This window comes from Parachryseolinea silvisoli, from assembly GCF_021190955.1.
GTDB classification, from domain to species: Bacteria; Bacteroidota; Bacteroidia; order Cytophagales; family Cyclobacteriaceae; genus Ohtaekwangia; species Ohtaekwangia silvisoli.
The window spans coordinates 519,043-576,713 of record NZ_JAIOAO010000004.1 but is presented as its reverse complement, the minus strand read 5'-3'; the positions used below and the strand labels follow the sequence as shown (position 1 = coordinate 576,713).

At 49.4% G+C, this 57,671-nt stretch carries 47 protein-coding genes and 1 tRNA gene (2 of these 48 only partly in view); 17 read left to right on the top strand and 31 right to left on the bottom strand.

What is annotated here, in order from left to right; all coding sequences use genetic code 11:
* From rlmF to K7P01_RS25230, 7 genes are all read right to left on the bottom strand, one after another.
* Positions 1 to 886, bottom strand: the 5' portion of a protein-coding gene (gene rlmF / locus K7P01_RS25260; RefSeq protein WP_267297362.1) for a 23S rRNA (adenine(1618)-N(6))-methyltransferase RlmF. It extends 86 nt beyond the left edge of the window; the window shows 886 of its 972 coding nt (coding positions 1–886); its start codon is at positions 884 to 886; the stop codon falls past the left edge of the window.
* Positions 883 to 2,238, bottom strand: coding sequence for an alkaline phosphatase family protein (locus K7P01_RS25255; RefSeq protein WP_267297361.1), 1,356 nt, complete (start codon positions 2,236 to 2,238; stop codon positions 883 to 885). Before K7P01_RS25255 ends, rlmF begins: the two co-directional genes overlap by 4 nt.
* Positions 2,239 to 2,240: 2 nt before the next feature.
* Entirely contained in the window at positions 2,241 to 3,470 is a 1,230-nt protein-coding gene (eboE, locus tag K7P01_RS25250; RefSeq protein ID WP_317987633.1) for a metabolite traffic protein EboE, read from the bottom strand.
* Positions 3,449 to 4,597: a 3-dehydroquinate synthase gene (locus K7P01_RS25245; protein ID WP_267297360.1), complete on the bottom strand. Its 1,149-nt coding sequence runs from the start codon at positions 4,595 to 4,597 to the stop codon at positions 3,449 to 3,451. The genes eboE and K7P01_RS25245 overlap by 22 nt, the downstream gene beginning before the upstream one ends.
* A gap of 94 nt (positions 4,598 to 4,691) precedes the next feature.
* On the bottom strand, positions 4,692 to 5,576 hold the full coding sequence (eboC, locus tag K7P01_RS25240; protein ID WP_267297359.1) for a UbiA-like protein EboC: 885 nt from the start codon (positions 5,574 to 5,576) through the stop codon (positions 4,692 to 4,694).
* Between the two features lies 1 nt (position 5,577).
* Entirely contained in the window at positions 5,578 to 6,513 is a 936-nt protein-coding gene (locus K7P01_RS25235; protein WP_267297400.1) for a TatD family hydrolase, read from the bottom strand.
* A 97-nt stretch (positions 6,514 to 6,610) separates the two neighbouring features.
* The gene (locus tag K7P01_RS25230; RefSeq protein WP_267297358.1) at positions 6,611 to 7,513 is read right to left on the bottom strand and encodes an EboA domain-containing protein; all 903 of its coding nucleotides are present in this window, start codon (positions 7,511 to 7,513) and stop codon (positions 6,611 to 6,613) included.
* Positions 7,514 to 7,684: 171 nt separating this feature from the next.
* Between K7P01_RS25230 and K7P01_RS25225 the strand changes: the two genes are divergently transcribed.
* The 3 genes from K7P01_RS25225 (at position 7,685) to K7P01_RS25215 (ending at position 10,124) form a co-directional block, all read left to right on the top strand.
* The gene (locus K7P01_RS25225) at positions 7,685 to 8,503 is read left to right on the top strand and encodes an alpha/beta fold hydrolase (RefSeq protein WP_267297357.1); all 819 of its coding nucleotides are present in this window, start codon (positions 7,685 to 7,687) and stop codon (positions 8,501 to 8,503) included.
* A 24-nt stretch (positions 8,504 to 8,527) separates the two neighbouring features.
* Positions 8,528 to 9,325, top strand: coding sequence for an alpha/beta fold hydrolase (locus K7P01_RS25220; RefSeq protein ID WP_267297356.1), 798 nt, complete (start codon positions 8,528 to 8,530; stop codon positions 9,323 to 9,325).
* A gap of 214 nt (positions 9,326 to 9,539) precedes the next feature.
* Positions 9,540 to 10,124: a Crp/Fnr family transcriptional regulator gene (locus tag K7P01_RS25215; protein ID WP_267297355.1), complete on the top strand. Its 585-nt coding sequence runs from the start codon at positions 9,540 to 9,542 to the stop codon at positions 10,122 to 10,124.
* Between the two features lie 41 nt (positions 10,125 to 10,165).
* Here K7P01_RS25215 and K7P01_RS25210 read toward each other — a convergent pair whose 3' ends face one another.
* The 4 genes from K7P01_RS25210 to K7P01_RS25195 form a co-directional block, all read right to left on the bottom strand.
* Complete coding sequence (locus K7P01_RS25210) at positions 10,166 to 10,942, bottom strand: sterol desaturase family protein (RefSeq protein WP_267297354.1); 777 nt, start codon at positions 10,940 to 10,942, stop codon at positions 10,166 to 10,168.
* Positions 10,943 to 11,062: 120 nt separating this feature from the next.
* On the bottom strand, positions 11,063 to 11,932 hold the full coding sequence (locus tag K7P01_RS25205) for a helix-turn-helix transcriptional regulator (RefSeq protein ID WP_267297353.1): 870 nt from the start codon (positions 11,930 to 11,932) through the stop codon (positions 11,063 to 11,065).
* A gap of 44 nt (positions 11,933 to 11,976) precedes the next feature.
* Positions 11,977 to 12,768, bottom strand: a complete 792-nt coding sequence (locus tag K7P01_RS25200) for a cyclase family protein (RefSeq protein ID WP_267297352.1) — start codon at positions 12,766 to 12,768, stop codon at positions 11,977 to 11,979.
* Positions 12,769 to 12,791: 23 nt separating this feature from the next.
* Positions 12,792 to 13,268, bottom strand: a complete 477-nt coding sequence (locus K7P01_RS25195; protein WP_267297351.1) for a group II truncated hemoglobin — start codon at positions 13,266 to 13,268, stop codon at positions 12,792 to 12,794.
* 131 nt (positions 13,269 to 13,399) lie between these two features.
* Between K7P01_RS25195 and K7P01_RS25190 the strand changes: the two genes are divergently transcribed.
* Positions 13,400 to 13,765 (top strand): winged helix-turn-helix transcriptional regulator, encoded by a 366-nt coding sequence (locus K7P01_RS25190; RefSeq protein ID WP_267297350.1) that lies wholly within the window; start codon positions 13,400 to 13,402, stop codon positions 13,763 to 13,765.
* Positions 13,766 to 13,779: 14 nt separating this feature from the next.
* On the opposite strand, the gene K7P01_RS25185 is transcribed toward K7P01_RS25190, so the two are convergent.
* The 4 genes from K7P01_RS25185 to K7P01_RS25170 all read right to left on the bottom strand — a co-directional run bounded on the left by K7P01_RS25185 (position 13,780) and on the right by K7P01_RS25170 (position 18,734).
* Entirely contained in the window at positions 13,780 to 15,141 is a 1,362-nt protein-coding gene (locus K7P01_RS25185; RefSeq protein ID WP_267297349.1) for an ATP-binding protein, read from the bottom strand.
* 185 nt (positions 15,142 to 15,326) lie between these two features.
* A complete protein-coding gene (locus tag K7P01_RS25180; RefSeq protein ID WP_267297348.1) occupies positions 15,327 to 16,610 on the bottom strand; it encodes a dipeptidase in 1,284 nt (427 codons plus the stop codon).
* 36 nt (positions 16,611 to 16,646) lie between these two features.
* Entirely contained in the window at positions 16,647 to 17,948 is a 1,302-nt protein-coding gene (locus tag K7P01_RS25175) for a hypothetical protein (protein ID WP_267297347.1), read from the bottom strand.
* Positions 17,949 to 17,972: 24 nt separating this feature from the next.
* Positions 17,973 to 18,734, bottom strand: a complete 762-nt coding sequence (locus K7P01_RS25170; protein WP_267297346.1) for a response regulator transcription factor — start codon at positions 18,732 to 18,734, stop codon at positions 17,973 to 17,975.
* Positions 18,735 to 18,871: 137 nt separating this feature from the next.
* On the opposite strand from K7P01_RS25170, the gene K7P01_RS25165 reads away from it, so the two are divergent.
* Positions 18,872 to 19,585 carry a DUF3667 domain-containing protein gene (locus K7P01_RS25165; RefSeq protein ID WP_267297345.1) on the top strand — a complete coding sequence of 238 codons (714 nt, stop codon included), beginning with the start codon at positions 18,872 to 18,874 and terminating at the stop codon, positions 19,583 to 19,585.
* An 11-nt stretch (positions 19,586 to 19,596) separates the two neighbouring features.
* Here K7P01_RS25165 and K7P01_RS25160 read toward each other — a convergent pair whose 3' ends face one another.
* Complete coding sequence (locus tag K7P01_RS25160) at positions 19,597 to 19,998, bottom strand: nuclear transport factor 2 family protein (protein WP_267297344.1); 402 nt, start codon at positions 19,996 to 19,998, stop codon at positions 19,597 to 19,599.
* Positions 19,999 to 20,300: 302 nt separating this feature from the next.
* On the opposite strand from K7P01_RS25160, the gene K7P01_RS25155 reads away from it, so the two are divergent.
* The 4 genes from K7P01_RS25155 (at position 20,301) to K7P01_RS25140 (ending at position 23,125) form a co-directional block, all read left to right on the top strand.
* Complete coding sequence (locus K7P01_RS25155; RefSeq protein WP_267297343.1) at positions 20,301 to 21,050, top strand: SDR family NAD(P)-dependent oxidoreductase; 750 nt, start codon at positions 20,301 to 20,303, stop codon at positions 21,048 to 21,050.
* A 77-nt stretch (positions 21,051 to 21,127) separates the two neighbouring features.
* Positions 21,128 to 21,709 (top strand): TetR/AcrR family transcriptional regulator, encoded by a 582-nt coding sequence (locus K7P01_RS25150; RefSeq protein ID WP_267297342.1) that lies wholly within the window; start codon positions 21,128 to 21,130, stop codon positions 21,707 to 21,709.
* 86 nt (positions 21,710 to 21,795) lie between these two features.
* Positions 21,796 to 22,239, top strand: a complete 444-nt coding sequence (locus tag K7P01_RS25145) for a KTSC domain-containing protein (RefSeq protein ID WP_267297341.1) — start codon at positions 21,796 to 21,798, stop codon at positions 22,237 to 22,239.
* A gap of 148 nt (positions 22,240 to 22,387) precedes the next feature.
* The gene (locus K7P01_RS25140; RefSeq protein WP_267297340.1) at positions 22,388 to 23,125 is read left to right on the top strand and encodes a GldG family protein; all 738 of its coding nucleotides are present in this window, start codon (positions 22,388 to 22,390) and stop codon (positions 23,123 to 23,125) included.
* A gap of 16 nt (positions 23,126 to 23,141) precedes the next feature.
* Here K7P01_RS25140 and K7P01_RS25135 read toward each other — a convergent pair whose 3' ends face one another.
* The 4 genes from K7P01_RS25135 to K7P01_RS25120 form a co-directional block, all read right to left on the bottom strand.
* Positions 23,142 to 24,629, bottom strand: a complete 1,488-nt coding sequence (locus tag K7P01_RS25135) for a reverse transcriptase family protein (RefSeq protein WP_267297339.1) — start codon at positions 24,627 to 24,629, stop codon at positions 23,142 to 23,144.
* 270 nt (positions 24,630 to 24,899) lie between these two features.
* Entirely contained in the window at positions 24,900 to 26,540 is a 1,641-nt protein-coding gene (locus K7P01_RS25130; RefSeq protein WP_267297338.1) for an SWIM zinc finger family protein, read from the bottom strand.
* A gap of 3 nt (positions 26,541 to 26,543) precedes the next feature.
* A complete protein-coding gene (locus tag K7P01_RS25125) occupies positions 26,544 to 29,633 on the bottom strand; it encodes a hypothetical protein (RefSeq protein ID WP_267297337.1) in 3,090 nt (1,029 codons plus the stop codon).
* Between the two features lie 79 nt (positions 29,634 to 29,712).
* Positions 29,713 to 30,483: an OmpA family protein gene (locus K7P01_RS25120; RefSeq protein ID WP_267297336.1), complete on the bottom strand. Its 771-nt coding sequence runs from the start codon at positions 30,481 to 30,483 to the stop codon at positions 29,713 to 29,715.
* 213 nt (positions 30,484 to 30,696) lie between these two features.
* Here K7P01_RS25120 and K7P01_RS25115 point away from each other — a divergent pair, with 213 nt between their 5' ends.
* A complete protein-coding gene (locus K7P01_RS25115; RefSeq protein WP_267297335.1) occupies positions 30,697 to 31,488 on the top strand; it encodes an HAD family hydrolase in 792 nt (263 codons plus the stop codon).
* A 20-nt stretch (positions 31,489 to 31,508) separates the two neighbouring features.
* Here K7P01_RS25115 and K7P01_RS25110 read toward each other — a convergent pair whose 3' ends face one another.
* Complete coding sequence (locus K7P01_RS25110; protein WP_267297334.1) at positions 31,509 to 32,399, bottom strand: sugar phosphate isomerase/epimerase family protein; 891 nt, start codon at positions 32,397 to 32,399, stop codon at positions 31,509 to 31,511.
* Between the two features lie 293 nt (positions 32,400 to 32,692).
* On the opposite strand from K7P01_RS25110, the gene K7P01_RS25105 reads away from it, so the two are divergent.
* From K7P01_RS25105 to K7P01_RS25095, 3 genes are all read left to right on the top strand, one after another.
* Complete coding sequence (locus K7P01_RS25105) at positions 32,693 to 35,635, top strand: carbohydrate-binding protein (protein WP_267297333.1); 2,943 nt, start codon at positions 32,693 to 32,695, stop codon at positions 35,633 to 35,635.
* Positions 35,636 to 35,731: 96 nt separating this feature from the next.
* Entirely contained in the window at positions 35,732 to 38,452 is a 2,721-nt protein-coding gene (locus K7P01_RS25100; protein WP_267297332.1) for an RICIN domain-containing protein, read from the top strand.
* A gap of 78 nt (positions 38,453 to 38,530) precedes the next feature.
* On the top strand, positions 38,531 to 41,410 hold the full coding sequence (locus K7P01_RS25095) for a carbohydrate-binding protein (RefSeq protein ID WP_267297331.1): 2,880 nt from the start codon (positions 38,531 to 38,533) through the stop codon (positions 41,408 to 41,410).
* A 101-nt stretch (positions 41,411 to 41,511) separates the two neighbouring features.
* On the opposite strand, the gene K7P01_RS25090 is transcribed toward K7P01_RS25095, so the two are convergent.
* Positions 41,512 to 42,309 (bottom strand): hypothetical protein, encoded by a 798-nt coding sequence (locus K7P01_RS25090; RefSeq protein WP_267297330.1) that lies wholly within the window; start codon positions 42,307 to 42,309, stop codon positions 41,512 to 41,514.
* 148 nt (positions 42,310 to 42,457) lie between these two features.
* Here K7P01_RS25090 and K7P01_RS25085 point away from each other — a divergent pair, with 148 nt between their 5' ends.
* Positions 42,458 to 43,597 (top strand): glycoside hydrolase family 43 protein, encoded by a 1,140-nt coding sequence (locus tag K7P01_RS25085; protein ID WP_267297329.1) that lies wholly within the window; start codon positions 42,458 to 42,460, stop codon positions 43,595 to 43,597.
* An 18-nt stretch (positions 43,598 to 43,615) separates the two neighbouring features.
* Here K7P01_RS25085 and K7P01_RS32190 read toward each other — a convergent pair whose 3' ends face one another.
* Positions 43,616 to 43,762 (bottom strand): hypothetical protein, encoded by a 147-nt coding sequence (locus tag K7P01_RS32190; RefSeq protein ID WP_397311138.1) that lies wholly within the window; start codon positions 43,760 to 43,762, stop codon positions 43,616 to 43,618.
* Between the two features lie 467 nt (positions 43,763 to 44,229).
* Here K7P01_RS32190 and K7P01_RS25075 point away from each other — a divergent pair.
* Together K7P01_RS25075 and K7P01_RS25070 are read left to right on the top strand one after the other, a co-directional pair.
* Positions 44,230 to 44,314: transfer RNA gene (locus tag K7P01_RS25075), tRNA-Tyr, on the top strand.
* 21 nt (positions 44,315 to 44,335) lie between these two features.
* A complete protein-coding gene (locus K7P01_RS25070) occupies positions 44,336 to 44,908 on the top strand; it encodes an RNA ligase 1 family protein (RefSeq protein WP_267297327.1) in 573 nt (190 codons plus the stop codon).
* A gap of 68 nt (positions 44,909 to 44,976) precedes the next feature.
* Here K7P01_RS25070 and K7P01_RS25065 read toward each other — a convergent pair whose 3' ends face one another.
* From K7P01_RS25065 to K7P01_RS25050, 4 genes are all read right to left on the bottom strand, one after another.
* The gene (locus tag K7P01_RS25065; RefSeq protein WP_267297326.1) at positions 44,977 to 45,351 is read right to left on the bottom strand and encodes a VOC family protein; all 375 of its coding nucleotides are present in this window, start codon (positions 45,349 to 45,351) and stop codon (positions 44,977 to 44,979) included.
* Between the two features lie 239 nt (positions 45,352 to 45,590).
* Entirely contained in the window at positions 45,591 to 47,147 is a 1,557-nt protein-coding gene (locus K7P01_RS25060) for an FAD-dependent monooxygenase (protein ID WP_267297325.1), read from the bottom strand.
* A 40-nt stretch (positions 47,148 to 47,187) separates the two neighbouring features.
* The gene (locus K7P01_RS25055; protein ID WP_317987631.1) at positions 47,188 to 48,003 is read right to left on the bottom strand and encodes a helix-turn-helix domain-containing protein; all 816 of its coding nucleotides are present in this window, start codon (positions 48,001 to 48,003) and stop codon (positions 47,188 to 47,190) included.
* Between the two features lie 64 nt (positions 48,004 to 48,067).
* Positions 48,068 to 48,880, bottom strand: a complete 813-nt coding sequence (locus tag K7P01_RS25050) for a GNAT family N-acetyltransferase (RefSeq protein ID WP_267297323.1) — start codon at positions 48,878 to 48,880, stop codon at positions 48,068 to 48,070.
* Positions 48,881 to 49,417: 537 nt separating this feature from the next.
* Here K7P01_RS25050 and K7P01_RS25045 point away from each other — a divergent pair.
* Positions 49,418 to 51,934 carry a Kelch repeat-containing protein gene (locus K7P01_RS25045; protein WP_267297322.1) on the top strand — a complete coding sequence of 839 codons (2,517 nt, stop codon included), beginning with the start codon at positions 49,418 to 49,420 and terminating at the stop codon, positions 51,932 to 51,934.
* A gap of 62 nt (positions 51,935 to 51,996) precedes the next feature.
* Here the strand turns inward: K7P01_RS25045 and K7P01_RS25040 are convergent, their stop codons facing one another.
* The 4 genes from K7P01_RS25040 to K7P01_RS25025 all read right to left on the bottom strand — a co-directional run.
* Positions 51,997 to 54,201 carry a hypothetical protein gene (locus K7P01_RS25040; protein ID WP_267297321.1) on the bottom strand — a complete coding sequence of 735 codons (2,205 nt, stop codon included), beginning with the start codon at positions 54,199 to 54,201 and terminating at the stop codon, positions 51,997 to 51,999.
* A gap of 149 nt (positions 54,202 to 54,350) precedes the next feature.
* Complete coding sequence (locus K7P01_RS25035) at positions 54,351 to 55,172, bottom strand: DUF3823 domain-containing protein (protein WP_267297320.1); 822 nt, start codon at positions 55,170 to 55,172, stop codon at positions 54,351 to 54,353.
* Positions 55,173 to 55,208: 36 nt separating this feature from the next.
* A complete protein-coding gene (locus K7P01_RS25030) occupies positions 55,209 to 57,272 on the bottom strand; it encodes a RagB/SusD family nutrient uptake outer membrane protein (RefSeq protein WP_267297319.1) in 2,064 nt (687 codons plus the stop codon).
* A gap of 38 nt (positions 57,273 to 57,310) precedes the next feature.
* Positions 57,311 to 57,671, bottom strand: partial view of a SusC/RagA family TonB-linked outer membrane protein gene (locus tag K7P01_RS25025; RefSeq protein ID WP_267297399.1) — the end only. Its footprint extends 2,801 nt past the window's final position; the window shows 361 of its 3,162 coding nt (coding positions 2,802–3,162); the start codon falls outside the window, past its right edge; its stop codon occupies positions 57,311 to 57,313.

Genomic DNA, 57,671 nt, shown 5'->3' with positions numbered 1-57,671 from the left:
CATGAGCCATGGGAATCGTTTTTACGTCGACAGCCTTCGCCTGTTTAAGCGCCGTGTAAACGCTTTTAAGATTGGACGATTTAGAAATCAGGGTAGAAAACCAAAAACAGGAGGATGAAAATTGTTTGCTTTCGCTGATCATTTTTTGCACGAATTTTTCCTCACCGCCTTCACACCACAACTCGGTGTTCACACCGCCAAAGTTCAACGTCGGCTTGGTAATTCGTTTATTATTCAGGTTGCTCAATTTACGAAGCGAACCTGATTGGGCCTCTTGCAAGGAGGCATGAAATGGTGGATTACAAATTGTTAAATCAAAGTGTTCATCCTTTTGAATAATGCCCCGGAAAATATCATTCGCATGCGGCTGTAAGCGAAGTTCCAGCGCTCCTTTCAACTGGAAATTATCCTCCACTATTTTATGTGCTGATTGAATAGCCGCCGGGTCAATATCGGATCCAACAAAGGACCATCCGTATTCTTTATTTCCAATAATTGGATAAATACAATTTGCCCCAACACCAACGTCAAGGCATTTTACTTTGGGCCCCACAGGAACTGTTCCGCTGTTACAGCTCCCTACTAAATCGACTATGTGATGAATGTAATCCGCTCTTCCCGGAACGGGGGGACACAAATAACCTGATGGAAGATCCCAGTGATCAATACCATAATAATGTTTCAACAACGCTTTATTCAGCATCATCACCGCAGCGGGATTTGAAAAGTCAATCGATTCATCCTGATACTCATTCAACCGGACGAATGGACGCAATGCAGGAAAGGTGCGAATGAGCTCGTCGAAATTATAACGCTGACGATGCCTGTTCCGGGGATGTAAACCAGGCTTTTCGTTTGGACGTTCTTTCTTTTGTTGACTTTTCAAAACATACCAAGATAGTCACCAATCACGTCGTATACTTCTACTGGCGTCAGCTCTTTCTTTGCCAGCGCCTTGTCGGTGATCAGCACCGGGTGTGCCGAAACGGGCGTATTTATACGGCCGTGTGAACCTTTGATGAGCGTGGCATCCAGGGGAATGACGTCCATGACATAGCGCAGTGCCGCCTTCTTACGCAGTAGCTTGTAGGCGGCGCGCAGCTTGGACGACATGAACATCTCGACGGGGTCATAGCCGGGTTTCTTGAAGATATCGACAGACCGTGCGAAATCCGGTGCTTTGTTGTCGTCCATCCAGTAATAGTAGCAGAACCAGCTGCGGGCGTCCGCCATGAGTACCAGGTCGCCGGAGCGTTCGTGATCGATGTGGTGGGCCTTTTGTTCCTGCTTGTCCAGCACCAGCTCTACGCCGGGTATTTTTTCCACCACGCTTTTTACCTTGCTGACACATGCGGGGTCTTTGATATAAATATGCGCGATCTGGTGATCGGCCACGGCAAAGGCTTTGGATGCTCCGGCATCGAGCAGCTCCAGGCCACGCTCGACGCGGATGCCCAGCCAGTTGTTTTCACGCAGCACCCGGTTGACGTAAATAGGGCGATCGACATTGGTAATACCGTACTCGGACAGCAGCATGATGCGCGCACCGGCTTGGGTATAATGTGTTACCAGTTGTTCTACCACACGGTCTATCTCGCCCAACTCTTTCGCGATAAGATGGAAGTCCTGCCCAAACTTCTGCAAACAATAGTCGAGGTGGGGCAGGTAGATCAGCGTGAGTGTAGGGTTATATTTTTTATCGGTGATTACCGAGGCATCGGCGATCCATTGGGTGGACTTGATGTTGGCGCCGGGCCCCCAGAATTGAAACAGCGGGAAAGTGCCGAGCTCTTTTTGCAATTCATCGCGCAGCGTGGCCGGTTCGGAATAGCAGTCGGGCATCTTGCGGCCGTCGGCCAGGTAGTTGGGCCGTGGTGTTACAGAGTAATCGGCGGTGGAATACATATTATACCACCAAAACATTTTGGAAACGGTGAAGGTAGGATCAAGGCGTTTGGCCTTGTCCCAAATCTTCTCGGCCTGCACCAGCTTGTTGGACTGCTTCCAAAATTTGATCTCCGAGTCGGTGTGGTCATACCAGCCATTACCTACAATGCCATGCTCGCTGGGCCATTTGCCGGTCACGTAGGTGGACTGCACCGCCGTGGTCACCGCGGGCAACATCGGCGCAATCGTCTGTACGAACTTGTCTTGTATATATTTTTTAAGGAACGGGGTGTGGTCGCCGATCAAGCCGGTAGACAATCCCACGATATCGATCACTACGGTTTTCTGCATGTCTATAAATTATTAATCACCCACTCCATTTCGCGTATGATGGATTCGGACAACGGGGCTTTGAGGGCCTCTGGTAATACTTCCCAGGTATAGGTTTCAACTTCCAGGTGGCTGGTGAACGGTGTAGCTCCCTGGATCTTCAGCACCTCCTGGATGTCTTCCTGCGTGGAGCGCAGCAGTCCATAGTCCTGAATAAACAAGGGTACGTGAAAGTGCGAGCGCCATGCGCGTGTACTGGCATGGCCGGCATCGGCGAGCGCTCCGGGCAAGTCGGGATAGCGCTTGAGCGTGCCATCCTCCTGGCGGGCCACGACCTGGTGCAGGTACGTCGATTCGTTAAACTGGCGAAATGCCTGAACCACGGCAGCGCGTTTGTCTTTGCCGGCCGGCATGTCGGCTTTCAGCGCGGCGCTGATCTGGATCTTGCCCGTTTTTATTTTCTTCTCCTCCAACTGTCGTACGACAGTGGCATGGTCTTCATATCCTACCGCAAAATGGCACACGTCATAGCACAGTTGTACATGGTCTCGTATGGCGGCTTCTGCCGCGCTGGCGTCCAGGCCTGCGTGTTCTTGCAAATATGTCTTGCCCATTGGCAGCAGGTACTGCTCGTACCATTCAAAAAACTCCGGGCCGCTTTCCAGCAGTCCGTCGGGCTCAGGCTCGATATCCAGGTGCAACAGCTTGCCGGTATCGCGGCGGATACCGACCAGGTGACGAACAACCTCCAGGATCTGCCCGGTAGTTTTTTTAAAGACTTCGGGATATTGCGTGACCGCGTGCCAGTATTTATAAGACAGCGGTGAAGTAGATATACCACCTTCCATACCCGCGGGTACAAGTACTTTTAGAATATCAAACAGGCGTATCGTATAGGCCAGGCGTTCGGGGGTGGTCCAATCGGGCGCATGCACCTGGTCTTTTACTTTGGTGTGGTGAAAGCCTCCGTAGGGAAAGCCATTCATGGTAAACACGTAGCAATCTTCCTGTCGCAGCCAATCCTGAAACGTACGCAAGGCCTCGGGCGCCTGCAGCGTAAGGCTGGCCTGATGTGACAGGCGCAGGCCGATGCCGAAGGGAGCGTTGGCGCTGATCCGTTTTTTGATACCGGGTATATTCTGCCGGAGCGCGGCAAAGTGATCTTCCCAGCTTTCGCCGGCGTGTATGTTGGTACAGTAGGTCAGATGTCCCTGCGCTGTCTGCATGGTCGTTACTTTTTGTTTTTCAGCCATTCGCTGGCTTGTTGTATCAGCGCACCGTCCATTTCGTGTACTTCTTCGCCGTGGCCGATGCCTTTCAGCAGGGTGATGGTGAGTTTGCCGCCGAGGTGCTCACGAAATTCTTCAAGGCCTTTGAGCAGCGGACTGCCGGCGCCGGTCACTTCCAGTAGCGGGTGCGTAATGGGCAGCCCCAGGGTTTCAATCACCTGCAGGATCTGGTCCATCGCCTCGCGGGTGAGCCGTCCGCTCAGGTGCGAGTAGACGGTATCGAGGGCGATGCCGATGGCGACGGCCTCGCCGTGGCGTATGTTAAACTTCGCCAGTTGCTCAAGCTTGTGGGCACTCCAGTGACCGAAGTCGAGCGGTCGTGACGATCCCTGTTCAAAGGGGTCGCTACTGCGAATGTGCTGCATGTGCAGGTCGGCGCAATGCTTCACCAGGTATTGCATGGCGGGCATATCGCGTTGAGCCAGCTTCACGGCATTGTCGACCAGCCATTGAAAGAAAGTGGCATCCTTGATGAGCGCCACTTTAATAGCTTCGGAAATGCCGGAACGCCAGTCTACCTCCTGAAGCGTGGTCAGAAAATGAAAATCGTTGAACACGGCTACGGGTGGTGCAAACGTGCCGAGGAAATTTTTCTTCGTATAGAAGTTGATGCCGTTTTTCACGCCCACGCCCGAGTCGTTTTGCGACAATACCGTGGTAGGTATGCGGATGTGGCGTATGCCCCGGTGCGATACCGCGGCAGCGTAGCCGGCAAGGTCCAGGATAGAGCCTCCGCCGATGGCGACGAGGTACGAATGCCGGTCGATCTTATAATCGTTTACGGCGTCGACGATCTTGTAGAACAATTTCTCGTCGTTCTTGGCCGCTTCACCACCGGGTATGATGACGACATCCTCCACCAACTGCACGCCGGCTACAGTCTTGAAATAGGCCTTGATGTCGTCGAGCAGGCGTGGGTGATGAGACACTACCTGGTCGTCGAGCACAAAGAGCACCTTGGGTGGTATCTCGGATCGTTTTTCGACGGTCAGAAACTCCCGGAAGCCCGGGTTTTCAGTGCTGAAAAGATGTGTGGTGAAAAATACTTTGTAATCAAACCGGACACTGAATGTCTGCTGCAAAAACTCCATAGATAGATCTCCTCCCTGATGCGGGGGCTAAAATTAGGAAAAATCACGGTCCTCGGCCCTACCGTCCACGGCAAAATCTGGTGACTGGCAGACGTCAGGTGACGGCGAACAATTTGGCCGTTGCAATCGATACCGGCAACAGCAAAGCGATGATGACGGCCAGTAAAATGGCCCCGGTGGCAGCGGCCCAGGCGGCATTCATAATAATCAGTGCCAGTACCCCGGCTTTAACGGCCTTGCCGATATTGGAGCCGATGGGCGCGCGAAAGGCGCGAACCAGCGGCGGGAAGATCAATATGATCAACAGCACCAGGAATATGAGCGCATAATAGGCATGGTTGGCGATCGACCACGCGACGATGGCCAGAATAACAACTCCATATAACCCGGCTGCGGCGAGCATCGTATTACTTTTTCCGCCGTGTACTTCTCCCCGGCTGATCATGGTGATGGCCGCTATATAAAGTATTGGCGCGATCGCGAGGAAGCCAAACTGTGTTATCACTTCGGGTACCAGGCTCATGCCCAGCAAGAGGTCGAGTCCACGGCAGAGGCCCATGTTTATAGGGCCAAGAAAGCTGTGGTGTTTACCCCACTTGTCATATACCAGCGCGGCGACGGCAATGGCCACGGCGATTGTCCCTGAAAGCGGTGAAAACATAAACGCCGCTGCGATGCCTGCGAGCAGCAAGATGCTGCCCAGCAGTGCAGCTTCTCTCCCGGAGATCAACCCGCTCGGTATAGGGCGTTCGGGGCGCTCCACCCGGTCGAGCGCAGCGTCGAACACGTCGTTGAATACCACACCTCCACCATATAACCCCACGGTGGAAAGTACCAACCAGTACAAGTATTGCGAAGAAGAAGGCTGTTCGCCCACGACTGCAAATCCCGCGATCGCGGCGCCGGCCAGAATATCCGACACAGCGGTAACGATATTGGCCGGGCGCGTGAGGCGCAAAAGGCCCATGAGTTTTTTCATGTTAGCGGATAATGAGCGAGTCTTTGTCTACACGGGGCTGCTGGCCACCGCGCAGTACGGTATTGCCTTCGAACTTCTGGCTTTGATCGATCTGTTGTGTGCCGGTAAAATCGGCTTCGTTTATCTGGCCGCTCTGACCAAAGGCTGTAATGGCATTTTTATAGGTCACGAGTCGAATAGCCTCGTCGCTGATACCGTGTTGTTTCATGAGTGCGGCGGTCTTGGGCACGGCCAGCGGGTCGCTGATTCCCCAATCAGCGGCGGAGTTGATCATGATGCGCTCCGATCCGTATTTTTTGACGACCTCCACCATGCGCTCGTTGCCCATCTTGGTAAAGGGATAGATGGTGAACGCCGCCCAGAAGCCGCGCTCCAGTACCTCTTGAACGGTTTCTTCGTTGTTGTGATCGATGATGACCATGCCCGGAGGGAGGCCACAGTCGATGGCGATGTCCATGCTGCGCTGCGTGCCGCGTTTTTTATCGCGGTGCGGTGTGTGCACTTGTACGGGCAACGATGCTTCTTTTGCGAGCAGCAATTGCGCGCGGTAGAATTTTTCTTCGGCCGCGGTCTGATCGTCAAAACCGATCTCCCCTACGCCGACCACGCCTTCTTTGTAAATAAAAAGCGGCAGAACTTCCATAACCTGCTCGGCCAACGGTTCGTTGTTGGCTTCGCGCGAATTGAGGCCGATGGTGCAATAGTGTTTGATACCGAACTGCGATGAGCGGAAGCGTTCCCAGCCAATGAGGCTGCTGTAGTAATCTTTAAACGTAGCCACCCCGGTGCGTGGCTGCCCCAGCCAGAAGGCGGGCTCGATCAATCCCACCACGCCGGCATCGGCCATGGCCTGGTAATCGTCGGTGGTGCGCGAGGTCATGTGCACGTGCGGGTCGAAGAATTTCATGCCTTTGATGCTCTCGAGGTACAGGGGCATCTCGACGCGAGGCTCAAGACTTCTTTCGGTTAGTTCGTGACTGCTGCACATATGGATAAGGTTAAAGATTCAAAGTTCAGGATTCAGGATCGAATATTCAAGGCTTCCCGGCGAGCTTATCCCACGTCATACCGCTGTTGAGGATGGCTTTGAGATCGACGGCTTTGTCTACAAGCTCACGCGCGGGTGCATAGTGGCTCTGCGCACAGACCAGGGCAGCCGCTTCGCGCTCGGCATTGATTTCGGAATATGCGATGCGTTGTATATCGGGAAAGATGCGATCGTCAATGAAGTTAGCGACGCAGCGCCACTGCATGGGGGGCACACGGCGGTGTGCAGCCCAGCGTTCATGCGCAAAGTCGGAGAGCGTATGGGCCAGCGTTTGATTGGCACGGGCGTCGATACCGATGATGCGGTGAATAGGTTTTTCGGTAAAGATGGCCTTCAGTACCAATTGGTTCCAGGCCGGCTCGTCGAGGTTTTCGGCAGCATAGGGATTGTCGCACATGATCGACTCCAGCACATCGCCGATATTGTTGCGAATGCCTTCGGCACAACGCGCACGCCACGCGGCAGGATAAGCCAACAACGGTAACGCTGAATACAGCGCCACCAGCTCGTTCATTTCGGCAGTCGGAAAAAGATGCTCGATGGCGGCTATATACTGATCACGGTTCGTGGTATCCAGGCAGAGCATCAGCCACACGCGACTGAGCCGGTCGATCGTCCAGTGACGAAGGGTCAATCCGGGCCGGATCGTTTGCAGGGCGGTCTGTTCATCCTCCGAGAGTATCAGGGCTTGTTTACCGGTCTTGCGCGGCATAGCCGAAAAACCGACAACAAATTGCTGCGTATTCCCGGTTTCTGAAACCAGCGAAGCGCGTTCCTCTAACCAGGTCCAGGCATCGGTGGGCAACTGGCGGTGTAAATAGGTGGCCAGTGCGGCCTGGAGCTTTTTTACATCGTAGGTAAAAACTGCGTGTTCTATCTTCTCTTCCATAGCAGGCATGGCGCAAAGCTAAGAAAAGTCTGGCAGTGGTAAAAAAAAGCCCCAGGCTCATTACTTGCCATAAGACAAGTGGAGCTAGGGTTATTCCCACTTCCTTTGCATGGTAGTCCTAAATACTATATGAAAAACGGAAGAAAAAATTAAAATGTAACTACACCAATCATGAAACATAGTAGATTAATCCAGCTTTTTGTTGTTGCCTGTATCTTTATCTTAACATCCTGCTCAGATGACGACGCCGAACCAGCACAATCCAAAAATTATGTACTTGTTCATGGCGCATGGCAGGCTCCGTATGTTTGGAATTCTGTAAAAACCAATCTTGAAAAACAAGGTAATAAAGTTACTGTTATCGAATTGCCAGGACATGGAAACGATCAGACACCCCCTGGCGAAATAACACTGGATCGCTATAAAGAAAAGATAATTGATGTCCTTTCGACAATCGATGGTAAAGTTATTTTAGTAGGTCATAGCCTTGGGGGCATGATAATTTCCTCAGTAGCAGAAGCAGTACCTGAAAAAACTGAGAAACTGGTTTACGTTGCTGCCTATTTACCAGCCACTGGCCAGACATTAGATAGTTTGGCACATACCGATTCCGACTCAGAGCTTGGTGGCAGCGGTGTCCTGATCTTTAACAACGACGGTGTCACTGTAGATGTAAAGCAAGATCAAATCATCAACCTTTTTATCCAGGATGGCTCTTCGGAGATTCAAAACCTTCTGTTGAAAAATTACCGTTCGGAACCATTAATTCCATTTATTAATCCTGTATCGCTCACTGCCAAGAATTTTGGGGTGGTCGAAAAAGTCTTTATCAAGACGCTAAAAGACCATGTGGTGTCTCCGTCCTTACAAGACAGGATGATTACATCCGGCGGTGTTAAATCCATATACAAGATCAATACAGGCCATAGCCCATTCCTTTCCCAGCCTGATTCACTAACAGCGCTTTTAATCAAAATATCACATAACTAATTATCAACTTTACTCTATAGAATAATGAAGAACTTGATTTTATCAATTGCAGTGCTATTAACGACGACGTTTACTACCTTCTCGCAGGTTAATAAAGCCCAGAGCACAAGTACAATTGTAATTATTCACGGTGCATGGTCATCGGCGAGTGACTGGAAACATGTTACCGAAGATTTACTTGCAGCGGGCAACCAGGTTATTTCCATTAATCTTCCCGGACACGGAAGCGATAACACCACTATTACCGGGATCAGCTTAAAACTTTATATTGACGAAGTTAAAAAAACCATTGGCGACAAACAAAATATTGTATTGGTAGCCCATAGTTTCGGAGGTATTGTAGGAAGCCAGGTAGCGGAACAAATTGCACCACAGATAAAGAAGATAATTTATATTGCAGCTTACGTGCCTAAGAATGGAGAGAGCCTGCTATCCATTGCGCAAACTGACGCCGAGAGTCACATTGGGAAAAGTCTTATAGTAGATGAAAAGGCAGGGATTGCCACTGTACGTAAAGAAGGCGTTGCAGATGTTTTCATGGCCGACGCACCCACACCGGTGGCCGACTATGTTAGCAATACTATAAAACCTGAACCGCTGGCTCCGCTAGCAACGCCAGTCACACTGACCGACGGAAAGTTTGGAAAAATCAATAAAGTTTTTGTTCACAGTCTAAATGATCATACCATCGGATACTTACTTCAACAGAGAATGGTCAAAGATGCCGGCATACAGAGATTGTATTCCCTTCCTTCCAGTCATACCCCTTTTGTTATGTTTCCACATGTGCTGGCGCAAATCATAGCAGTGGAAGCCAAATAAAAGATCATTCACCAGAAAGTTTAACAGGCACGGAGGCCTGTCCCAGAACAGCCGAGGTTTTGCTGAAGGTAAATGCTTTTTTATTAACTTGAGGATGTAGACTAAATTTTGATTGATCGCCAGAGAGGCGATCAATCAAAATTTAAAGCATTTTTTGCTGCATGGTAATTTTTAACAACGTTTGAACGGAATAAGGTAACACGCTATAATACAAATGGATAAACAGGGATTAAAAAATTATATCCTACGAAATTTAACATTCCCGGATCGTACATTAGACTACGTGGTCGAGTACTTCGAAGAGATGACTATTGCCAAAAACGACTTCTTCCTTAGAGAAGGAAAGGTAAATGACCGCTATTTCTTTTTACAGAGCGGGTTGATGCGCGCTTTTACCTTTGACAGTAAAGGCAACGAGATAACCACGAATTTCTACCAAAAAGATAGTGTGGTATTTGAAGTTTCATCGTTTTATTTAAAAACAAAATCCAAAGAAAGCATACAGGCAGTAACCGATTGTACAGGCTATTCAATTACCTATGAGCAATTAAACATGCTACTGCATGCTGTCCCTGAATTTAGGGCCTATGGTGTGGCCATGTTGGCCAAAGAATATGTATTATTTAAAAAGAGATCATTGGACTTAATCAACCTTAGCGGCGAAGCCCGGTATAAAAAATTTATCATTTCCAACAAAGAGATATTTCAGCATGCCCAGTTGAAACAAATTGCATCCTATCTAAATGTTACAGATACTTCATTGAGCAGGATCAGGCGTGAGTTTTCAAAAAAAAAGTAATAGGCATTTTCCCTCTCATGGCTTGCAGTCTCGCGCGCTTGTCAGTTTTTGGGTAGCTGTTCTTTTTGCGCGGGCTCTGCCACATCCCTAAACAGGAGCATGTCCGATAGCCGAGATGATGCACCGGGATAAAATCCATTTTCGTGCTCGAAGCCCGCTGGATTTTTCCAGGTACCAAACAATATGTCATAAATGGAGATATCTGAATAGTTATACCCGTGAATTCCTTTGGCGTGATGCACGGCATGCGCTTCCGGACGCTGTATCAGGTAACCCAACCAAACCGGAGTGTGAATATTGGCATGTTGAAACATGGCGAAAAAAGTATTTGCCAACAGAATGATGGTAGACGCTTGTGGGCTAAATCCCGCCACCAACACCAGAAGCAAACTGCCCAGTACTGTGTACCCGATCATATCCATTGGACTGAACAGAAACGCGCCATAGGTATCGACTCGTTCTGCACTGTGGTGCATCTGGTGAAAAACCCTCCATAGCAGATTGTTTTTATGCATGGCGCGATGCCATACATAAACGCCAAACTGATAAAGTAGAATTCCCGCCACAGCTCCAACGGTTGTTCCCAAGCCTGTGAGATCGAAAACCTGATGGGAGGAAAGGAATTCATTCCAAAGAAGAGGCAGGTAACTCGAAAGGTAAAAGTAGACGGCGAAAAAAATTATCCCCTTTACTTTCCAGTACTTTATACGTGGCAAAACTCGGGCAGGAAACAAAGCCTCCCAAATCATAAGCGCGGCATACAGCCCTATTACAATAAGGCTTATCGGGTCAAGCAAAATTTCAAGTGGTGTTGGCATACGCTACTGTCTTTACTATGCACAAAGTAACGTGGTGTGAGTGTTCGCGGTTTTTCTCAGACGTTTAACTTTTTTGCTTATTGGATTTAGGAGTGTTAAAAGCGTTGGTGTTGGCTCGTTTTATTGATTTTTGTATTGCAGCGGAGATACGCCATACTTTTCTTTAAAGATCCGGCTAAAGTGTGACAAGTTTTCAAAACCGCTGTTGAACGCCACCTCACTTACACTTTTGCTGCTGGTCTCAAGTAACAACTTGGCATGATCCAGCCTTTTTTGTGTAAGCCACTTACCTGGACTGGTCCCGTAATATTCGTTGAATTCTTTTTTGAAAGCAGAAGTACTACGATGTGCCATTCGGGCAAACTGGGCTATGGTAAGATTGAACATGTAGTTCGTTTCCATAATTTGCCACAGGGGAATTTTGTTTACGTGCATAAGACTGTTCGCGTGCGCCAGCAGTCCCGCGTTGGCCGGATCTAAAAACAGGTTGAAGAGAAGTTCTTTAAACTTAAGCTCAAGCAACGCCTCCACCGGAGGCGTGACTTGTTTAAAGTAAGGAAGGATACTGTAAAAAAATGCCCGCGTGGTGTCGTTCACATGGATTTCAATCAACATATCGCGTGGTGGTTCAGGCAGGCCTTTCAACGGCAGGTATTGGTAATATTCATCGACTACTTTTCGAAAGAAACTATCCTGGAAGTAAAAAGCGAGTACCTCCCACCCCACAAGTTCCGGAAGTTCCTGAAGGTAGGCGGTCTTGCGCGTAAGCAGACAGGAGTTTCTGCCAAGTACCCATGATTTTCCGTTGTGATGCATCGTTCGCGACCCTTCAAGCGTAAACATAATTTCGTTATAGTGTGAAAAAAGTTGTACGTGCTTGTCTACCTGGGGGCACCTGTAATACAGGAAGAGAGCATCCTTTACCGCCAATTGTTTAAAAGCAACCGGGTCGGCAATGGTGTCATCATAGTTATTCGATACAATGCTCATATAGTAGCGAAAAACCAAGTTAACATTTTCCTGCGACGATCACATTACCACACCGCAATTATTCTCGAAAATCCCCCGGTGGCCCCTCCCACTTTAGGAGCACCGACAATTATAGTAGCGCCCGTTTTCGGAATCTTATCCAGGTTTGCCACGCATTCAACGCCCCACTTTCCTGCTGCAAAAAGGATTTTGTGACCGGAGTAGGTTTCGTCAATCCCCGGATCAAACGACAATACATCTACACCGATGCCCGCTATATCTCGCTCCTTCAAAAGAAAATTGATTGCCTCATTGGAAAAGCCCGGATAATGCTTTACCCTATTTTTATCAAGGCCTACAAATGTCGAATCGCTTAGCCGCTTTTCCCATCCGGAATACATCATGACGCAACTATGCGCCGGAATCTTACCGTACCGGTTTTCAAATATCCCGATATCCTCCAGCGTCACGCTGGCGTCCTTATTGATAGACGCTTTATGTTCAATATCAATGACTACCACCGGTACAATCAAATCCCTGAGATCAATTTCATCTACGGACAGCTGGCCTGAAATAAAATGATTCGGTGCATCGATATGGGTACCCAGGTGTTCATGGATCTTCCAGGAATTTGCCGCGACACCATTTTCTTCCAGCGTTGCCATCGGTATAAGCTCGAAGGGATAGGTCAACTCCTTCACAGGAATAAAGGGGAATTTATCCGTCAGCGTATGGGTGAGGTCTACAATGTTATTCAGGTGCAATACTTTTTCACCAGCACCGGCAGCGTTGTGTTGTTGGTGGCAAGAGAAAAACATAAGCGTCATCACAACGATCATCGCGGGGTTTTCTTTCATAGGATTATATCTTGGCGTGATCATTACGATTTATATTCAAACGGCCCGCCGGTTTCGCCCCAACCCCACGTTGGCATGGGTTCGTCTTCTTTTACCGGAACATCATCCGCGTTGGAATTGATGACCGCCAGGCGACTTCCCCACTCCAGATAACCCACCAGCGCAGAACGAAACTCCGGGTCATCGGCCAGTCCAATTTCATCACAGGTTTCCAGCAACAATGCTATCCAACGTTTTCTTTTTTCTTCGTCGAGATGTTTACCGAGGTGGTGACCTATCATTTTATGATGGCTTCCATTATCTTCTTCCGTATACAGGCGTGGGCCACCAAATACTTCGCCGATGAAGTGGGCCACGTGCTTGCTATGGTCGCCTGACATATGGGCAAATACAGGCGCCAATACATCATCCAGCGCAACCTTCTTATAAAATAATTCGGTGAGCTTTTCGAGGGCTTCTTTTTTTCCTGCCCATTCATACAATGTTGGAATATTTTTCATCGCGTAGTGGTTGATAGTCGTGAAATATGCTATCGCAAGATTACTACCGATTTAAGCTCAGGGCAATAACTTACCAAAAAGTAGGCCCGACTATTTATGTTTGATTTTGTAACTTTATGCGATATTGTAAAATGATACGGCTAGATAAGAAGACATACACGTGTCCAATAGATGTCACGCTTAGCTTTATAGGCGGAAAATGGAAAATCCTGATCCTTTCTCATCTTCATCGGTTTAAGAAGAGAAGCTTCAGTGATATACGAAAAAACCTTCCCGGCATCTCAGAGAAAATGTTAAGCCAGCAGCTCAAACACCTTGAACGAGACAAACTTATTTCCAAGAAGATAATTTCCGAGAAGCCTTATCGCGTGGAATATTTTCTCGATAAGAACGGAAAGAGCCTTGCGCCGATGTATGAATTTGCCAGCAAGTGGGGTATCCGGTACTTGAAAGAACATGGCATTGATTATGTGAAGGATCAGAAGTTGTATAAGTAATTGCTCCAATGGAACTAAAGACCAATCTGGAGATCACCATTAACAACCCATTCAATATACTCCTCCAGTTTGAACGATAGATAATACGGGAGATTAAGTAACAAATACGCTTTGCCATTTTGTGTTTGTATTTTATCGACGCGCAGTTGCCCTGGATAACACCTGACGGCGAAATGATGATCGACATGGTCCATAAAGAGATGAAGGGAGCGTAATGCGCCTGTCGGAGTCGATTTCACTTCCACCGGGATCAACATATCTTCAAATTTAACGACATAGTCGACTTCTGCTGCGCTCGCTGCTTTATCGCGTACCCAAAAACTCAGTCCACGAAGTACTTCAAACCGCGAGGCCAGAATTTCCTGTCCAACGATATGCTCCGCTATCATGCCCTTATAAACCACTTCCAGGTCAGTGGCCCCAAGCACAGATTTTTGGAGGCCAGCAAAATGGTTTAGCATGCCCGTGTCCAGGACGTGAAGACGAGGAGACTTTTTTAAATCAGGGCGTATCGGTAATTCGGTGTGGACTGTCGGATAGACCAAACTAATGAGCATCGCCTTCTCGAGTGTTCGCAAAGCCTCTCCCACTTCCCGACGGCCATACATGGAATTTCCAAAACCCTGGAATTTTATTCTCGAACCGGCCTCAACATAGACGGCCGTAATGCAGTGGCGAATGATCTGAGTTAAGTTCACATTACGCGCATACTTTTCAACGTCGTTACTATAAGACACGATGAGCGATTCGTAAATTCTCGTCAAAGCCCCAAGATCTCTATTTTCCGCATAATGGCTTACAACCTCAGGCATGCCACCGATCAACGCGTACGTATGAAAAAGCTGCAACAACTTATCATGGGCAAAGTCATTTAGTGGCACGATGTCAAACTGGCTCACGGCAGATGACTCGCCCATCGCCCCCAGAAACTCATTAAATGACACGGGACGAACAACCAAATACTCAACACGCCCTACCGGCATATTGACAGATTCATCCAGTACGGTTTCGAGCAGCGATCCGGCAGCGATAACATATAAATCGGGGAACTCCTCGTAGAAATACCGGAGCAGTCCGATGGCCTTGGGTTCTTCCTGAATCTCATCTATAAAAATCAGCGTGTCCTTGATGCTCCGATCCTTGTCCTTCAAAAAGAAGAGCGCTTCCATGAGCCTATCGATACTATTAAAATCACGGAATGGTTTAGCATCTTCCGACTTCTCGAGATTCAGGTAAATAAATTGATCAAATGATTTGGCAAAAAGCCTAACCGCCGTCGTCTTTCCGACTTGACGGGCACCACGTAAGATTAAAGGTTTCCGATGAGAGCTCCCTTTCCAACTTTTAAGCTGATTTTGAATATTTCGATAAAACATTGTACGGAAATAGGCCCAGTTTTTACAGGAATTTGTTCGATTTTAGGCCCAAGTTACGTCATTTTTGTTTGGTTTTAGGCCCAAATTATGGCATTTTTTGTTCGGTTTTAGGCCCAAATTAGGTCGTTTTTTGTTCGAAAATAGGGGCAATCAGTCTGGACTCCGTCAAAAACGGCCTTATTGATTCAATTTCGCTGGTCTCCTTCCGTCACCTGCCGGATCACCCGGAGCCAGTTTAGACCCAGGATCTTTTTGATCCGCTGATCGCTATACCCCAGCTTTTGCAACGCGATGGTGATCTGCGGATAGTCACTGATGTCTTTCATTTCGCGAGGCAGCTCAGGACCGCCATCTAAATCCGACCCCAGCGCAACGTGGTCCTCGCCCACTAATTTTACGCCATAGTCAATCACTTTTGCCAGCTGATCTACGTGCATCCAATACTCGTCAGGAATGGTCCCTCTGAAATTCAGCGGCACTTCCTTCGTCAGCTCCTTGTCTACGTCTTCAATGGTTTGGTCGGTAACCTGTGAAGTAAAGATCCGCGGGGTGGCTGGTTGAGGAACAGGCTGCGCCTTGATGGGATTGTTCGGCTTCTGCCACTCCCAGTACTTGGGGTTGTTAAACAGGCTGCCGAAGTGCACACCGATAACGCCGCCCTTCGCTGCGATTGCCTTTGCTGCTTCGTCCGTAATGCAGCGCGGATGATCGACTATTTTGTTAAAGCCGCCGTGGCTATAAATCACGGGATGGCGACTGGCCGCTGCTGACTGCATGATCGCGTCGTTGGACGCGTGCGCTACATTGATCACCATGCCCAGGTCGTTCATCTCTTTGATCACAGCTTTGCCGTGATCGTTAATGCCACCCCAGGTATACACGTCGTTGCAGGCATCGATGAACGCGTTGGTGGTATTGTGGGCGGTCAGCTGCAGGGAGCGCAGGCCAAGTCTGTACAGGGCGCGCAGCAGGTTTAAGTCGCCATAAAGATCATAGCCGCCTTCCAAATCCAGGAACGCCGCGATCTTTCCTTTCTTGTTGATCCGTTGTATGTCGGTGGCGGTTAGCGCCAACTCGACAGCGTTGTTATTCTTCCTGATCTGATCCAGGGCCAGTTCCACCACACGAAAAGTATTCTTGATCTCAAACCTTCCGGGGTAATAGTGTTCGGGAGTATACACCGAAAAGAACATTGCGTCCACACCGCCTTCTTTAGCCCTGGGGAGATCGACGCTCCCATCCGGATATCGCTGACCAATATCGGTTTTTAGCAGCAGCTCACGGGTCATGACGTGGATATGCCCGTCCATGACAAACGCTTCGCGATGCAGCGCTGGCATTGGCTTATCCTGCGGGATCAACGGAAGACCATTTTCAGCGACGGGAGTAGATAACAACGATCGTATTGGAAAAACACTACCGGCTACCGGCAAAAGTGTTAAGCTCTTAATAACGTCTCTGCGTTTCATTCTTTATCGTTCAAGTTCTGTCATCATGCGAAGAGTCTACTCCGCAAAGCCCCTGATATAGGGCGTATTCGGCGGCCGCTCGCCCTTACTAAATTGAGCACCGCGTGTGGAGCGGTAGCGCATATTCATAAACGGCGTCTCTATACGGCGACCGATAGCGGAGTAGCGGCCGTTCTCCCAGTTTGATTCCATGGTGTACGCCACAATCCCCGTGGACAGCAGCAGCCGCTCCGCATTAAAGGGTTCCTGTTGGGTCACCATCATCTCGGTAATCCAGTGCGGTTGGGAATTAGATGCGTGATACTGCGAGAAGGGTCCCGGCCAGCCAGGCATCGAGACGATCGTCGGGTCCTTACGCCCTTCGATTTCGCCGGCATAGGTCCACGTCACATCCCGGCCGGAATAAACTGCCGCTTTCGTGCCGTCATTATATTCAACAATGCAGACGTTTGGTGCGCTAATTTCCTGAAAGTGCCCGGGTTTGAGGTTAAAACTCGTCCGTACGGATTCAAGTAGCCGCGCCGCCCAGGGATTGCGTTCGGTCCACTTCCATGTTTCAGGGCCGCGAATACACTGTACCGACCTGACGCCCGTCTCACCGCCCTTACGGCGTTCTACAAACGCCTGTAACACGTCGACACAGTGGAATAGGGCCCCCTCATCAGCAGCGTCTCCCACCACGATCGATGCCTTTACGGGCGTATCTATCTCAAGCTCTATCTCGGGCTTCCGGAAGTAGGTGGGTATGGAGGAACCACCGGTCAGTGGAAAATTCAGCGCACGGGATTTATCAAACATCCACTTCGCTTCGTCCCAGCTAATGGAGAGATGCTTGTCGTTAAACACCGGCACCGAGCGCTGGCTCTGCTCGAACACCTGGACAACCTGCTGGTAGATCCACCAGCGCGGCAACATCCACTGCCCTTTGAGATTGGTGGGATATTCTCCGTGCTCTGCGACGATGACAACACCATCCACGGCAAGTTCTTTTCCACCAAGCGTGACGGCCTCCCCTACCGTTTGGAAGATCGGAATGTTTTTCGATTTGCATATTTTCTGACCCAGGCCGCTTTCTTCAAGCTGATGGATATAAACGGACACAACGTCCACGCGTGAAGCCGTGTGAGCCCCTTGCCACCAATAACCGTCCAGCAGCTTGGTGATGATCCAATCCGCATGCGACCTGGTTGCGCCCCAATAGGTCACAAGACAGGCGATACGTGGCCTTTTCTGCGCGAACAGCGGAGACGCATCGGCTGCGATACCCGTCAACGACGCCAACCCGGCCATACCCGCTACTCCGAGCATTTGACGCCGTGTCAATTTCTGAAATTCCATGAGGTAAATTAATGAAATCCTGGATTAAACAATCTTGCTATTGACGGCATACGAAAGTGCCTCTGCTATCGTACTTACACTCAACCGATCGAAAATCTGCCTGCGGTAGTACTTCACGGTATCCGGGCTGACAGATACTTTATCGGCGATCTCATTAATTGATAAACCCTGCGCGTACAAATGCAGGACCTCTATTTCACGCTTTGTAAGTTTAGGTTTTTCTGATTTACGCCAGGCTTTATCGTTCAAATCCAACTCCCAGATTGTATCAAAGCCCTGTTTGTGGATGCAGACATTACCCGGGCTTTTATGATGCGAAAGAGAAACCACACACATGGCCTTCCACATCTTCTTTTCCCGGGTAAGAAGCAACGGTGTAAGTTTATGATTGATCAGGATCTTTTTACCATCGCGATTAACCAGATAAAAATCGTACGTAATACTGTATTGTATTTTTTCTTCGCCTGGCAGATTCTCAAAAAAATCAAACCCTGCTTCATTTATACTATGCAGCAACTTTAAATCGCTTTCAGGAACGTTCTTAAAATAGAAGTCATAACCCAGCGCCATAACTTCCGCAGATGAATATCCACATAAAAACAACGGGTTTTCTGAAACATATTCAAACGTCATCGTTTCATAGTTAATGACATAGATGCTCTCGTAGGTTAATCGGGCGAAAGCTTTTATGGCCTCCAAATAATCATGCTGTGGCAGGCGCTCATCGTCCGATACTTTCCCGAGGTGATTCCTGGTAAGCAGGGTTGAATTATTATTATTTTCCATTAAAACGGCGGGGTTCAAAACAAATCTACACTAAAGTGTAGGCTTTAAAAACCGTTTTGTGAAGACTTTTGGGAATGAGAAGCGTCTCTACGCAGACAACCGCGGTGGATCGCTAACCCCTATAACCTTATAATACGATGAATTGCAGAAATTGCAATGTTTCCATGACGGGCGATTTCTGCCATCACTGTGGTCGCCCGGCACAAATTGCCAGAGTTGACTGGCATTACATTGTGCATGAAATCCAGCACGTTTTACATTTCGAGAAAGGCATCTTGCATACCGTGCGGGAATTGCTGCATAACCCCGGACCAAATATCCATACGTTTATCACCGTTGACAGAAGCAGGCTTGTGAAGCCTGTGCTATTCATTATAGTAACCTCATTGATCTATTCCGTGATCGATCACTTCTTCCATATTGAACAAGGGTATATTGACTATCACGATGCCGGGGATTCCGCCACTGGCCAAATTCTTAACTGGGTTCAAAATCATTACGGTTATGCCAATATCGTCATGTGCGTATTCATTGCCTTTTGGCTAAAACTCATTTATAGAGCGCATGACTACAATTTCTTTGAAATCTTAATTCTATTATGTTTCGTTATGGGAATGGGTATGCTGATATTTTCTGTTTTCGCACTTTTCGAAGGGTTAACGGGACTACCTGCCATGAAAATATCGGGCGTTGTGGGCGTGGCCTATTGTACGTGGGCGATCGGGCATTTTTATGATAGCAAACGTGTGGCGAGCTATTTTAAAGCGCTCGCCTCCTACCTCCTGGGAATGGTTACGTTTACTTTTGCCGTGATGCTAACAGGGTTTCTGGTCGATTTGATAATCCGTTAAAACCCTGGAAACTATTTGTAAAAAGTAGAAAAGAATAGATCAACAGCATGCTGGTCCTGCGGGAAATTAAAGACCTCTACGATCTTTTTATTTTCTATTTTCCAAAGCAAGCAAGACATGCCACTAAAATTCTCCTGATTGTCCAGATCACTCCAGTTCCGATGGCAATCAATAACATAATTGTCATTCACGCCCATGACAATAGGCTCTGCATGAAGGGCCGCTTTGCTGAGTTGTTGAAAATATGCTGACACCTGTTCAACTCCGGTCTTTGTTCCGCTCAGAGGGTGTTTTCCGGGTATATGCCACTTTATATCTTCGCTCAGTATACTTTTAATGGCATCGAGATCGTTCGTCGCGTAAGCTTTAAAAAAGTCGTGGATCAACGTAATGTTGGGATGAGATTCGGTCATGTGTATTCCGTTTTTTAATACGAGCAATATATATAAATCATGGAGGATGTGATAGTATCTCCACGGATGATATTTTCTCGCCGGAGGTATCCAAGGCTGAGAAGAATGGAGTATACATACAACCGTTTGTAAATTTTATCCTCTCCACGAGTAATCAATAACATCACCCCAGGATCGCATCCCACTTCCTCAAGCTCATCGACCACCCCAAAAGATTATTTTTGTATTCCGGAACGATTATTCCGGATTGGTGTTTTATTCAGGAACGATTATTCCAGATAAACCATAATCGATCCGAAAACATGAAAAAATTAACAAACAAAGTAGCAGTGGTTACCGGTGCGTCAAAAGGAATTGGCGCTGAAATTGCAAAAAGCCTGGCTTCTGAAGGCGCAGCGGTTATTGTAAATTACGCATCCGCGAAAGAAGGAGCTGAAAAAATAGTAGCAGACATCGTTGCCAATGGCGGAAGAGCGCTTGCCGTGCAGGGCGACGTAGCAAAGCAAGCGGATGTTGACCGCATTTTCGCTGAGGCGCATAAGACCTATGGCGGTGTCGATGTACTCGTCAATAACGCGGGCGTTTACCAGTTTGGCGCCATCGAAGACGTTACGGTGGATGAATTTAACCGTCAGTTCAATACCAATGTGCTGGGGCTGTTGCTCGTCACAAAGAGTGCTGTAAAGAGCTTTGGCGAGAAAGGCGGTAGTATTATCAACATCAGCTCAACCGTGACACGCATAACCCCTCCTGGAAGCTCGATCTACACCGCCACGAAGGGCGCCGTGGATTCTATCACCCAGGTTTTATCAAAAGAACTTGGCGCCAGAAAGATCCGCGTCAATTCCATTAACCCGGGAATTGTTGAAACGGAAGGCACACACACCGCCGGTTTTATTGGCAGCGATTTTCATAAGAACGCAGTCGATTCCACTCCCTTGGGCCGCACCGGACAACCCAATGACATCGCACCCATCGCAGTATTTCTGGCATCGGATGATTCACGCTGGCTGACGGGTGAAACGATCATTGCCAGTGGCGGTGTGCGGTAAGATCCGACGGAAGGCATACTACCAACCATTGTTTAAAAATGAATAGCTTTGCCCCACCAGGTAAGGCTTTCGTTGTTATGGCACGGACAAAAGATTTTGATGAAAACGAAGTATTGGCAAAAGCTGTATCCATTTTTTGGCTAAAGGGATACAACGGCACTTCCATGCAGGATCTGGTCGATTTCCTGGGCATCAGCCGATCCAGTCTATACGATACCTACGTCGATAAAAATACCTTATATCTAAAGGCGCTCGAATTTTACCAACGTGCCGCGAGCACCCGGATAGGTGATATCGTATCCAATACCACTTCTGCGAAAGAAACGATAAAACAACTGCTGGAATTGACCACCACCGACCTACTGAAAGACAAGCAGCACAAAGGTTGTTTTATGGTCAATGCCGAAGTAGAAGTAGCACCCCATGATGCCAAGGTCAAGAATCTGATTTGCCAAAATGATCGCCAGATCGAAGAGGCTTTTTTCCAGGCCATACAGAAGGGAAAAGAAAGTGGCGAGATCACCAGCAGCCTGGATGCCCGCGCCCTGACCCGCTTTATCCTAAATGCGGTAAAGGGAATACGCGTATCGGCAAAAACGACGACCGACAAGAACTTCTTTAACGACATCATCCAGACAACCCTCTCGATATTGGATTAAGTTGCGCTGCAAGGTCTGGATTTGACCAAATCGTAACAGTCCCGGCGATCCTGATATTGAATAAATATCTTATTTTTGCACCCGCAATGAAAAGGATCATCGAATACAGGCGGCTTTTGGGTGTTGATAAATCTGCCGATCTAAAAGAATTGAAGGCCATTTACCGGAATTTCATGAAAGATTGGCATCCGGACAAATTTCAGTCTGATGACGAAAAGGCTGCCGCCGAAGAAAAGAGTAAGGCCTTTATTGAGGCTTATCATTTTCTGGTGAGCATAGCCCCCGAAACACAAGCGCAAAAGCTGGAAGAATATACTGCGTCTATCACTTCTTCCAGAATAATCGATCTTCAATACAAGGGGACGACACTTCAGATCAATTTTGCCGATGGCAGCGCGTACGAATACTTCGGCGTGCCCCGCAATATCTACCTGAAATTCGTGAACACCGATTCCCCCGATCGTTTTGCCAGGAGACACATCTACCACGATTTCATCTATAGAAAAGCAACCAAGGCCGTGGAGGCGTAAGGGTTGATATCACACGGCGTAGCTTGCCCGCCAGCGGATGGTCTACGCCCGATTCCGAACAAACAGGTCGTGCGAAACACCGCCTACGACTATAAAACCGCCTATACCTGCGGTACGATTCTTGAATGTTCCCGGCAAAAACATGATCATGAAATCGTTTGTAACACCTATTCTTGTCGTAGCGGCGTTGATCTTCGCCTGCACAAACCTATTGGCCCAGAACAAGAAAATCCTGGTGGACGTGGGACACGGCCAACGGTTCTATAGTGACCCGGCAGACAATATCTCGACCCAACTTGTCCCCACCGATAGACTGAATTATATGACCGGAGAGCTCGCGAAGAATGGCGCAGCGCACCATGCTTCGATCGGCTACCTGAAGAAGACCATTTCTACGGATGCGCTCGCCAAAGGTGATCTGCTTTTTATCCACTCCCCTTCCGCGAAGTATTCCCCCGACGAATGCAAGGCCATCGAACAATTCGTCAAGAAAGGCGGATCGTTGTTTATCGTCATGGAAGAAGACTATTGGGGCACATTGGCGCAGGTCAACCTAAACGACATTGTTACACCCTTCGGTATCACGTTTAAATCCGACAACCCTAACAAAGCGTCTGGAGGACATTCCAATCCGGGAGTAATTACGAAAACGAAATATTCCATCCCCATGCACGGCGCACGTCTCGTAGAGGGTGGCAAACCTTTCGCCTATAGCAACGCGTCGGATGAGAATCCATTTGGGGTCTACGCAGAAATAACCGGCGGCGGTAAGATCGTCGCGATGGGTGAAGGCATGGTATCGTTATATATGACCCGCTGGCAGGGAGTCGATAACTACCAGTGCGCTGAATTTATGGAGGATACTATTGGGTGGTTGTTGAAGTAACGGAATGAAATATCATCTACCAAAACTTCCACCACGGCTTTTTGCTTTTCTGCTTTTGCTCCGCCTCCTGTTTGGCCTGCTGGGCTTTCGATTTATGTTTGATGGTGTGTTTGAACTGGTGCGTAACGAGAATCGCATTCACCCGTTCGACGAGTGGCTTTCCTTTTACGGGGTCGACCTGGGCGACGAAATTAGCGAAGCCCTTGATGGAAGCCAGTAAGTTGGGAGAATTGTTCCAGTGCTTACCTTGGGGGCCGTCTTTCTCGATTTGAAAGAGCAAGGCCCTGAAACGATCAAGCTCTTTGGCATTGACCGCGGGTTTGTCATTGACCACAATGCCGGTCACTTCCTTTCTGGCTCCTTTTCGTAAGATCCTGATTTTGTCGGGGTGGATGACCAGCTTCTCTTCCTTCACTACTTTTTTAACAAACCCCATCAGCGTCTTTACGTGTGTGACGGCTTCGCCCGAGGCAGAGAAGGTGAGATCGTCGGCATACCGGGTATAGTTGAACCCCAGCTTCGTGGCTATACCTTTCAGCCTGGCATCCAGTTTCCGGCAGATGATGTTTGTCAACGCGGGGCTTGTGGGCGCTCCCTGCGGCAGGAGACGCTCGGATCCGGCGGCGTAGTAAGTTTGTCCGTCGAGCTCGATCTGGTCGACGTCGGGTTCTGTACAGATCAGTGCCAGGATCGTGGCGATCTGTTCGGAATAACCAAACGATCGGAATACACCTTTGACACGCGGATAGGTAATGGTGGGAAAGAAGTCCTTCATGTCGATGTTTATCACCACCTCGGCCCCGACGTGCGGCAACGCGTTCGAGACAATCGACCGTTGCCTGACAAACCCGTGCGCGGCATCGTGGGTGGCAACCTTATTCAGCATATTCTCCAGCAGCCAGTACTGAGCTTGCTTCAGCTTGGGCATGGGCGTAGAGATCAATCGCTTGCCCCCGGTTTTTTTGGGAATATAGAATCGCTTGTAGTGTGTTGTTTTACTGATGATCCGGTTATAGGCCAGGTAGCGGAGTGTGCCCACGCTAACGTTCATGGCTTTTGCCAGATCTTCGACGGTAGTCACCAGGGGTTGTTGGTGCTGCGTGAGCTTGGCGGGATCCGTCTCTTTGTTATTCAGGCCCTGGGATACGTTGTCGCCCAGGTAAATGATATCGGTTTCTTTCGAGGCTTTCCAGCGGGCTGCTTTTTCCTCCCGCTTTTGTTTCCGGCGCTTTTTGTTTTCTTCCCGTTTCGCCCGGGATTGTTCGAGCCGGGATTTGCGCATTTCTTTCAGCGCCTGCTCTTTGTTCTGATACCGGCGCTGTTGCTCCAGCAGCGCATTGAGCTCTTTCGTCAGATCGGCTTCCTTCAGGATGATCTGCTCGGAAAGCGACGGCATGCCCACATCCCGCTTCCAGAAGCCCAGGCGTTTCATTTCTTCGAGGATAACGGAGTCTTTGGTCGAGGCCTTGATACGATCGTAGAGCTGCTGACGAATGTCTGCCATAGAGGTAAAAGAAGTGGTAGCAGCGGATATACTTCGTCAAGCTGAGGACTGGAACGGTCAACTCAAGCGAGACGCGACCATACGCACATTTAAATTCTTCAGATTTCACACCGAAAATGTGCGTATGGTCGCAGGATCGCACAGTCAGGAACGAGCCAGTGGCGCGTTAGTAAGCTGTGTACAAGGATGGTGATCCACCACCCGGATTGCAAGTTTTTGATATCCTGCTGCTACCGGTTTAAAGATATAATAAAATTATTTGTTTCACATTTATTTACCCTTCTTTTCACGCAGGGCTATACGCAATGCAATCATGTGCTCGCACGGCCCCTGCATGAGCTTATTCTGCTTAAAGAAATTACAGGTACACTTCCCGCTCAGCGCACGCTCGTCTTTGTCAATGACCAGCTCGGGCTGGTAGGTCTTGCCGGCGTCGTTTACCTTGCCGGCAAGCACGGTATTCCCCTCTTTTACCGACACGGTAAGGTTGACGTGCCCGAGCAACACAAACCGGTTGGCGGATTCCTCGCGTGGATTGCTAAACCGTAACTCCTCCAGCGGCAGGGATTCGCGCGACAGTTCCCGGATGCGATAGGCCTTGCGGTTGATATCGTAGATCACCCTGCCTGCCTGGGTAAATGCGCCCAGGGCACCCAATACCACACCTTTATCCAGCGCGAGGCGCCGGGCAAGGCTATCGGCATCTTCCACCCACTCCTGCCGAAGCCCGGTGTAAACCTTCTGCATGGTCATACTGTCCACTTCAGCCCGCGGCGCCAGAAGATCGAAATTGCCGACGCGCGACCAGTCGTTGACAGTCCACCCCGACAACCCCAGCGTAAAATTCAGATCGCCGAGATCGGCGATATAAAATGACGGAAGGCCCGACCCGAGCAATACGACCTTGAAGCGTTCGGCGACCGGAATCAATCGCTCCAGCAGCAGCAGCCGCCTGCGTCCCCAAATGCGGATTTCGTGTTCCGTTGTGCCGTCATATATAGACCGGCCGCAGGTAATTTCGTAGTTCCACGGCTCGAGGATGAGCTTCACCGGCTGACCGGGTTTCAAGATCCACCGGATGGACCGTGGTCCCTCCTTTTCCTTATACCTTCGCAGCATAAAGCAGATGTTATATACATCCATGGGGTGCAGGTAAAAGGACGCTGCCGGCATGGTCATAGCCGAGCTTACCTGCAGGAAGCCCCGCACCCAACTGGCCGGCACATCGATTTTTACTTCTTTATAGCTTTCCTCGGCAGTGGTCTGAACTTCAAAACCACTGGGATCGATATTAAAATAGGTTTCTTTGTATTCGCGGATCTTCTGAAATTCATTGTACAGCAACGACGAGTAGTCGATGTTGGTCGTGCCGCACTTGAACTCGCTCACTTTATCAAAAACATTATAGTTGCAGCCCAGCTTACCATACGACGATTCGTCCTGGCTGAAACATTCAAAGAACAACTCATCCGGATGTACGGTAATGACCGGGTCGAGGACAATCCACGCATCCCGGTTGGACAGATATAAATGGTTGAAATATTTCTGCTTTGCCTTGTTGAAGGGGTTCATGATCGCTTCCTTCTGGCTGCGTATAGAGGTGAGCTGTTCCTGAACGGCTTTCAATTTCTGCTCGACGCCGGCGGCTCCTTTCAGGTATTCAGCCAGCCAGATATCTTCCTGTTGCTTGGCCCAGGCTTTGTAGTCCGACTTGTCTTTGGGTTTATAGCGAAAGTCAGACACCACAATGTCGTGCAGGGCCGAGATGGCTTCCCGAAACGGAATATGTTTATTGAGATACCCTCCGAAGTAGGTGGGTTCGCGGTATACATCCGGCGAAAAATTCATGGCCGTGCCATGCGCGCTGTTGCTGACCGAAGTATCTCCTTTGAATTTATAGTCGAACTGCATAGGTTAGTTTCTAACGTAGTCACTAAATTCTTTCACGGCCATGGGTATCTGAATGGTGGGGAACTGCTTGCGTATGTCGCGCAGCGCGGCGATGCACCCCGCCCGCTCGGCAATGGCCATGGAGACCGACACGCGTACAAATATTTCCGCCGCCAGCCGTGCCATAGACTCGTCTTTGCGGGACTCCACGCGTAAGAACTCCATCACACGCATCTTCGCCACCCGGCCCTTGTTCACCTGTGAAAGCAAGGTGATGAAGTATAACTTGAGCGATGTCATGACCTCTGGTTTACCCGAGGCAAATTCTGCCAGGTAGGTCGTGGTGAAGAGCTGCACGTTGGAGGATGGGTGCTGGCTGAGCTTTAGCAGGTATTCATGTCCCTGGTCGGCCGTAAAGAATTTTGTGATCATCTCGCGGGCAAAGTCCTGCACGTCGTCGCGCGTGCTATCGCACAGCGCCGTGAGGATGTCGGCATTCCAATCCGCATCGGTAAAGGTGTTTCGGAAAAAGTCAAAGGCGAAGATGCGGGTATCGTCCCAGTCGGTATCGGTCATTTTGATCGCATCTTCTTTGGCGGCTTTTACCTTGTCCGGGTATTTTTTGAAGGTATTCCAGGCAAAGCTTCGGACATCTGCCAGGGGATTGTTTCCCAACTTCACCAGTTCCGCGACCGTGAGTGCATCCGCTGTGATTGTTCTTTTCAACAGAATCTCTCCAATCAACTGCGAGGTTCTGTACCGTGAATTGAGCAGTATAAGCGTCTTCTCCTGCGGAATCACGCCCAGGCTACCCTGCAGCTCGTGCGACAGCAGATTCAACAAATCGTCGTGCAGGCCTTCGTACGATTCTTTGATGAGGAATGCCGGCACAAAAAGCGTGACCAGCTCGTTGCCAAATTCCGGGTACGTTTGTGTCAATCGCTGAATGATCGGCTTCACGGCGTTCCGTACATCCGCCAGCGGCGACAGGCAGAAGCTTACCAGTATATCCTTCTTTTGCAACAGCAACGGATCGGGGAAGTTGCCCAGCAGGGCAATGCCTATGCTGCGTGAATGGGGATTGCCGGATGTCAGCAATACGTTCAGGAAGTCCTCGGGCAGGTCCTCCGGCTTGACGACATGTTTTACCAGGATTTTACCGGCAAAGGTATGAAGGTCGGCGGAGGGGTATTTAAAGAGGTCGCGGACAATATCCAGGCTTATATTCGCCAGGAAGCTGCCAAACGCAAGGATCAGCGTGTCACTAATCTGGTTTATATAGCGACGATCTTCTTCGGTGTCTGTTGGCGCCGCCATCAGGAAGGCGATGGCGCCGGCAATAACGATCTCTGCTTGCTCTTGCGGGAATCGATGCGCTGCCAGGAATCCCCGCAGCCAGGCGTGTGCCTCCACCCGGCGCATCTTTACCAACGCGAGCACAAAGGTGGTGTCGCTCAACAATGTCGACTGGCCTGCTGTAATCCATTCGGCGGCTTGCTTTCGGGCGTCCTCCAGCGGGCTGTCCACCATGGCCGTCAGCAGCAGCGCTTGCGGCTGGGCGGGATTGTATTTGTTCCGGGCAAGCGCCAGGCCCAGGCGTTGCGTGCCGACCGCGTAGGCTTGCAGAAATTGTACAATCTGAGCTTCCTCCACGTGTTTTTCAAACACCGGGTTGGCCTTCCAGACTTTCAGGGCAAAGTCGTGCACCCACTGCACGTTACTGAACGACAGCAGCTCGATAATCTGTTCGGGGGCCTGGTTCCACAGGTGCGGAAAAGCTTCTTCACGGATCGCGGGCATCTCGCCGCCGGGCTCGAATGGCGGCACACATACAAAAACTTCATCCTGCTGCTTGTAGCGTACGCTATTGCCGAACAGTATGTAATAAAAAGCCTTGTATTGACTATAGGAATCGTAGTGTGTTTTCGTTTCCTGGTATGTATTCGAACGGGTTTGCGCGTTATACTGATAGCTATAATGCGCTATATGCCGCGGCTGCGTGCGATCTTCCTCATCGCGGAACGCCAGTAGAATGTGAGACGCCAACGCGACGTAGGACGGTTCGGCTGCCTCCCCATACTTCCGCAAGTGTCGGAGCACACGAAGGGCCAGGTAGGATTTCGTTTTACTTGAAAAGGCTTGCGGCTGATTGGGGCCGGCGCTCGTCCCCTGCCTGGACCGGTAGCTGGCGGGTTGCTTTTCAATTTGTTTGGCAATAACACCGTACGTGCGGTAATCCTGCAACATCTCGGCTGTTTTAAAGATGCGCCGGATGTACTTGAAGTAATTGTACTCCAGCCGAACCTGTGCCAGGGCTTCCAGGAAGACGGCCTGCATCGCACGATCGGCCCGGGTGAGCTGATAGACCCCCACCAGGTATTCGTTGGAGGCCGTTTTCAATTCAAACAATAACTCGTGCAGGTCTTTTTTGAATTGTTTAACATCTTTCGCGGGAATGCTGTTTTTAAAAGGACGCGGCAGTGTTTGCAAAATTTCGGCCTGCATCGCCTCTTGCTCTTTGGCACCCGACAGCTTCAGGATGGCTTCGTACGCCAGGTGGCGGACGTGTTCCGGCAAGGATTTCTTTTTGTAAAGCGCTTGTAAAAACCCGAGCGCATCGGCGCTACCACACCGGCCGATCGACCATACCACGGCGTGGATAGTCGCCGGGTCGGACTCATCGGCCAACCGGATACTATAGGGGATGGCCTCCCTGATGTTCAGGTCCCCTGCACGCCAGATGATACGCGACAGCGCCCAGTGCTCGGGTGCTTCGCCCGCGACGGCGGCCTTGAGAAGCTTTACAATCGTCTTCTTTCGTTTGTCGTTTCCTGTTTTGGTGGCCGGGGCCTCGCTGTTGGTGACGATCGGCGCTTCGCCGGCAGCAACATATCCCTTCTTCCGTTTCTCGCTTTCCAGTGCTGCGAACACTTTTTCAGCCTCCGGCAGGGGCACGGGGAAAATGGTTTTTGTACCCTCTTTTAAGGCGGCTCCTCTCTTACCATATCGGAAATTGACCAGGAACCCATCGCCTGATTCACACAGATCTATTTCGTAAACCTTGTCAGAAGAACCTTCCTGAAAGTAGAGTTTAATTTGTTTTACTAATCTCAAAACAGTAGGGGTTGCGTATGAAGCAATTCGTAAAGCGTGTTAATGTTAGGCAAAATAAAGAAAAAGAAAAAGTAGCGAATCATCGCCCCTGGCTGATTAATAATTCAACACGCCTGTTTTTCTTTCGCCCTTCCTCCGAGGTATTTACGGCCAGGGGCTTTGCACTGCCAATCCCGAACGTCTCTACGCGATTGCTATCAACGCCATTCCTGATCAGGTATTCTGCCACCACTTCTGCACGTCTTTTGAACAACGTAAGGTTATGTCCTTCATTCCCGGTATTGTCGGTATGGCCCGAGATTTTTACAGATCGTGCAGGGTGTGAAACCAGATAATCCACGATGGGCTTGAGCGTGGCCAGGTGCTCACTTCCCAGGGTAGACTTGTTTGTTTCAAACAGAAGCTCCGCTCCCAGCACGATGAGACTGTCCGCTTGGATGGCCGGAGCCGGCCCGGCGGAAACCGTATCGATACCAACGGGCTTTGCTTCACGCAACACGGGCTTGCTCTTATACGATGAATCGCTTTGGACCTTTTTGTAAAGACCTTTCTTCGCGTTCCGCGCCACCTTTTTCTTAAACTTCTTAAAACTTATAGGCCGCAGGGACGCGGAGTGTCCCGATTGTATCCGGCATACCTTACGGAAACATAGTATCTTGCCGAAGATCGAATGACGTGAGTTCTTGTTTGCCCGCTTCAGTCGCTCCTTATTCGCACCGCCCAGGTGAGACACCATCAGTGGCATTTTGGGGTTGCCATACTCACGGCCAACATTTTTGGACGGACCAACATCCTGAGAATTCACATAAAAGAAACCGAATAACAACAATGACAGGAGAAGTGCTTTCATGCAGGCAGTACGTGATAGTATAAAAGAAGGCGTTAAATACCTATCATGCCGATCACTCACATACTCCAACGGGGCACCGGTACGCTTCGTGAAATTTAAACGCAAAAATCAGCGCCGTATTGTTACGGGGTAAAAGAAGGAGGCGCGCGTGTTTTGATTTTCCCTTAATCTTAGGTTTCTTTAGAACCGATCCCCTCACCAGGAAACGTACGCATGGATTTTTCATCAGTAAGACTTGTCGCCTCCGATATGGATGGCACCCTTCTCAACACCAAACACGAGCTAAGCCCCGATTTCTTCACGATCTTCAATCGGATGCGATCGAAGGATATTTTGTTCTCTGCTGCCAGCGGAAGGCAATACCAGAACCTTTATAACTGTTTTCCGGACATCCAGGACGAGATCATCTTCATCGCCGAGAACGGCAGTTATGTGATGCACCAGGGCAAAGAGCTTCACGTGCAGCCAATGGATCGGGATCTTACCCGGGATCTCCTGAAACGTATAAAAAAACTTCCGAATGTACTGGCGATCCTTTGCGGTAAGAAAAGCGCCTACATCGACAACGACGATCCTGCCTTTGTTGGACGTCTGTCCATGTATTATGACAAGTACGCCGTTGTAGACAACCTCGTAAACGTCGATGATGACGAGTTCCTCAAGATCGCTATCTGTGACCTGTCCGGCGCCGAACAAAACAGCTACCCTCACTTTTTGGAATACCAGAATGACCTGCAGGTAAAAGTGTCGGGTAACGTATGGCTCGACCTTTCCCACAAGCTGGCGCACAAAGGAAAGGCGCTGGATGTCGTACAGAAAAAATTCGAAATACCCCGCGAGCATACCATGGTATTCGGCGACTACCTCAACGATGTTGAAATGATGGGCGAGGCACACTTTAGCTTTGCCATGGAAAATGCGCACCCGGAAGTGAAGAATGCCGCTAAATATACCACACACAGTAACGACAATCGGGGTGTATTGAGCATTCTGGAGCAGCTGTGATTTCTACCGCCCCTTCACCGCTATCGCAACAGCGCCTTCAGATTGGTTTTGAAGTATGCGGCACTATCCCGGATGCTTTGCATCGAGCTCACCGCGAAATTACCCCCCTGCTCGAGGAAATAGTACTGAAGTCCCGACAGAGAAGCATACGGAAGGATGGTTGTATAATCGATTGATCCGTTACCAAGTTCTGTATAGTCTCGTGTTTTTCGATCCATATCCTTGATGTGCCACATCACAAAGCGGCCAGGCTGTTTTTTAAACAACTCTGCCGGCGTGCGTTTGGACGAGTGCATGACCCAATACAAATCGATCTGAAGTTTTACCAGTGATGCATCCGTGTCGGCCAGCAGCACATCGTATCCATTCACGCCCTGCTGGTCTGTAAACTCATAATCGTGGTTGTGGTATGCAAAGCCCAGGCCCGCCTTGTTCACCTGCTCACCGACCCTATTTAGCTTTTGTGCCAGCATCTTAAACTTGTCGATCGTTCGTGACTCCCCATCGAGCCACGGCCAGGTGATATACTTTTGCTCCAGGGTCTTCGCCCCTTGAATACACTGGTCAACGTAACGGCGTAGTGCATCCTCCGACTGGTTGAAGTACCGATAGAAGTCGTAATGCCCACTGCTGGTGGTCAGCTGCAAGCCATCCAGCATACTTTTAAATGCCGACGCATCTATACCATAGTATTTATTGGCCTCCGGTTCAAATCCATAGGTTTCCAGGTCCTGGTATCCAAGGGACGCTACCGTTTTTAGCGTGCCGTGAAGATCTTTCGCGAGTGCATCCCGGATCGTAAATAATTGCAAGCCCATTTTTAAGGGCTTGGTGGCTCCGACAAAGGCCTGCGACAGCAAAGGCGCGCCCAAAACCATGGATGAGCTAATGATAAAATCCCGGCGGTTCATAAAAAACAAGGGTTTGTCTCTTAAAGTTACAACGCATTACCGACATCGCATCATCAGACCCACCGTTTAATAAATCGTCTCAGCCGTTCAATAATTCCACCCGCGCATCATGATAGTCCCGGACGGTTCGGACTGCCGTACTGCTTTCCTTTACAATTACACCAACATTTAATGATAATGGACTCTACGTAGCCTTATCGGCGGCGACCTGTCTATAGCCCTTCCCGGCATACCGCACCTCTGCACCCTGGTATGTCCATTGAATCACGTGTAAACCGAAAATCTAAACAACTATGACCAACCTTACTTTACATGTCAGGATTATTGCCGTGCTACTCTCCTGTTTTGTCTATTACAATAACGTTTCAGCACAGATAACATGGCCGCAGGGGCAACTCCTTCCCTCCTTTCCGGCGACAGCCCAAACGCAGGATCTGATCAACTGGGGGCCAACCAGTGTTCTCGGCAACATGACCCGTTGGGAAGCCGAAGGTACCTCGCTGGGCCACAAAACCGGACGCCTGGAAACCGACGGCTGGCTGTGCCAGGTAGGCATTGATGCTCCGAATGAGCACATGATCTACGGGCCGTATGTCACGAATGTACCAGCAGGACCTAACATTGCCGAGTTTCGAATGAAGATCGATAACAATACTGCCAATAACGATCCGGTGGTCGATATCGATGTTAGAAATGCAACGACCGGGGCGAGCCTGGCGTTCCAAACGATCACCCGCCAGCAGTTCTCCATCGCGGCGAACTACACAAGTTTTAGATTACCCTTTACCATGCCGGCCGATAATCAAGCCATTGAATTGCGTGTCTATTGGCGTGGGGGTGCCTATATAAAGGTGGATTGGGTAGGCGTACAGGCCGACAACACGGTGGGCGAGCTGCTTTTATTCACTTCATTGAAAGGAATTGTAAACCGTACACAACCGCGTATTTTCTCGTACGAAGGTGATGCTTTTGCAGAAGGCCCCTATACCTGGTTGCAGTCGTTGGGATTGAGCTGGACTGAAGTCACGAACCGGTGGTCCCTGATTACGAAGTACCGCAGCGAGCTAAACGGGTTAATCGTGTACGATCCGGCACAGATACATACCATCAACCTGGCCACCACGTTAGCGAAAGACAAAAAAGCACTCATTGTTTCTCCCGCATTCATATCAACGTTAACAGCCGCGCCCTATAACCTACCTGTGCTCATGGATTTGCGCGGACAGTTCACCAGTAAGTTGCAGGTCTACCAGACACTCTTCAATACCTATTGGCCGGGCATTGACCACCGACTATTGGTTGGATTAAGTCCGGAGGCGCACGTCATGGGCATGCGTGAATATGCCGTAGCATTAGGGGCAGCAACGATCTGGCTCGATCCCGCCGTGGCCGGCGAAAGTGAATTGCTGAATAGCTTTTTATCGTCTATGCCGGCGGGGGCCAATTTTATGGGCTGGTGGCCCGAAGAGGGTGCCGGTGTAACGCGGGCGTCCCAGTATGGTATCGCCACTGTTGCAAGCGATTATGCCACCAATCTATCGGTTCACAGCGGCATGCCCAGGACGATTGCTATTAAACCCATCCCCGCGAAACCGGCCCTGCAGAATAAAATCTACGTAGCATTCATCATAAGTGATGGCGACAACTTGCAATATGTCGAGCACCTGATGCGCAAGCTATGGAACAATCCCGATCGTGGCTCCGTGCCGATCGGCTGGACTGTCTCGCCGGCGATGGTCGATGCGATGCCCGGCGCCCTAAACTTCTATCATCAAACGGCTACCACGAACGACAACCTGATTTCGGGGCCTTCCGGTTACGGCTACGCATATCCGAACAATTTTCCGAATCAACCCTCGCTCGATCAATTCGTGGTTAAGACTGAAGAGTACAACCGCCGGGCCGGGCTTCGGGTGCTTACCGTTTGGAATACCATCACAGGGGGTATTAACCAAAATGTTGGACAAAGCTACGCTACCTATGCACCGTCATTACTCGGATTAACAGCTCAAAATACAGGCGGGCCGCTCAGTATATATAATCAAAGTCTTCCCGGTTTTCCACTTTCGTGTAACTACTGCTGGAATGAGCAAAATATAAAGGAGCACATTGCCAATGCCGCTGCCGGATGGAACGGCACAGAACCCCGGTTCATCATCATTCAATCACAGCCGTGGCAGGACATAAAACCCAGCAATTTTAAGAACGTTGCCAATTCCCTCGGTGCCAATTATGTAGTGGTACGTCCAGACCATATCTTCCAGCTCATCCGGGAAAAAAATGGACTCCCCACAGACCCGGGTCCCGCCAGAATAGCTACCGTATACAAAGATTGCAACTATAGCGGCACTTCCACGGGGCTCGACGCAGGCGATTACAATTTAACGCGCCTGCAATCATTGGGTATTCAGGATGATGACATTTCATCCCTGCGACTCACACAAGGGTATAAAATCATCTTATATCAAGATGATAATTTCACGGGTGGCTCCCTTGTCGTTACTTCCGACTTAAGTTGTTTTGACGCCACCTGGAATGACAAAGTTACTTCCCTTCGAATACTTGCCAACACGCCCGCCTCTACGCTGATACAAGCCGAAAGCTATTCTAACATGAGCGGGATCCAGACCGAGCCAACAACCGACACCGGCGGAGGACTGAATGTCGGCTATGCCGATACCGGCGACTGGATGGCATATAGCAACATCCATTTCCCGACCACAGGTTCCTACTTACTGGAATACAGGGTGGCCAGTGCCGTGAACGGAGCCAGGATCTCAGCCGATCTGAATGCGGGAACTATGCAGCTGGGCGCGCTCGATGTGCCCAACACCGGTGCATGGCAAAACTGGCAGACGATATCACACACCGTGAACGTGAGCGCCGGGACGTACAATTTCGGTGTCTTCATCCAAAACTCAGGCGTAAACATCAACTGGATCAGGATTACCTACGTAGCGCCCGGAGCAACTGCAAGAACAGTTTCACCCACCCTGGAAAAAGAGGAGACAGCAACGGTTGGATTGTATCCAAACCCTGTTGAAAACACGCTGTATTTCAGCGCTGCCATGAAAGGAGCAAAAGTGAGTATTGCCAACCTTCAAACAACGGAAGTGCTGTCAGAAACACGGGTTGAAGAAAATGGGGTGGACGTCTCCGCACTGAAACCAGGGCTCTACTTCGTTATTCTCACCCAGGATGGAAACAGAACCGTAAAGCGATTTATCAAGAAATAAGACGATAAATGGAGACTTACCACCTCTGATTTAAAACCAACTATAAAACATTTCTATTGAATAATCTTTAAATCCCGAGTTAAAAATATGGAAACCATGTTTAGGTCCGGAAAACCAAAATGGACGATAATTCTTTCGTTCTGTGCTTGCAGTTTATTTGCCCAAACGATTGACCAACGCGCGGAGAATATTCAGAACGGCACATTTAACATTTTCATGTCGGCCGATGGAAGCTATTACAAGTTCAACAGTGCTTCTGATAATAATCCGTATGTATATGGATACTGGTGGATGGCGCATTCACTCGAGACATTAGCCGACGCCTATCAAAGAACCCGCAATGTTGTCTATAGAGACCGGATGAAAAGGATCATTGCCGGAATTAGAAAATATAATCTATACGCCGCAGGCACTTACCGCAATGACTACTACGATGATCTGGAATGGCTTGGGTTAGCGGCCTTCAATTGCTACAATGCAACGAAAGATCCGGAGTATCTCGACGCGGTTCATCAGATATGGGCAGAAATAAAGACAGGATATACCAATGGAGCAATGTCCTGGAGAAAAGGATGCACAACGCCTTGTAAAAATTCGATAGCCAATAGTCCAGCCATTATTATGGCCGTGAAGCTCTATCAATTGGAAGGAGATCCTGCCAACCTGCAAATGGCGAAAGACATTCATGCGTGGATGAAAGTAAACGTATTCAATGCTCAGGGCGGCATTTGGGATGCGCCTGGCAATTTCGACCCGGACTGGCAGTTCTCTTACAACTCCGGCATGTTCATCGGTGCCTGTTTAGAGCTGAGCATTGTTACAGGGCTACAATCGTATATCGATGATGGCATCAAGGCGTCGGAGTTTATGATGAATTACAGAAATTACAATGGAGGAGTATTTTACCTGAATGAAAAAGGACAGGGAGATGGCGGTTTGTTCAAAGGGATTTTCGCGAAGTGGTTTACGGAGTTTGTTCGGGTAGGAAATTTAACGCAGGCGCAGCGAGAGCGTTATTTGCAGGTAATTAATTTCACGGGTGATTACGCATGGTATAACTCCGTGAATAAAAGCAATTTCTTAATCAGTTACGATTGGGGTGCATTGCCAACGGGCACCATTGATTTATCGACTCAAACCAGTGGCGTTCATTTGTTTGAAGCCGTCGCCAGTTTAAACAAGGTGCACGTTTATCAAAATATTAATTACGCCGGGTTTTATTCGCAGCTTGCACCAGGATCCTATACGTTAGCACAACTTCAGTCAAGCGGTGTAACGGATAACGATATTACCTCTTTGACAGTACCACCGGGTTATGCTGTTACGATTTATGAACATGATAATTTTACGGGTGCTTCAAAAACTCTTACTGCCAATACAGCCTGGCTTGCGGATTGGAATGATCGGATTTCGTCCATAAAGATCACTGACATCAACAGCGCGGTAGTGAAAGTGTATCAGGATGTCAATTTTGGAGGATATGCTGGCGGGCTTGATCTCGGAGATTACACGTTAGCACAACTTCAGTCGCAAGGCATACTGGATAATGACATAACTTCCCTGAAGGTGGCAGAAGGATTTAAAGTCACGGTGTATGATGCTGACAATTTCACAGGAGCTTCCGCAGATTTTACTTCTACTACGGGGTGGATTGCCGAATGGAATGATCGAATAACATCCTTACGGGTTCGTTCCAATGGAGCCACAAATTTAGGAAACGCTACATATTATATACAAAATCGCAACAGCGGATTGTACATGGATGTTTGGGCAATCAGTACGGCGGATGGAGCGAACATATCGCAGGGAACCTACAATGGTGGAGCCAATCAACAGTTCAGGTTCTTGCCTGTAGGCGACGGCGCATATCAGATACAACCTGTACACAGCGGTAAAGCCGTGGACATTGAATCAATTAGCAAAAACAATGGAGCCAATGTATTTCAGTGGACCTATTTCGGTACGCCGAACCAGCAGTTCATTGCCGTGCCCACGGGAGATGGTTATTATAAGCTCGTGGCCAGGCACAGCGGAAGAATCGTAGAGGTAGCCAATGCCAGCACGGCCAACGGCGCCAATGTGCAACAATGGGATAACAATAACCAGACCAGCGGCCAATGGAAATTAGTGCCGGCCACCAGCACGCCTGTCTCCACGTTGATACAAGCCGAAAGCTATTCCAGCATGAGCGGCATCCAGACCGAAGCCACTACCGACACCGATGGAGGATTGAATGTGGGCTACACCGATACCGGCGACTGGATGGCGTATAGCAACATCAATTTCCCAACCACAGGCGCCTATTTAATAGAATACAGAGTAGCCAGTGCGGCGACCGGAGCCAGGATCTCGGCTGATCTGAATGCAGGGACCATGCAGTTGGGCGCGCTCGATGTACCCAACACCGGTGCGTGGCAAAACTGGCAGACGATATCACACACCGTGAACGTGAATGCAGGAACGTACAACTTCGGTGTCTTTATCCAAAACTCAGGCGTAAACATCAACTGGATCAGGATTACCAACGTAGCGACAGGCGCAACCGCGCGAACGGCTTCCCCCGGCATAGAGAAGATAGCGAAAGAGGAGACTGCAACTTTTGAAGTGTACCCCAACCCTGTTGAAAACACGCTGTATTTCACCACCGCCATGAAAGGAGCAAAAGTCAGTATTGCCAATCTTCAAACAACAGTAGTACTGCCAGAAACATGGGTGAATGAAAATGGACTGAATGTCTCTGCATTACAACCGGGGCTTTATTTTGTCATTTTCAACAAGGATGGAAACAGAACCGTAAAACGATTTATCAAAAAATAAAAAGAAAGAAAAAATCCAAAAGGTCGACCAGTCAGGCTTTGATAGAAATTGACAGTATTCAAAACTCAAGATCGAACTATGAAAAACGTTACTAGATTCTTATTAATCATGTCCATCGTTATGGCGTTGTGTAACGATTCGTTGGCCCAAACTTCGTTGGGCACCAGCAAGGGCTTTATGGATAAATTGAAGAAAGATGCTACGCTGAATCCTTCTGCGCGAAGTGGAGAAAAAATACTTCTGCTCGAAGTTTCCCGTTCAAAAATTCTCCACGCAAAAATAAATTACCAGGATTCGGGCGATGCACGCGAATTTTTGATTGGCGAGATCGAGGATGTTGCCGGTTCTTCTTTCTACATAAAAGTAACGGACAAATCACTGGAAGGCCACATCATCCTCAAAGCAACAAAAGAGGCATACAAATATCATGCTGATGCGGATGGGAACGCATATATCTCAAAAGTAGACATCAATACCTTGATTTGCCTGGATTATTTGAAGCCCACGAGCACTTCTCAAAAATCTGCCGACCAGGCAAAAACCCAAACGACTCTTGCCATTGCACCTGCTTTATTGAATTTACAAAGCCTACCGGGCGCAGCAGGCTGTGTATTGTTAGACTTTGATGGACATTTCATGCCTGCCGGCAATCTGTGGAACAATGGAAATGCGATCAATGCCGCGCCATCCGGAATGAGCGATGCCGATGTGCAGCAGCATTGGGAAGTTGTAGCCGAGGACTATCGTCCGTTCAATTTGAACATCACCACCAACGAAGGCGTTTTTAATTCATATCCAAGAAATAGAAGAATGCGTGTGGTGATTACGCCTACGAATACGGCAGCACCGGGCGCCGGTGGAGTGGCCTATATCGGTTCTTTTAATTGGGACAATGATGTGCCTTGCTGGGTGTTTATCACTTCTGGCAAAGCCGGTGGAGATGCTTCGGCACATGAAATAGGCCATACGTTTGACCTGGGTCACGACGGCCGTACAAATCCTGCTGAAGAATATTTTGTAGGAATTGACGGTACCTCCTGGGCGCCCATTATGGGAGCCGGGTATTACAGACCTGTTGTGCAATGGAGCAAAGGAGAATATAACTTCGCAAACAACTTTCAAGATGATGTGGCCACCATTGCCGGCGCCAAGTTTGGTGTGGGGTATAGAGGGGATGATTATGGCGATAACACATCCTCTTCCGCCACGTTAGATTACAACAGCAATGGAGCCATCAATCAAAAAAACGGCGTCATCTCAAGCGAAGCCGATTATGATTTCTTTTCTTTTACCACCGGCGGGGGAAATGTTTCCATCGATGCCACTACAGTCGGACGAGACGGAAACCTGCATCTCCTGATCCGGCTGTACAATGCTGCCGGCGCTGAGCTGGGCACCTATTGGAATTCCGATCCCTTTGCATTGAATGCTTCCATGAACGTAAACCTGGCGGCGGGCAAATATTTCATAGGTGTTGACGGCAACGGAGCAGGAGACAGAGGCTACGGCGGCTATTCTTCGTATGGCTCGATCGGGAGCTATTCTGTTACAGGCACTATTCCTCCCGGTGGAAATGTCAATCCCTCTACCAACGTCGTCACCGTCTATAAAGATTGTAACTACACGGGATTTTCAGGCGGTCTGGAAATTGGAGACTATAACCTGGCACGATTGAGGTCGTTGGGTGTTTTAGACGATGATATTTCTTCTGTCAGGATCACGCAGGGCTTTAAAGTGATCTTATATCAGGACGATAATCTCACAGGAGGCTCAACAGTCCTTACGTCCGACCTAAGCTGTTTTGATGGTACCTGGAACGATAAAGTCACGTCCATCCGTGTCGTTGCAAACGGAGATACCAATTTAGGGAATGTCGTTTACCATCTGCAAAATCGCAATAGCGGATTGTATATGGATGTTTGGGGTATTGATACAGCTGACGGCGCGAGTATAGCGCAGGGAACCTATAATGGTGGAGCCAATCAACAGTTCAGATTCGTGCATCTGGGAGATGGTACCTATCAGGTGCAGCCCGCCCACAGCGGCAAGGCCATAGATGTTGCCGGGATCAGCAGAGATAACGGCGCGAGCATCGTTCAATGGACCTATTTTGGAACGCCAAACCAGCAATTCATCGCCGTACCGACAGGAGACGGATTTTATAAGCTGGTGGCCCGGCACAGCGGAAGGATCGTAGAAGTTATCAACGCCAGCACGGATAATGGCGCCAATGTGCAACAATGGGATAACAACAACCAGACCTGTGGCCAATGGAAACTGGTGCCTGTACCCGGTGCGCAAGTATCTACCTTGATACAAGCCGAAAACTATTCCAATATGAGCGGCATCCAGACGGAGCCCACCACCGACGCAGACGGAGGATTGAATGTGGGATACGCCAATACCGGAGATTGGATGGCGTACGCCGGCATCAACTTCCCGACGACCGGTGCTTATTTGATAGAGTACCGGGTGGCCAGCGCGGTAGGTGGCGCGAGAATCTCTGCTGATCTGAACGCCGGCACCATCCCATTAGGCGCGCTCGACGTACCCAACACCGGTGCATGGCAGAACTGGCAAACCATATCGCACACCGTGACGGTGAATGCAGGGACCTATGATTTTGGTGTGTTTATCCAAAACACGGGCGTTAATATCAACTGGATTCGCATCACCAATGTGGGAGCTGCCGCAATCGCTGCAACAGCCAATGTTCAAAATGAAGATAGCGCGCTGTCGGTAAAGGTGTATCCCAATCCGGTGGAGAATACCCTTTTCTTTAGCACCAATATGGCAGGGACAAATGTTCAGGTCCTCTCACCAACAGGAAATCCCGTTTCAGAGCAGCGAATGTCCGACGATAACAGCCTGGATGTTTCCAGCTTAAAATCAGGAATTTATTTGATCGTCTTTGAGAAAGATGCTAGAAAAACAACAAAACGATTTGTCAAGAAATAGTTAAAAAAACTATACCACCGTGCAGGAGACAACTGCAAAATAGAGTAGATATACGTGCGAATTCCCGAGGGTGTCAAACGGTGCCTTCGGGAATTTTGTTTTCAACCAGCCAGGCTTCTTCCCAACCCCGCCCAGTCAAACCCACTATCGGCACGATTATGCTTCAACGCAGGAATTTGGGTCGTAATAATCACGGCCGTGCCGCCGATATCAGTCCTATGATGCTGAGGAATCTCTTGCTTCACTCCTTTCACCATCGTGAATTCAGCGTGCTTAGAAAACTCCTGAATGGATCGCTTCAACTGGTTAATATTGTTCATGCCGTACAGTAGAACTACTCTTGGCTTATGCTCCTGAATTCTACTCAGTATGGTTTGTATCCGTTGCTGATATACCTGCTCCTCGTATAGCTTTCGTGTTTTAAGCATGCTCTTTTGCGGAAGATCGAGCCAGCTATAGTACCAGGCATGATTGTGCGGACTCGGTAACGGATACAACGCAATCAACGCCTCGGATGTACGCGTGAAATCATTCTTTTGATAGTGGAGAAGATCCGGAAGCTCTCGGCCCTGATAACCGTGTGTAAACGCAATCAGGTTTTTCCAGATGCCATGCAATACCGCGTGGTCACCGAATCTGTAATCGTAGAGCGTGGTGAACAAGCTCGCCCGTGGCCCGTCCGTCCTAAAGGCTACATGCCGGTATAGGTCACGAAGATCGCACAGCAAGGGTGACCCGGCAGGCGTCAGGTTATAGAAATAGTCAAACTTCTCGGCAACCTCTTCCGGCAGATCACCGCCACCCTCCTCATACCCTACAAACCACACCGGTGCGTCCCAGGATCCGAATCCGTAAAAGCTGTCAAGCCAGTGTTGAAGGGTGTGCTCTTTTATCAGCATGCGGGTAAATCTTTAGTTCGGATGTCAGGGTTTGAGGTTCGCCTTCATAATGAAAAAGAATCCATGAAAACCGGGTTGAGCCGAAAATCGAAAATGTCATACAAATGTAACTTCCTCCGGTTATATTTGTCTGTATCCAAAGTCAATAATGAAACAGGCAATAAAAATTTCAGTAGCATCTCTTCTTCTGACGCTGGTTCTTCATACTACCTGCTTGCTCGCACAGTCCGGTAGCACCTATCAGAACCCTTTGCGCGTGACATTTGGTGATCCCTATGTACTGCAAACAAACGGTAAATATTATATGTATGGTACCGGCGGGGGCGCCAAAAATGGGTTTGCCGCCTATTCCTCGGCCGACCTGGTAAACTGGAAAGACGAGGGTCAGGTGTTTTTTGCAAGCAATCGCCATGGCTGGACCGACTCCACCGCCGCCTGGGACGGGGCCTACTGGGCGCCTGAAGTATACGAATACAAAGGAAAGTTCTACATGTTCTACAGCGCGCAATGGAAACAGAATCCCAACAAGGAGCTGGAGAATTTTCGCATCGGAGTGGCAGTGGCCGATAGCCCGACGGGACCGTTTATCGACTTAACCAATAAACCTGTTTTTGACCCAGGCTATCCCATCATCGACGCCAATGTACTGTTCGACAAAAGCGGCAAAATTTACCTGTACTATTCCCGTTGCTGCTATAAGCACTCCGTGGAAAGCGACGTCGCTACCTGGGCCAAACAACAGGGATGGTTTGATACCATAGAGGAAAGCTGGGTATACGGCGTTGAGCTGAAACCCGATTTCAGTGGCGTGATCGGCGAACCCGTGCTGCAATTACGTCCGCCTGTAAAGATGGACGATAAACAGGCCGACTGGGAAAGTCGCTCCGTGACGTCAAAAGAAGTGAATCGCCGTTGGACAGAGGGCTCCGTCATTTTCAAAAAAGGAGATACCTACTACATGATGTATTCCGCTAATTATTTTGGCGGAAAGAACTACGCGGTAGGATATGCCACGTCGAAAAGTCCGCTGGGGCCGTTCACCAAAGCAGCCAACAATCCGGTATTGCAGAAAAACACAGAGAAGGGTGGCGTGGTGACCGGAACGGGCCATAATAGCGTTACGTACTCACCCGACGGAAAAGAGATGCTTTGCGTATATCATGCCCGTACGTTGGCGACGGGCGAGGAAAGGGTTGTTTTTATCGATCGTATGAAGATCTTAAACAACGGAACCCTTGTTGTCGAAGGGCCAACCACCACACCGCAGACCGTGCCCGGAAGCAAATAAGTAGTTGACTCGCCGCTTTCACCGTGCGTTCTCTTCCAGAAGAGACATGGCTTTTTCGTCCGTTACGTCAAAGTTCCATTCGTTCTTCGGCATCACCGTCACAACCGGGCCCCGTTTGCAGTGATCTGTACAACCGGTCTTAATGATCTGTACTTTCCTTCTCAAACGTTGCTCTTTAACGGCGCTTTTCAATTGCTTATATAGATGCTTCCCGCCGCGTTTTTTGCACTTGCTTCCGCAGCATACATACAAGATACAGTCAGGAGTGTAATACGATTCTTTCGACACACGCCGAAGGTAAGAATGGGACAATGTCTTCTCCAAATTTTGCATCCGGAAATAAGACCTTAACTATTTGCGCTTTCTAATAGGAAGTGAAAAAAAGTACGCTATATTTGCACCCGTAAAAAGAAAATGAAAACCGGACGTACCATATCGATTACCCCCTGCTATCGGCCGACAGGCTATCCGCAGAAAGTATGCCTATACCCGGAAGATTTGTTATGATATAGAAATAGCTATACATAGTAACAAAGCCCTGGGCCACTCGCCTGGGGCTTTTTTGTTTTACCATCGTTTCAATACAAAGCCATCCTTATTTGAAGGACGCATGAAATAATATTGTCAAAACCCGGAGAGTAGTCCGTAAGTGGAAGCGGGCCGCTCTGTAAAAGCGGTGCTATAATAGCCTTGCGTGTTCGATTCGCGCCTCTCCGACACTAACTAAATACGTTATATATGAAGAAGATCAGTACATTGTTCCAAAAAGATCCGAATGATCTAAAACGTGTGATCAACCAGGTAAACCCTGGGAACGAATGGGTCTTAAACGGACAGGCTATTGCCACACGAAAGTTTGATGGCACGGCGGCGGCCATTATCAATGGCGAGCTGTACAAACGCTACGATGTAAAGAAAGGGAAACAAGCCCCTGTCAATGCCATCCCTTGTCAAGAGCCGGATACCATCTCAGGACACTGGCCACATTGGGTAAAATGCGAAGAAGGTAAATCTGAGGATCAATTTTTCCTGGAGGGCCTAAAAAATATCCAGGAAATTAAAGACGGAACCTATGAGCTGGTGGGCCCTAAAGTACAGGGTAATCCCGAAAAATTTGACCGGCACATGCTGGTACTTCATGGATCTGCTCATCTTGAGCTACCATCGCTGGAGTTTGAAGCGCTGAAAGAATGGCTGAGTCGCGAAGAGAACGATATCGAAGGTATCGTTTTTCATCACGTGACCGACGGCCGTATGTGTAAGTTGCGAAAATCAGATTTTGGTATCAAGCGAAAAAAGCAAACATCATAAATCTTGCTTCTTCCAACGGGAAAGATAAGATCCTTCAAAGCCTGCCTTTGAAGGATCTGTCGTATCTTCTAGGCCGCCTCAAACAATTCAATCTTGTTCCCCTCTATATCCAGAATGTGAACAAACTTCCCGTAGTCGTACGTTTCTACTTTATCCAGGATCGTCACACCTTCTTTTTTTAATTCTTCTACGAGTGCTTCGAGGTTTTCAACCCGGTAATTAATCATAAAATCGCTGGGCGAGGGCTCAAAGTATTTGGTCTTGTCTGAGAAAGGGCTCCATAGCGTATATCCTTCCTTTGTAGAATCTGCTTCCTCCCGCCAGTCAAACTTCGTTCCGTATTGTTCAGCACCAAAACCGAGATGAGTTTGATACCATTGTTTCATTTTCTCCGGGTCTTTACATTTGAAGAAAATACCCCCGATGCCTGTTACTCGTTTCATTTTTAGTTGTCCTTTAGTGTTCTTAGCCAAGATTGAATTGCATGCGAAACCAAAACCGAATGATGTCGCCAATGCCAAAATTATGAGTGTATTTTTATTCATTTGTTTTCAAAATCACTGCAGTTCGATCCTGTATTATCATTGATTCCTTAAATTTAAACGTTCTAAAATAATTTCCAACCCAACCTAAACATCCTGGAAAGACAATCTTCTTCGTAGTGTTTCCACTGACAATCCTGTCACTTCCCAATAGAGTTAAACCATCGGGCGGCCGCCTTTTGGAATTCGTCGTAATCCGGGGTGGTGTCAGAAGCCCAGGCAATAATCCCGTCAGGGCGTATCAATACGGCCTGTAGATCGAATGGGTCTTTTACGCGACCCGATATATACTTCATGCCGGCGCCATATTCACGTGCCAACATTTCAAGCGACGCGTCACCGTCAAAATCAAGCAAGATCCCACGTCCATCGTGCATGAGCTCACCCATCGTGGTACCATCCTCCAGCGTAAAGTTGGGAACACTGCGTCCTGTCAGCGGATGACCGCCACCGAGATCGTACTGTGTTAAAATACCCCATACTCTCCCCGCCATATAGGTGGCGCCGTCCGGCGTATCCAGCAGATCGCGCATAATCGCATTCAGCGCGCGGGCCTGTCGGTCCGGTTTCATGATGGCGACCTGGGCGCGCGACCAATCAAGTACCTGTGCACCCAGGGGGTGCCGTTCTGTATAGTAACTATCCAATAAACCTTCCGGTGCCTCCTGTCGAATCGTGGCGGCCAGTTTCCAGCCCAGGTTCATGGCATCGCCCAGTCCCAGGTTAAGCCCCTGACCTCCCAGCGGCGAATGAATGTGCGCGGCGTCGCCCGCTAACAGTATCCGTCCGTTGCGATAGGCGGTGGCCTGCCGTGCCCGGTCCGTCCACGTGGTGGCTATTTGCAGCGCACGGAGCGTCACGTCGGTGTTCGAGATGCGGCGTAGGACCTCCTGCAGGTGTTCACGCGTGACGGGCATCTCCGTACCGTGAAACGCCCCGGCATCAAAGTCCTGCAGGAGCAGATACCCGGGTTGGGACTGCATGTACATGCCCGTGGGTGTCAGGTTGCGGCCGGGGTTGAGTTTCTCCGGGTCGGCAATGTCAACCTGCGCTGTGTAGCCGGTAAATTCGGGCTCCGTGCCGGCAAATTCAAACCCTCCTCCTTTGCGAACAACGCTACGGCTGCCGTCGCACCCCACGAGCCACCGACCTTCAAAAGATTGGTCACCTGACTTCACCGTTACCCCTTCCGTCGTCTGTCGAAAATCAGTCACAGCAAACCCTCGCTTAATTTCTACCCCGAGGGCTTCTGCCCGCCGGGTCAGTATTGTCTCCAGCTCTTGAAGCTCAGACACCAAACTTGTATCGGTCGAGCCTGGCAGGCGATACCGCCACTGTGAGGTATCAATATTGCCGTCATGAAAAGGAATGCCGGCAAAGTGCCCGGCCTGGCGACGTGGCCCTTGTTGCACCGCGGTGGCATGGGGGTTTTTAATCCGTTTATGTACCTCCAACTCCTGCAGCAACCCACGACGGTAAAGCGCTTCGATCGTCGGCGCCGAGAGGCCCCGGATCCCAAAGGGAAGTTTCTTCAAGGGCGTGTGCGGATCCGCCGCCTTTTCCAGTATCAGGACGGAGCAGTTAGCCAGTGCCAGCTCGCAAGCGAGGAATAGCCCTACCGGCCCTGCGCCGGAAATGATTACGTCGTAAATCGTGTGGTGTTGTGCGGATTGTTTGCTTTCGAGTGTCTCGTTCATCGTGTATGATTGAGCCTCAAAATTCAGGAATGCTTTTGCGCTAGGCTTGTATAAACGCGACAAAATCGTCGCTTACGGTCTGTTTCGTTTTCTTTGCTTTTCGCGCGAACGCCGCCGGCGTGGTGCCGCTGTAACGTTTGAACTCCCGGCTTAAGTGAGATTGATCCGTATAGCCCAGCTCCTGCGCTATTCCCGCAAGGCCGGAGTCCGGATAAAGCCATAATCGGTTCCGTACCTGCTCAAAGCGCATCAGCCCCGACACGTCTTTAACCGTATGACCGGAAGACTGCTTGAAGTTCCGTTCCAGTGTACGAACCGTTGCATGCGCCGCGGCCGCTACCTGGCTTACCGGCAAACTTCCGTTTGCTTTGCGCATTGCCACGCCCGCTTTGTATAGCATACTGTCCATCGAAACCTGCGATCGTAAACGCAAGAAATACCGTTTCACCAGCGCCAGCGCATCCTCGATCTTGCCCGCTTGAATATACTTCTGTAACGGCGCCTGAAGCTCGGCGACCGGATGCTCAAATAGAAGCACACCTTTACCCGACGGCAATCCGAGCAAATCAAACACAGTCCAGGGATAACAGCGGATGCCCAGAATCTCCAACCGGTTCCGGGTGTAAAAATGAACCGGTAACTGGAGCAGGCCCATCATAAACGGCGATGGCAAAGGCTGCAAGCCCCCTTTGGAGGCAATACTGCAACCCTTCCCGAAATGAAAAATTATCTCCGTATACCCATCGGGTGGCACCTCAAAACTCGATTCCTGTTCTCCAAAATCTCTTTGGTTATACCAAAAGCATCTGATGGTATCCCGCAGTTCTTCCGGAGGCTCAAATTCGTGGTGCCGCATGTATACACCAAGATATGGCAAATTTCTGTAAAAGGGGAACCGGGCGAGGCAGTAATACGCCCGGCTACAAATCCCCTACCTCCCGATACATCCCACACGCCTGTATAAACCCAAATTGTTGATAGAACGACGCGAGGTGATCACCCGTAAAGAGCCCGACAACAGCTTTGGGATGAGCCTTTGCTTTCAGCCAATCAATAAGCCCTTGCACCACAGCGGTACCGATACCACGCCCCTGCCAGGCCGGCAGCACCATCACTTCGCGTATATAGTAAAAGCTCATATTATCGCCCACCAGGTAGGCACATCCCACGGCCTCTCCGGTAGTGGCATCTTCCGCTACCGCGGCCATTCGAAATACAGCAGGGTAATGCTTCACTTCTTCTCCATCCTTCAGCCAGCCCACCGCACGCATAAGTTTTGAATGCTCGGCAACGGTGGGCACCCGCAACACTATACGAAACGGCGACGTCTCGTGCACAGGATTCCTGGCCTTCGCGACCGCGGCGAAATGAATATAGTATCCATTGATGTCGCGTATAGTATATTGCTTATGAGCCCACGGTCTTATCTGCAACGGGTCGACAATGTCTGCCCCGCTCTTTTGATGAAGCGCGTATAGGGCCTCGATATTGCGCATGCGAATCCACACAGAATTACCAACCGATGCCGCGGCAAGCCCCGGCTCTTCCGAAAACTGTATATTTGCGGCACCGCGCCAGGAAACGGCCCCTAACGTCGGCGGATCCCAAATCCATTTGTCGGGAAAGCCGAGCACGTCCTGCCAATAGGCCACGGACGCTATTACATTCCTTACTGCCAGTACTGGCTCCGCCTGCTGAAGCACCGGCAATGGGTCATTGGCAATACGTTCCATACTATAAATGATTTGATTATTCCATCTTACTATTTTAACACCAACCACCTTCACAACACCTAATTACAACGTCCACGCTAAACACATCTCACAACGCCGCAAATGCCGGAATCACCCCCAGGCCGCCCAGGAATCTCTTCGGCTGACGAAATCTTTCCTGGTTCTTTCACCTGGACAGGGGCAATCACGTCGTGGCGCCGAAAACAGATGTAACCACTTGTCAATCAGCGTATATAAGACTTTAAATCGAAAAATCGCCATCCTCATATCATCCCGCTCCAAATCGCCCCAAAACCAAAACAATAAACTGACAATCAAGCAATTAACCATAAAAACAAGCACGCTCTTAGGGACTCCACGGGGCTTGTTGCACTACAGTGTGTTCCGTGTCAAATGGCCGGGACGACCCTCCGAACAAAGCCGGGACAAGAACGGAAATGATCCTTTTTTTTTATTTTGTCCCCCAAACCATCGACTAAGGCCCAAAGAATGACAGAGCAAAGAGGCGAAGGAAGTTTCTTTCGGAATTTTAAAGCTATGCTTTCACTGATAAAATCACATTGCTATATATTTGTGGCATTTGGTTTTATGCCGCTGCAAGCCGCCTCGCTGGGCGGTTTAAAGTTTCATGGCAGCGAACAATCGATCGATCAGCGCACGTCCTACAATGTCTTTGCCGATAAAACGGTCGAATTCTCCGACAACATGATCATTGAATTTGACCTGTCACTGTACACCACCACCCGCATCGGCTACATCATCCGGATCAAAAACAACGAAAGCAACCGGATCTATAACCTGTTCTACGACGCGCAGGGCGACAACCTCGTCTTTAAATTCAATGAAGAAGGCAAATATAGCCTGATCGTTGCCACCCTCAACCAGGAAGAATTGCTAAACCTACCCTGGTTTAAAATGAAAATCGCATTTGACCTCAAAAGCGATTCTATTTACCTGACGATTCATAACCAGACGTTCAGCGCCGCCAACAAGCTCCCCGACACCTATCATCCTACGATCCTCTTCGGCAAAAGCGATCACATTATTGATGTGCCGTCCTTTGCCATTAAAGACCTTTCCATCGGTGACAAAGAACGGTACTTCTTTCCATTAAAAGAAAGCAAAGGCGACGTCGTGCACGACGCCAATGGCAAAGTCTTTGGCCAGGTCTCCAACCCGGAATGGCTGATGAACGATGCCTACCACTGGCGCTATAAAACGGGCTTTAAATCAAAATCAGTAGCGGGCGCCAACTACAATCCTGAAAAGAAAGAAATATACTACTTCAACCGCGACTCCCTGTGGCTCTACAACGTGCGCTCCGGAGAAACGAACATACAGGTCTTTGGAGAAAAATGTCCGGTGGACCTGGTCCTGGGAACCAACTTCATCGACACGAAGAAAAACAGATTATATTCCTACGAAACCTACTATGCGCCACCCCGCGACAATTACACCGGCCCCACGGTCGCCAGCCTCGACCTGAATACTTACCAATGGAATGCCGAAAATTCCAGCCAGCTCATTAGCCCGCTCCACCATCACGGCGCGTACTTCGACTCCGCCACCGCGCAATACACCATCTTCGGAGGCTTCGGCAAGATGCATTACAGCAATACATTCTTTGCCTACGATCTGAACAAACAGGCGTGGGACACCCTGGACGCCTTTTCGGGAGACTTTTTATCGCCGCGTTATTTTTCCGCTGTCGGATATCTCAAAAAGAACAACTCCATCTACGTCTTTGGCGGCATGGGCAACGACTCCGGCGAGCAGACTGTCGGAAGAAAATACTACTACGACCTCTATAAAATAGACCTAACTACCCGCCGCGTCTCCAAGCTTTGGGAGATTCCCTGGGAACAGGACAATGTAGTGCCCGTACGAGGAATGGTCATACTCAACGACTCCTCCTTTTATACGCTTTGCTACCCGGAACATTTCTCTGAATCGTTCCTCCGGCTCTATCAATTTTCATTAAAAGACGGCAGCTATAAAATACTGGGCGACTCTATTCCGATATATTCCGACAAGATCACAACAAACGCCAACCTTTATTACGATGGCAGCCTGAACAACCTGTATGCGGTCGTCCAGGAATTTGACGACGACATCTCTTCCGACCTAAAGATTTATTCCCTGGCGTTCCCTCCTATTACGGCCGACGAGCTGGCCAGCTATTCACGCGAAAAAAACAATTATACAGTCATCCTTTTGCTTGTGTCTTTAGTAGCCGTTGGTGCTGCCTATGTGCTCTTCAAAAAGCAGCAATCCAAACACAGCCATACGGAGGATGAAACCCAAAATATATACATTGGCACAGACAAGCCCGAACCGGTAACGACACAGCCGAACGCTATTTATCTCTTTGGCGAATTCACCGTACGCGATCGAAACAACCGTGACATCACCTATATGTTCAGTGCACAGCTGAAGCAGATCTTCTGTCTTATACTACAGTACACCATAACAGAAGATGGCATCGCGTCGCAGCGACTCAGCAACATCCTCTGGCCGGACAAGCCGGCGGATAAAGTAAAGAACTCCCGCGGCGTTTCCATCAACCACTTACGCAAAGCGCTAAGCGAATTGGACGGAATAGAGCTACTCTATGACAAAGGTTTTTTCAAAATAGAGCAAACCGGAAGCTTCTACTGCGATTACACGCGATGCATCGAAATCATCTCCGCCAACGAAGTGGACACACGCCGTGATGAGCTGATTGAAATCGTTTCCCGTGGCAAGTTCCTGCAGCTCTCCGATCACGCCTTATACGATTCCTTTAAAGAAGAAGTAGAAAAGAAACTGGAGCCGGTACTATCACTGGAGATGGAAAAGAGCTTTGACGCCGAGCTTTATCTGACAACCATCGCTTTTGCCGAAGCCATCAGCAATATCGATCCGTTACATGACGCCGCGCTGACGTTCCAGATCAAGGCCATGCAACGATTAAAAATGAACGATGAAGCGCGAATCCGGTACCAGGCTTTTGTGACGGATTATAAAAAGGCGATGGGGAATGATTATCCCCACCCCTTTAAAAGCCTAACGTAAACTTACCCAAGCAAAACGCTAAACTTAACAACTTACCTAAACTAAAACCTTCCTATCTAAAATCACCAGCTCAGCTTCACGTGAACGCCGTCGGGATTGTTTTCAAAACTCAGGAAACAGGTCTTACTCGCAGCATCCCAGGATGTCTTCGATTCAACCAATTTTCCAGCGGCATCCGTTACCTTTGTTTCCTTTGCCTTCGCCGGTAAAAGCACCCGCATCACATTGGTCGTGTTCAGCGGGCTCCTGGCAACAAAAGTATACGACCTCCTGGTGACCTTTTCGTCGTAGACACGCGCAGCCGCCGCCAGTACCTGCGGTGTATTCGGATTTTTGATACTGCCAATATTGAACAAAAATGCCTGCTCACCCGGATTCACTTGCTTTTGATCCAATACAGGAATTTCCGGGTCGAACAGATCGATCAGCTTGCCTTTCAGGGTATACGGAGATTGATCGGCATTTTCATCCACCACGGAAATAATTTCGTAAGGACCCCGCGTCAGGGCAAAGTGGTTTTTATACTTCAGCGCGCCACCACCGGCTTGTGTTTCGTATAATTTCTTAACCGTATTGACAAACGCGTCATCACTGTTTGCCTTCAAAACAAACTCTTTCGGGTCATTGCGCAGAATAACAACCTTTCCTTTTCCGTAGGTATACTCCCCCGCCGAAAAAGGCTCTTTCAAACCGAGTGTTTTAAATAAATGCTCGGACGGTGCATTGAATGTATTCCCGTCCGTATTCCACCATTCCTGTACACGCTGAAAAGGATCCTCATCTCTACCACTGTATAACAAAAATCCGCCATTTTTCACCCACTCGGCAATATGACCATGCGCATGCTTGTCCATGGGCTTCATATTGGAGTACGACATGATCAGGATTCTGACGTCCTTCCAGGTTTGAGGGAACGACACATTTTCAATGTGTACCGTTTTAACCGGAACACCCCGCTTCAACAGCGGCAGTGCCTGTCCATAAAAATTGGCCAGCTGCGGATCTTCATAGCCGCTGTGCGTGGGAAACCGCTGAAACATCAGCGAGTTGCTCATCAGAATACCGATACCCTGCGAACCGCTCACGTTGTTCTCCGACAGCGGCATGTTGTTCAGGGTATTGATCATAACCTGCATCTGCGTAGAGTAAAAACGTGGGATCTGCTCCTTTTTATCGCTGTTTGCGCTGGTGCGATAGAGGCCCTGGTATATCCGGTCCGGCCAGGGCATCACTTCATAATCGGCAATCATCGGGTACAGTATCTGTGCCGTGAACGTAGCCTGATAATTTTTCTTATAGTCGGCCCAGTCGCGTGGCCAGTCTTCAATCGGGTCGGTCAGGAAAAACATCTTTCTTCCGGTAGGCGCCGTCATAGATTCCATGGAACCATACTCCAGGAATGCCGTTTCAAATACGCGTTCTTTTTCACGACCGTTAAAATAATTGGGCTCGCGCGACGTGCCCGTCCATACCTGTGCAATATACCCGTCCACGCAGGGCAACGATGCCAGGCTCGCTTCGGGGCTCACGATCATCCACTGCGAATAATTCACCAGCGAATGGGTCGGCACGTAACAGCGCACGTTCATGCCTTTGCTTTTACCATACTCCTTGGCGTACGTGAAACACTCGTTCAACGCCCGGTAGTACAGGTGATACTTTAACTTGTTAGACAAGTAGGTGTTTTCCGGCGACTCGTGCTGCGGTCTCCAGTCAAACCCATAATATTCTTTCCATTCTTTTTTGAACGCAGTGCTGTAGCCCGACCGTGCCCAGAACTCCGGTTCCTCCAGGAAGATGGCGTCAATACCCGCATCGATCACGCGCTTGATCACGGTCTCCTTCATATACCGGATGAAGTTCATCGACGGCACAATGTACGGCACCAGGCGTCCGTGCCACAGGGTATCGCCCTTTTGAGTTACCTGTCCTTCGTCGAGATGCCATTTACCATCCCACTTACCGGTGAAATAATCCTGGTATTCCCCCCAGGCTATGCCGGTCATAAAATGTGTTTTGTATCCTTTGTCGCGCCAGCTTTGTACGCGCTCCTCAAAGGTCATGCTGCCCTTGCCGTGATGCTCTTTCACGCTGTAAACAATCGCGACATCCGCCCGTACGTCCGTCACCGGCTTCCAGGGATTGGAAGTTTGAAATACGGTCTTTTCGCCGGGCAGGCCGGACGGCCGCTGCGCTGGCTGCCGGGACTGAGAAAACGCTTGACAAGAAACCGTTACTAAAAGATAAAATAGAATCGACTTTCGCATGGTACTATATACTCTTTGTTAAAGGAAAGAAGGTCATGCCTCCCGGCGAGCCATTGGAATGGCTTCCTGTGACATGACCTTCCTATTAATTCCAGAGAGGGTCAAAGATTAAAACCGTCCATAGAGCGGTCTTAATCTTTTAATCAATATTAGGGAACCAGCAATTGCTTGGCTTCATTGTAGTTATATCTTTTCGTGCCGCTGCCTTTGGGCGTATCGTAGTTGATCCGTGCTGCTGCGCGAACAAAGACCACTTTTCCAGACGGAATTGGAGCTGCCGCATTTGATTCAATGGTAACGACCTCACCCAGCAAGGCATTAAACGTATTGCCCGTATATTCCAGCTTGCCGGACCAACGCGGGTCGCGTGCACGGTATCCTACACTTGAGGAATAGCTCACGAAAAGCTGCACATCCGTTACATTTTGAAAGTTGGCGTCATAACCGCCCATCGGCTCGATCTTCGAACGAAACTCCTCTTCCGACACACCGCGCGTAACACGCACTTGTGCTTTAACCTTACCGTTGATGATTTGAGGTTCACCCACCCACTCCACATTCAGGAAAGGCTGTACTTCAAATTTCACCTTCGTCAGATCGGTGATTTCCTCCGTTTGGGTGTCGTCGGCCAGGGGCGTGCCGCGGTCGTCTTCACGAAGCAGGGGAATGAACGGGCCATGAATGGCGATCAGGTATGTACCGCCAAACAGCTTGGTATTTTGAAACGTACCATCAGGTTTGCAGAAGAAATCAGGGTTGTGCTGTACGTTGGGACCGTAGCTGAGCTCCGTCAAACGCACCATAATACCTTCGCTCCCCTGGTCGGTCAGTATCGGTGCGCCGGTCTCTGCGTCGACCACTTCGCCCTGAATCGTTGCAGACGGCTCGTCTTTGTTATCCAACTCAAACAGGCCGCACGATTGGAGCGAGAGCAGTGCGAGCAACACGATGTATAATGATATCTTTTTCATGTTCATAATTCTTAAGTATTGGCAATTCATGATTCCCTATCGGTTCGGCTGCTGATCGATGACAGGGCTCTTCGACACCTCACCACCTGGGATCGCAAAGTAATAATCGATAATGTTATACTCGAATGTCTTCTGGGCCACCCATTGAAAGTGGGCATCGAAGAAATACTTTCCCGTTTGAGCGGAGAGGAACGGATATAAGCCGCGGAACTTATAGCGTGCGTTGTCGCTGAAAGTATTCTTATCGCGCTCTTCACCCCAGAAAAGGTCACGCGCGTCGTAGTGTTGTACTCGCCAGCGACGCAGGTCCCACTTGGTCTTGTGTTCCATGGCAAGCTCCTTACGGCGTTCTTTCCGAACAATGTTACGGCCATCGTCGCTGCCCGGAATGCCGCCGATGAGCGGTGTCGCGCCGGCTCTTTCACGAATCGCTACAATCGCGTCGGTAGCCGTCTGCAACATATCCGATCCATCCGGAGAAGCTTCACCGGCCAGGGTTAGCTCAACGCCGGCTTCCGCCGCGTTCAGCAATACCTCCGCATAACGCATCAGCACATACGGCTGCGCAGACTTGCCTTCGGCCGGTACAAACCCAGGATCCGGGTTCAGCCACTTGCGGCCTAAGAGACCGGTAAGGCAACCTTCGCCATTGTTGTAAAAAGGACCATTCGCGCCGGCAGCAGTCTTATTCACACCATTCACGGGCACGATCTCCTGGTCGGTTCCTTCGCGCGGGCTAAGATACAGCGTCTTGGGCGCCGTCGTGTACTGGCTCAGTTGCTGATAATGTGTTTGAGAATTGCCATACGAGTAATCCGTAAACAGCGGGTTTATCGGAGTATTACCGGTATAGATCCCGGCCCGGATTTCAATCTCCCGGTTTCTGAACGCATCGCCCGGAAAGATTACGTACGCACGCAGACGCGGCTCAGCATTTTTGAAGAAATCCATGGGCGTATCATACAGCACATAGGTACCTTCGGTGTTTGTATTCCCGGTAGTAACCTTAATGGTACCGTCCGGGTATCGAGGAAATCCGTCAAACAGCTCGACAAAGTCCAGCGACGGGCAAGTACCCGATGCCAGCGGCGATTTGAAGATAAACGGCGAATTGTAAGCGTCGTAAGCGTGTGTAGAGGTCGGAAAAACATATTCTCTGGCATAGATAGTCTCCGAGCTGGTCAGGTCCGAAAACATGTCCACCATGTTTTGGTATTGGGCGTCCTTGTTGGCGGCGTCCCATTTCTTCTTATACAGTGAATATTTATTGCTTTTAATCACTTCTCGCGCCGCGAGATAAGCTTCGCGGAAATACCGACGGGAGGCTGCTTGCGACGTGCTGGCGTCAAAACCAATAACGCGCACGCCTGTTTTTTGACCAAGGCCGGTGAGTCGTCCCGAAACGGTCTCATTGTATTTCGCCACACTGCCGGCATACAACATCGCTTCCGACTTGAATGCCAGTGCTACAAACTTATTCGAGAATCCTCTATCTTCGCTGGGGTTGATCTCCCGCAGTAACGAGATCGCCTGATCATAGTCAGCAAGAATCTGGTCCCAGGTCTCTTCCTCCGACGCACGAGGCACTTCCATATTTTCTGCGTCCCCCGGATAACGAATCAGCCGCGTCACCAGTGGCACACCACCAAAACGACGCGCCATGGCATAAAATGCTGTCGCACGTGCGTAGTACGCTTCGCCCAGGTAATGATTGTAGTCAAGCTCGGCGAACGAGCCTTTAAAATCCGGCAAGGTTTCAATCAGGTAGTTAGCATCGCGGATCAAAATGAAGGCGTCTTTCCAATACGCCGTCCGCTCGCTGGTAAACGCACGGCATATACCATCGCGGTTCAGCGCTTCCCCAGTACCTTCAATACCCGAGGCATTCAACCAACCGTTGTATTCCATGCCCCATTCGCCCATATACTTAAAATCCTCGAACGGCATTCTGCTATACATCCGGGCCAAATAAACCTTCATGCCCGATGCGTTCGTCAGCAGCGCGTCATCGCCCACGACGTTTGGCGGCGGAATGTCCAGGTCCGCGCAAGCGGAGAGGTAGAACAAGCCGATCAGGAATAATATATTAATCCTTTTCATAGTATATAATCAGATTAAATCTCGTAAGTCTTTAACAGTTAAAATTTGGCCGACACACCCAGTGTATAGGTCTTGTTGAGTGGATACAGTCGTCCCAGGTCGTCATCCGGATGCTCCGGATCGACAAATTTCACCCCCGTGATTGTAAACACGTTGTACGCGTTGGCATACACGCGAAGATTCAACGGCGAATTAGGTCTGAGTTTAGGTAACGTGTAACCCACCTCGATGCTCTTCAGACGGAGGTATGCCGTACTCACGCGGTTAAACTCAGAGTTCTCCTTCGGGCTTCCTGTGTAAGCATAGTAGCCACTTACCCATTGCGTCTCCGGGTTGTAAGGATCGGCTGTCGGGTCTACCGGGTGCCAACGGTCCAGGTATTGCTCCAGCGTACCACCG

What these genes read in the sequence shown, in the direction of transcription:
- K7P01_RS25255 (WP_267297361.1), bottom strand. Translation starts at nt 2,238, where the DNA reads ATGCAGAAAACCGTAGTGATCGATATCGTGGGATTGTCTACCGGCTTG.
- eboE (WP_317987633.1), bottom strand. Translation starts at nt 3,470, where the DNA reads ATGGCTGAAAAACAAAAAGTAACGACCATGCAGACAGCGCAGGGACAT.
- K7P01_RS25245 (WP_267297360.1), bottom strand. Translation starts at nt 4,597, where the DNA reads ATGGAGTTTTTGCAGCAGACATTCAGTGTCCGGTTTGATTACAAAGTA.
- eboC (WP_267297359.1), bottom strand. Translation starts at nt 5,576, where the DNA reads ATGAAAAAACTCATGGGCCTTTTGCGCCTCACGCGCCCGGCCAATATC.
- K7P01_RS25235 (WP_267297400.1), bottom strand. Translation starts at nt 6,513, where the DNA reads ATGCCCCTGTACCTCGAGAGCATCAAAGGCATGAAATTCTTCGACCCG.
- K7P01_RS25230 (WP_267297358.1), bottom strand. Translation starts at nt 7,513, where the DNA reads ATGGAAGAGAAGATAGAACACGCAGTTTTTACCTACGATGTAAAAAAG.
- K7P01_RS25225 (WP_267297357.1), top strand. Translation starts at nt 7,685, where the DNA reads ATGAAACATAGTAGATTAATCCAGCTTTTTGTTGTTGCCTGTATCTTT.
- K7P01_RS25220 (WP_267297356.1), top strand. Translation starts at nt 8,528, where the DNA reads ATGAAGAACTTGATTTTATCAATTGCAGTGCTATTAACGACGACGTTT.
- K7P01_RS25215 (WP_267297355.1), top strand. Translation starts at nt 9,540, where the DNA reads ATGGATAAACAGGGATTAAAAAATTATATCCTACGAAATTTAACATTC.
- K7P01_RS25210 (WP_267297354.1), bottom strand. Translation starts at nt 10,942, where the DNA reads ATGCCAACACCACTTGAAATTTTGCTTGACCCGATAAGCCTTATTGTA.
- K7P01_RS25205 (WP_267297353.1), bottom strand. Translation starts at nt 11,932, where the DNA reads ATGAGCATTGTATCGAATAACTATGATGACACCATTGCCGACCCGGTT.
- K7P01_RS25200 (WP_267297352.1), bottom strand. Translation starts at nt 12,768, where the DNA reads ATGAAAGAAAACCCCGCGATGATCGTTGTGATGACGCTTATGTTTTTC.
- K7P01_RS25195 (WP_267297351.1), bottom strand. Translation starts at nt 13,268, where the DNA reads ATGAAAAATATTCCAACATTGTATGAATGGGCAGGAAAAAAAGAAGCC.
- K7P01_RS25190 (WP_267297350.1), top strand. Translation starts at nt 13,400, where the DNA reads ATGATACGGCTAGATAAGAAGACATACACGTGTCCAATAGATGTCACG.
- K7P01_RS25185 (WP_267297349.1), bottom strand. Translation starts at nt 15,141, where the DNA reads ATGTTTTATCGAAATATTCAAAATCAGCTTAAAAGTTGGAAAGGGAGC.
- K7P01_RS25180 (WP_267297348.1), bottom strand. Translation starts at nt 16,610, where the DNA reads ATGAAACGCAGAGACGTTATTAAGAGCTTAACACTTTTGCCGGTAGCC.
- K7P01_RS25175 (WP_267297347.1), bottom strand. Translation starts at nt 17,948, where the DNA reads ATGGAATTTCAGAAATTGACACGGCGTCAAATGCTCGGAGTAGCGGGT.
- K7P01_RS25170 (WP_267297346.1), bottom strand. Translation starts at nt 18,734, where the DNA reads ATGGAAAATAATAATAATTCAACCCTGCTTACCAGGAATCACCTCGGG.
- K7P01_RS25165 (WP_267297345.1), top strand. Translation starts at nt 18,872, where the DNA reads ATGAATTGCAGAAATTGCAATGTTTCCATGACGGGCGATTTCTGCCAT.
- K7P01_RS25160 (WP_267297344.1), bottom strand. Translation starts at nt 19,998, where the DNA reads ATGACCGAATCTCATCCCAACATTACGTTGATCCACGACTTTTTTAAA.
- K7P01_RS25155 (WP_267297343.1), top strand. Translation starts at nt 20,301, where the DNA reads ATGAAAAAATTAACAAACAAAGTAGCAGTGGTTACCGGTGCGTCAAAA.
- K7P01_RS25150 (WP_267297342.1), top strand. Translation starts at nt 21,128, where the DNA reads ATGGCACGGACAAAAGATTTTGATGAAAACGAAGTATTGGCAAAAGCT.
- K7P01_RS25145 (WP_267297341.1), top strand. Translation starts at nt 21,796, where the DNA reads ATGAAAAGGATCATCGAATACAGGCGGCTTTTGGGTGTTGATAAATCT.
- K7P01_RS25140 (WP_267297340.1), top strand. Translation starts at nt 22,388, where the DNA reads ATGAAATCGTTTGTAACACCTATTCTTGTCGTAGCGGCGTTGATCTTC.
- K7P01_RS25135 (WP_267297339.1), bottom strand. Translation starts at nt 24,629, where the DNA reads ATGGCAGACATTCGTCAGCAGCTCTACGATCGTATCAAGGCCTCGACC.
- K7P01_RS25130 (WP_267297338.1), bottom strand. Translation starts at nt 26,540, where the DNA reads ATGCAGTTCGACTATAAATTCAAAGGAGATACTTCGGTCAGCAACAGC.
- K7P01_RS25120 (WP_267297336.1), bottom strand. Translation starts at nt 30,483, where the DNA reads ATGAAAGCACTTCTCCTGTCATTGTTGTTATTCGGTTTCTTTTATGTG.
- K7P01_RS25115 (WP_267297335.1), top strand. Translation starts at nt 30,697, where the DNA reads ATGGATTTTTCATCAGTAAGACTTGTCGCCTCCGATATGGATGGCACC.
- K7P01_RS25110 (WP_267297334.1), bottom strand. Translation starts at nt 32,399, where the DNA reads ATGAACCGCCGGGATTTTATCATTAGCTCATCCATGGTTTTGGGCGCG.
- K7P01_RS25105 (WP_267297333.1), top strand. Translation starts at nt 32,693, where the DNA reads ATGACCAACCTTACTTTACATGTCAGGATTATTGCCGTGCTACTCTCC.
- K7P01_RS25100 (WP_267297332.1), top strand. Translation starts at nt 35,732, where the DNA reads ATGTTTAGGTCCGGAAAACCAAAATGGACGATAATTCTTTCGTTCTGT.
- K7P01_RS25095 (WP_267297331.1), top strand. Translation starts at nt 38,531, where the DNA reads ATGAAAAACGTTACTAGATTCTTATTAATCATGTCCATCGTTATGGCG.
- K7P01_RS25090 (WP_267297330.1), bottom strand. Translation starts at nt 42,309, where the DNA reads ATGCTGATAAAAGAGCACACCCTTCAACACTGGCTTGACAGCTTTTAC.
- K7P01_RS25085 (WP_267297329.1), top strand. Translation starts at nt 42,458, where the DNA reads ATGAAACAGGCAATAAAAATTTCAGTAGCATCTCTTCTTCTGACGCTG.
- K7P01_RS25070 (WP_267297327.1), top strand. Translation starts at nt 44,336, where the DNA reads ATGAAGAAGATCAGTACATTGTTCCAAAAAGATCCGAATGATCTAAAA.
- K7P01_RS25065 (WP_267297326.1), bottom strand. Translation starts at nt 45,351, where the DNA reads ATGAAACGAGTAACAGGCATCGGGGGTATTTTCTTCAAATGTAAAGAC.
- K7P01_RS25060 (WP_267297325.1), bottom strand. Translation starts at nt 47,147, where the DNA reads ATGAACGAGACACTCGAAAGCAAACAATCCGCACAACACCACACGATT.
- K7P01_RS25055 (WP_317987631.1), bottom strand. Translation starts at nt 48,003, where the DNA reads ATGCGGCACCACGAATTTGAGCCTCCGGAAGAACTGCGGGATACCATC.
- K7P01_RS25050 (WP_267297323.1), bottom strand. Translation starts at nt 48,880, where the DNA reads ATGGAACGTATTGCCAATGACCCATTGCCGGTGCTTCAGCAGGCGGAG.
- K7P01_RS25045 (WP_267297322.1), top strand. Translation starts at nt 49,418, where the DNA reads ATGCTTTCACTGATAAAATCACATTGCTATATATTTGTGGCATTTGGT.
- K7P01_RS25040 (WP_267297321.1), bottom strand. Translation starts at nt 54,201, where the DNA reads ATGCGAAAGTCGATTCTATTTTATCTTTTAGTAACGGTTTCTTGTCAA.
- K7P01_RS25035 (WP_267297320.1), bottom strand. Translation starts at nt 55,172, where the DNA reads ATGAAAAAGATATCATTATACATCGTGTTGCTCGCACTGCTCTCGCTC.
- K7P01_RS25030 (WP_267297319.1), bottom strand. Translation starts at nt 57,272, where the DNA reads ATGAAAAGGATTAATATATTATTCCTGATCGGCTTGTTCTACCTCTCC.